Consider the following 55,199-nt stretch of genomic DNA (forward strand, 5'->3'; position numbering starts at 1 on the left):
ATTTTTTTTCTTACCCCCCCCCCCCCCCCCCCCCCCCGCGGCGGGCGGGGGGGGGCGTGTTTTTTTTAAAAAATCACCACCCCCAAACCCCGCGGGCCGCCCGCGGGCCCCGCCCCCCCCCGAGCCGGAAGTTGAGATCGTGGACCTGGATAGCCGTCAGCTCACGCCGGCAAAAGTGCCTCGCATGAGCAGATCCGGCAGATAGCTTGCCGGCTTACCGCCAACCGCCTGCCCACCGGTCAGGCCGCCTTGTATTTCAGGGCCGAAGAACGAATACGGAAAGGGCGTGACCGGCCGGCTCACCGCATCGAGCCGTGCCCGAAGATCTTCGGGAATGTCGAAATCAAGCGCGCCGAGATTGTCCTTGAGCTGGTCAAGCCTGGTGGCGCCGACGATGACGGACGCAATGCCTGGCCTGTTTGCCGTCCAGTTCAGGGCGACCTGGGCCATGCTGCGGCCGAGCTGGCCGGCAACCCTCTCCAGTTCGGCGACGATTTGCCAGTTGCGATCGGTGAATTTCTGGAAACCGGGATTGGTCGAACCACGCATTGTCTCCAGCCGGCCACCATCCTCGACGATTGTTTCGAAACGGTATTTTCCGCTGAGCAGGCCGCTGGCCAATGGACTCCAGACCATGATTCCGGCGCCATAGCGCGTGCCGAACGGCACGAACTCGTGCTCGATGTTGCGCTCGGCCAGCGAATATTCGAGCTGAAGCGCCGAAACCGGTTCATAGCCGCGATGCTCGGCGACGGCCTGCGCCCGGCTTGCGTACCAGGCCGGCACGTCGGACAGGCCGACATGCCGGATCTTTCCGGCGCGCACCAGATCGTCCAGCGTCCGCATCACCTCCTCCGGCGGCGTCAGCCTGTCCCAGGTATGGAGGATGTAGAGGTCGATGTAGTCGGTGCCGAGCCGCTTCAGCGAACCGTCTATCGCCCGCAGGATGTTCTTGCGGCCGTTGCCCCCGGCGTTCGGGTTGCCCGGTTCGGCGTTGTAGGTGAATTTGGTACTGATCACCGCCTTGTCGCGCAGCCCGCGCTCGGCGATGAATTCGCCGAGCCAGGTTTCGGCCGTGCCACCGGTATAGAGATCGGCGGTATCGAAGAAATTGCCACCGGCTTCGATATAGGCATCAACCAAGGCGCGCGCGGTTTCCTTCTCCGCGCCCCAGCCCCATTCCGTGCCGAACGTCATGGTGCCGAGCGCCAGGCGGGTGACACGCAGCCCGCTGTTGCCGAGCGTGTAGTAGGACATGGTCATGGATTTCTCCTGCAGTTTGAAAAGCGGGATTGAGGTCTTGCCTGGGATACGCAGTCAGGCCTTGGCCAGAGCATCGACCACCACCTGGAAGCGGCGCGGATCGAAATAGTCGTGGTAGGCGCTGATCAGACCGCTCTTGAAGTGGAAAATCGCGATATTGCTGTTGGTGTATTCAGTGCCGCCGATCAGCACCGCGCGGTTCTTGTACTCAACGACGATCGCGTCCGAATCCGCTGCCGGATAGATGGCTGTCAGCTGCGAATCGAAGGATTCGAAATTACCGAAGAGGCCTCGGAAGGCCGCCAGGATCGCGGCCTTACCATCGATGCTGTTTCCAAATCCTGCCGGTGGGTAGAAGACAAGTATACGGCCATCTTCAGCCCAAAGGTCGCCCCATGCCTCAATGTCGTTGCGGTGCATCAGATCAAAGAATTTACGCACGGTCTCGAGATTACGGGTTCGTTCGGAATCGAGGTCGGTCATTAGACGTCTCCTTGGCTGCTCGGCGATTGCCGTGTGATGTAGCCAAAGATGCGCCCTCCTTTCCCCACCGATAAGATTGCATTATCCGAATGGACTATGCGATATCATGCATGAATGGACCGCGATCTGCTTAGCCACCTACCTATAATCGTTGCCGTCGCGCGGCGTGGCGGCTTCGCGCCGGCAGCCGCCGAGCTCGGCATGAGCCCGTCAGCGGTCAGCCATGCGGTTCGGCTGGTAGAGGAGCGAATCGGCCAGCCGTTGTTTGCCCGCACCACGCGCAGCGTCTCGCTGACCGAGGCTGGCACCGCGCTTGTCGCTGCGGCGGAGCCGGCGCTGGAAGACATTGCCGACCGGATCGAACGTATCCGCTCTGTCAAAGGCCGGGCAAGCGGACTGCTCAGGATCGACGCGCCGCGTTTGGCGCTGCCTCTGGCGCTGATGCCCATCCTGACGGCGATGGCGGAACGTTACCCCTGACGTGACGGTGGAGATCGTCACCGACGAACGTCTGAGCGATATCGTCGGCGAGGGTTTTGACGCCGGCATCCGGCTGGGCGAGATGATCGCCGAGGATATGGTGACGGTGCGACTGACAGGGCCTTTCCGCAGCATCATCGTTGCCTCGCCGGCCTATGTCGCCCGGCGCGGGCGGCCATGGGCGTTGGCCGATCTCGCCGTGCACAACTGCATCGGCTATCGGCTGTTGCGATCACGTGCGCTCTATCACTGGGATCTATCCGATCAGGGCAAGGATATCAGCGTCGAGACACGCGGCAGCGTGGTCGTCAGCGATCCGCTGTCGGCAAGGGAAATGGCGCTTGCCGGCATCGGCCTCGCCTATCTGTTCGAGCCGCTTGTCAAGCCTGACATCGAGGCAGGCCGGCTGGTCGAAGTCCTTGGCGAGGCATCGATCGAGGAACCGGGACTGTTCCTCTATTTCCCGCGCCGCGCCGCGATGGCCCCGAAGCTCCGCGCCTTCATCGACACCGCGCAAGAAATCGGCCGGGCATCCTCGCGGATACCCGGCCGAAAAAAGCCTCTCAAACGAATAGTTACTTCTTGACCGCTGCCGCGACTTCCGCCGCGAAATCGGTCTCTTCCTTCTCGATACCCTCACCGAGCGCGAAGCGCAGATAGGCAGCGATTTTGGCTGGCGCGCCTATTTCGCTCTCGGCATCCTTCAGCGCCTTCTCGACGGTAATGTCGGGATTGAGCACGAAAGCCTGCTTGAGCAGCACGACCTCTTCATAGAACTTGCGCAAACGGCCTTCGACCATCTTCTCGATGATCGCTTCCGGCTTGCCGGACTGGCGCGCCTGGTCGGCGAAGATCGCCTTCTCGCGTTCCACTGCGGCCGGATCGAGCTCTTCGGTGGTCAGGGCCATCGGATTGGTGGCAGCGACATGCATGGCAACCTGACGGGCGAAGGCGTTGGCGGCATGCGCGTTGCCCGTCGTCTCGATGGCCACCAGCACGCCGAGCTTGCCAAGGCCGTCGGCGACCGCATTGTGAACGTAGGTTGCGACAGCGCCGTGCTCGACCGTGAGCTTGGCCGAGCGGCGGAAGCCCAGATTCTCACCGATGGTGCCGACAGCGTCCTTGATGGTCTCGGCGACCGATTTGCCCGATCCCGGATAGGGAGCGGCGGCAACGGCCTCGGTCTTGCCGCCATAGGCAAGCGCGACCTTCGCGACATTGGCGACGATCTCCTGGAACGCAGCATTGCGGGCAACGAAGTCCGTCTCGGAATTGACCTCGACGATCGCTGCCTCGCGGACGCCGGAATCTACGCCGATCAGGCCTTCGGCAGCGGTACGGCCAGCCTTCTTGTCGGCCTTTGAAATGCCCTTCTTGCGCAGCCAGTCGATGGCTTCTTCCATATTGCCGTTGGTCTCGTTCAACGCCGCCTTGCAGTCCATCATGCCCGCGCCGGTCAAGTCGCGGAGTTCTTTGACCTGTGCAGCCGAAATGCTCATTGTCGCCTCTTTGTCTAAATGCACTGACGCACCATCGATTTTCGATGATGCGCCTGGTGCTGGTAGCGCTTACCGCGCCAACATATTGGAAAGATGAAGGCCGCAGCCGGCCTTCGCTACTATGCTTCCGGGGTCTGGGCTGCCGGGCTCTCGGCGGCCGGGGTCTGATCGAGCGCCGGCTCGACCGGAGCCTCGACCGATGCGCCGATATCGACACCGAGCGCGCCCTGCTGACGGGCGATGCCGTCGATAGCTGCCTTCGCGATCAGATCGCAATACAGCTGGATGGCGCGGGCCGCGTCGTCATTGCCGGGGATCGGGAAGTCGATCTTGTCCGGGTCGCAGTTGGAATCGATGATGGCAACGACCGGGATGCCGAGACGCTTGGCCTCGAGAATGGCGATCGCTTCCTTGTTAGTGTCGATCACGAACATCAAATCGGGCGTCGAACCCATATCCTTGATGCCGCCCAGCGCCTTGTCGAGCTTCTCACGCTCGCGGTCGAGGTTGAGGCGCTCTTTCTTGGTCAGGCCCTGAGCCTCGCCGGCCAGCATTTCGTCGAGCTTGCGCAGGCGCTGGATGGAATTCGAGATCGTCTTCCAGTTGGTCAGCATGCCGCCGAGCCAACGCGAGTTGACATAGTACTGGGCCGAGCGCTGCGCGGCATCGGCGACGATGTCGGAGGCCTGGCGCTTGGTGCCGACGAACAGCACCCGGCCGCCCTTGGCAACAGTGTCGGAAACCTGCTTCAACGCCTGGTGCAGCAAAGGCACTGTCTGCGAGAGGTCGATGATGTGGATGTTGTTGCGGGCGCCGTAGATATAGGGCGCCATTTTCGGGTTCCAGCGGTGGGTCTGGTGGCCGAAGTGAATGCCAGCTTCCAATAGCTGGCGCATGCTGAAATCAGGCAGAGCCATTCTTATTTCCTTTCCGGTTAGCCTCCACGGACACAGGCATTTTTGGACTTTGTCCTCGAACGCCACCGGAGGTTTCAGCCGGATTTCTCCCGGGCAGACACCAAAGTCCGTGTGTGGAATGAGCGCGCATATAGAGGGGAAGCGCGACAAACGCAAGCGCTGTGGCGTCTTGCGGCTCAGCGTGCGGCGATCAGCGCACCGGTGTCATTGCCGCATCTTCCCCTTCGGCACCCGCACACGCCGGAAAACGGCGACGATCTCCTCGCGGCTGCACTCGATGGCGCCTAACCGCACTGCGCGGTCGCGCTCGAACCCGGTTATGTCATAGTGCGGCGCGGATGTCTTTGGCGGTCCTTGGTAGGACGCGCGCTTGATGCCGAGCTGCCCGGCAAAGCGATGCAGCTCGTCGGTGTCGTCTGCCAGCAGATGACACCAGCGGTGGCCGACCCATTTCCAGATCGCCGCATCGACATAGACCGCCACAGGCTTGCCGCACTCCTTCATCTTGCGCCGACCAACACACCGCTAACGATGATAGAAGGGATTGGCATAGAAAATGAAGCCGCCGCCAGCCTCGAGTTGCGTCATCGTCCTGGTGACGGTCTCCTGCATCCGGTCGTGCAGTTCGGCGAGTGCCTCCTCGACGGAGCCTTGATAGGCGTGCAAGCCTAGCGGCTCCGGTACCCGGACATAGGCGCGACGTGGGCCTGCCGGCTGCGGCACGAAACGGTTGATCGCATCGCGCAGCGTACCCTTGCAATAATCGTTGCGGATCCGCTTCAAATGTTCGGCGATCTCCTCCTGCGTGATGCGCGGGTTGGCTGAGGCCCACGGCCCGACACGCTGCAGGCGCTGGATCGCATCTGCCAGCGTTCGGACCTGCTTCTGGCTTCCGCTGCCATCCGTGCTTTCCCGCAGCCAGCGCCGCGAACGGCGCAAAAGGTCGGCATTGTCGAGCGTGCCGGCGTCGACCGAGACAAGTTCGGCAAGGCGACGGCCGAGTTCGGTCAGCAGGTCCTTTTGACGTGCGTCATACGAAGCCCGCTCATCGGACCGCAGGCCATATGCAGCCTCATCGCGAGACAGCAACGTCGCATAGATATGATGGATGCGCTCCGGCAGCGAATCGGCGGCACGGCGTTCGATTTTCAGGCTGTGCTCGACATAGGCGCATTCCTTTGCCAGCGCTGCCTCGACATTCCCCGTGAAAGCAAGCTTCCAGATCACGGGCGCGATCCAAACCTTGAAATCCGGATCCGTCAGGCGGCCGCGCTTCAACGCCTCGAACCCCATTTCGACCGCGCCCGGCAGCAGCGGGGCAATGATGTTGGCATGCCAGCCGACACCGCCTTCGGGATGCAGGAGCACGCCGTGCCCCTTCAGCGCCCAGGCCACCGAATGTTCCTTGGCGGCCGCGCTGTTGCCCGGGATTTGCGCGATCAGATTGTTGGCCAACCAGAATTTCTGCATCAGCCGGCCAAGCCCGTTGACGACGCCGTGCGTGGCCCAGGATGCCGCCAGCGGGCTCACCCGCGAGACGACCTCCTTGTCGATCATCCAGTCGGTAAAGAATTCGGGATGGTTGGGCGTGATGAACGTCGCCTTGCCCGCGCCGCAACAAGCCTTCAGCCTTTGCCGGTCATCCTCTGGAAAATCGATGTGGCGGACATTGGCGACGCCGCGCAAACCGGCCAGACGGTTGAATGGCAACAGGTCGCGAAAGCCTGGAATGCCGTGCAGCATGACAATCCGGTTGACCAATGTCATAGCGTTGATCAGCGTCGCATTGGGCCGCGGCGCCACAAAAACGTCGATCCTGCTCAACCTGCTCCCCCGCGGCGCATACCGTCATAAGACGTTGATAGGCAATTGCGGCATGCTCAAGTCGATGCGACTTGCCCCGCAAGATTAAGCGCTACTATCCCGGATAGCGGCCGGCGGCTTGCCGTTCACTCGAGCTTATTTAGACGGGCAGGTCTTAGGCTGATCGAACAGTGACAGATTGACCAATTTGCCGGTCATCGAGAACTCGCCATAGTCCATGACGAGATCGCGCGTGATGCCGTTCTTGTGCAGCTTGAAGCTGATCCGGTATTCCGGCACCTCCTCGCCGCCTTTGTCGGCATCATCGAAATAGGCGATGTCGACCGGCCAGTATTTGTCGGTGGCGAGCTTGGCCAGCGCCGGCGCTTCCGGATCGGCATTGTCGGCATCGGCTTGCTTGCCGACGACGACGGTGGTGGTCACCACCTTGTTGGCGTCCTCAGAGCCGTCGAACAGGTTGGTTTCGTAGAAACGCTCGCCCTTTTCCGCCTTGCCGATCATTTCGACCATTTGCTGGGTCGGGAACTGGGTCGGCGCGAGTTCCAGGCTGTTCTTCTCGGGCTTGTCGATATCGACCTTGAGACCGTTGGCTTCCTTCGTTGCGGTACCCTTGACCTCCTTGTCGAGGTTCTGGTCGACAAAGGATTTGTTCACGAAGGAGAAGGTCTTGCCCTCGCCATCCTCGAAGGTGGTCATCTGCTGGTCGGTCAGCCTTGTGTTGTCGCTGGTTACGATCTGGGTCACCAAACGGAACTTTACCGTATAGCCCTCGCAAGGCGAGCCGTTGAACTCGTAGACCATGCGGCCGGTGATGCCGGTAATGCCGGAACGGTCTGAAGCCTTGTCGAGTGAAATGTCGTAAACAGCACGATGCGCCTGCAGCGCAGGCACCGCAAAAGCGGGAGCCGCCCAGGAAGCCGCTGTCAAGAGAACGGCGTTGAATGCGAGGCGCGTTGCGCGCATGGGGTGCTCCGATCATCGCGGCTAGTGGCAAGCCGCATGGAAAGATGGTCCAGCTTAAAAAAAGTCGTGGCGGAAGCGAGGCAAAAATAGCAATTTCGGCCCGGCCTGCGCGGCACCTTCAAGCAATAGGGAAATAGCATGAGCGAAACAATCGAAAAGCGGCTAAGCGATCTCGGCGTGACGCTGCCGGCCGCCGCCGCGCCCGCCGCCAATTACGTGCCCTATTGCCGGACCGGCAATCTGCTGTTCACCGCCGGGCAGTTGCCGCTCAAGGAGGGCAAGCTCCAGGCGAGCGGACTGCTTGGCCGCGATGTCGACACCGCGACCGGCAAGGAAGCCGCAAAATACTGTGCGATCAACATATTGGCCCAGGCTCAGGCGGCACTTGGCGATCTCGAGAAAATCCGTCGCTTGGTGAAGATCACCGTCTTCGTCGCCTCGGCACCGGATTTTGTCGAACAGCATCTGGTTGCCAACGGCGCCTCGGATTTTCTCGCCGCCGTGCTCGGCGATCGTGGCAAGCACGCTCGCTCCGCCGTCGGCACCGCCTCCCTGCCGCTTAATGCCGCAGTGGAAATCGAAGCGATCTTCGAAGTCGAATGACCGGGACTGCAACCATGACCGATCTTTCCTGGCTGACCGCCCGGCCCGTCGCCCATCGCGGCCTCCACGACATGAACAAGACGCGCTGGGAGAACACCCTTTCCGCCTTCGCTGCGGCGGCCGAGCGCGGCTACGCGATCGAATGCGATGTGCACCTGTCGTCCGACGGCGTCCCCGTCATCATCCACGATGGCGATCTGCGGCGGCTGACCGGCGAGGACGGCTTCGTCTGGCAGCGTACGGCTGCAGAGATCACGGCGCTGAAGGTCGGCGGCACCGCCGACCATTTGCCGACGCTGCAGCAGGCGCTTGATCTGGTCGACGGCCGTGTGCCGATGGTTGTCGAGCTGAAAGGTGCTGCCGGGCATGACGAAGGCCTGGTCGAAAGCGTCGGCAAGATGCTCAAGCATTACAAGAGCAAGACCGCGATCATGTCGTTCGACCATTGGCTGATCCGCGAGTTCCCGAAATATGCACCCGGCATACCCGGCGGGTTGACCGCCTACGGCAACGACAACCACCTGATCGAGGCGCATTTCGCCATGCTGGCGCATGACATCGCCTTCACCTCCTACGCTGCCGGCGACCTGCCGAACCGGTTCGTCTCCTTCGTGCGAGAGAGACTCGGTATGCCGGTGATCACCTGGACCGTGCACGACCAGCCTGCCGTCGACCTGACCTTCAAATATGCCGACCAGATGACGTTCGAAGGATTCGAGCCCGATCTGGTACGGCTTGCCTGAGCGGGCTTGTATGGGTCCGCAGCGAGCTTAAGTAAGCCTCATGGATCAAGGGGACGACTGTGAAAGACAAACGGCGAATGCGGAGCTGTCGATCCGCATCGCCGCGGGCATCGGCGCCTTTACCAGCGCTGAATGGGACAGCCTCGGCGGCACTACACGCGGCGATGCAGAATACGGCTACAACCCGCTTGTCTCATTCGCTTTTTTGAGCGCGCTGGAAGATTCCGGCTGCGCTGTTCGGCGCACAGGCTGGCAAGGCCATCACCTCAGGCTGGAAACCGCGCGAGGCATGTTGCTCGGAGCGGTCCCCTGCTATCTGAAGTCGCACAGCCAGGGCGAATATGTCTTCGACCATGGCTGGTCGGACGCGTTCGAACGCGCCGGCGGGCGCTACTATCCGAAGCTGCAATGCGCGGTGCCGTTCACACCCGTCACCGGCCCTCGCCTGCTGGTCGGCAGGGGCGAGGACATCCCCACCGTCAAGGCCGGTCTTGCGACCGGCCTGAAGGCGGTGACGGATAAGCTCGGCGTGTCTTCCGCGCATGTTACTTTCGCGCCGGAGGACGACGTCCAGGTATTGGCGGCGGCCGGCTTCCTGCATCGCACCGACCAGCAGTTTCACTTCTTCAACGAAGGCTTTTCGAGCTACGACGATTTTCTCACAACGTTAGCCTCGCGCAAGCGCAAGGCAATGAAGAAAGAGCGGCGCGAGGCCCTCGCCGACGGCATCTCGATCGACTGGCTGACCGGCAAGGATCTGACCGAAAAGGCCTGGGACGACTTTTTCGCGTTCTACATGGATACCGGCAGCAGGAAATGGGGCCGGCCCTACCTCAACCGCGATTTCTTCTCACTTATCGGCGAACGCATGGCCGACGACATCCTGCTGGTCATGGCCAAACGCAGCGGGCGCTACATTGCAGGTGCCATCAACTTCATCGGTTCAGACGCGCTCTACGGCCGCAATTGGGGCTGCATCGAGGACCACCCGTTCCTGCATTTCGAGGTCTGCTACCATCAGGCGATCGATTTCGCCATCTCGCGCAAGCTGAAGGTGGTTGAAGCCGGTGCGCAGGGCGAGCACAAGCTGGCGCGCGGCTACCGGCCCGTGACGATGCATTCGGCGCACTACATCGCCCATCCAGGTCTGCGCAATGCAGTGGCCGACTATCTCCAGCGCGAGCGGCGCGAAGTCGAGCGGATGAGCGAATATCTGGAAGAGCACACCCCGTTCCGCAAGGACATGGCGCAGTAGAGTAGCGAGCCCCAATCGCTCAGCCGAGCGGGCCGGCACGGCCGATGTCGACCGATCGTCTTGCCCGCCCGGAACAGCTTCGCTACACCAGACAGCGAGCCAAGAACCGGAGCGCGCGCCATGGCCGAAGCAACCTATGACAGCAGCAACATCTTCGCCAAAATCCTGCGCGGAGAAATCCCTTCGCACCGCGTCTACGAGGATGACGCGGTCATTGTCTTCATGGATGTGATGCCGCAAGGACAGGGTCACACGCTGGTGGTGCCGAAAGCGCCGTCGCGCAACTTGCTTGACGCGGATCCGGCGGTGCTTGGCCCGCTCTTCGCTCACGTCCAGAAAGTTGCGCGGGCCGTAAAGAAGGCCTTCGATGCCGATGGCGTCACGGTTATGCAGTTCAACGAACCAGCTTCGGGGCAGACTATCTTTCACCTTCACGTCCATGTCATTCCGCGCTTCGAGGGCATTCCCCTGAAACCGCACAGCGGACAGATGGAAAAGCCTGAAGTCCTGGCCGAAAACGCCGGCAAGATACGGATGGCGCTGGCAAGCTGAACCGGTGCAACCGCTCTGGCGGGCGCCGGGCGGTTAACCGGAAGGTGTCACAAAAAAAGCCCCGTTTCCGGGGCTTTTTTACTGGCTGGTTCGTCAGTTCTTACGCGGCAGTTGCGGCACAAGGCTGCGCTTGCCGCCGTCCTTACCTTTGGGCTCCGGCTTCTGCGCCACCGCCTTTTTCGCGGCGGGCTTTTTCGCCACCGCCTTCTTGGCCTTCGGCGCGTCGTCCGGCTCTTCCTTCTTCGGCTTCACCGGCGCCTCGTCGGCGAGCGATTCGAGCTTCAGGCCGGTCTCGCCGGTTTCCTTCTTCTCGACGGTGACACGCACCGTGCCGCCCTTCTTGAGCTTGCCGAACAGCACCTCGTCGGCCAGCGGCTTCTTGATGTGCTCCTGGATGACACGGCCAAGCGGCCGGGCGCCCATGCGCTCGTCATAGCCCTTGTCGGCCAGCCATGCGATTGCATCCTGCGACAGGTCGAATGTCACGCCGCGCTCGGAAAGCTGCGCTTCCAGCTGCATGACGAACTTCTGCACCACCTGATGGATGACCGGCACCGGCAGCGAGCCGAACGGAATGATCGCATCGAGACGGTTGCGGAACTCCGGCGTGAACAGCCGGTTGATCGCTTCGACATCGTCGCCTTCGCGCTTGGTCGAACCGAAACCGATGGCCGCGCGCTGCGCATCGGACGCGCCCGCATTGGTGGTCATGATCAGGATGACATTGCGGAAGTCGATCTGCTTGCCGTTATGGTCGGTCAGCTTGCCGTGGTCCATGACCTGCAACAGGATGTTGAACAGGTCCGGATGCGCCTTCTCGACTTCGTCCAGCAACAGCACGCAATGCGGATGCTGGTCGACGCCGTCGGTCAGAAGGCCGCCCTGGTCGAACCCGACATAGCCGGGAGGGGCACCGATCAGCCGCGAAACGGTGTGGCGTTCCATATACTCCGACATGTCGAAGCGGATCAGCTCCACGCCGAGCGACGCGGCGAGTTGCTTGGCCACTTCCGTCTTGCCGACACCGGTCGGACCCGAGAACAGGTACGAGCCGATCGGCTTTTCCGGTTCCCGCAGGCCGGCCCGCGCCAGCTTGATGGCCGAAGTCAGCGCGGTGATCGCGGTGTCCTGGCCGTAGACGACGCGCTTCAACTCGATGTCGAGGCCTTGCAGCACCTTCTCGTCGTCGGCGGAAACCGTCTTCGGCGGGATACGCGCCATCGTGGCGATCGTCGCTTCGATCTCCTTGATACCGATGGTCTTCTTGCGCTTGGCTTCCGGCACGAGCATCTGCGAGGCGCCGGTCTCGTCGATCACGTCGATCGCCTTGTCCGGCAGCTTGCGGTCGTTGATGTAACGCGCCGAGAGCTCGACCGAAGCCTTGATCGCCTCGCTCGTGTAGCGGACCTTGTGGAACTCCTCGAAATAGGGCTTGAGGCCCTTCATGATCTCGATGGCGTCCTCGACAGTCGGCTCGTTGACGTCGATCTTCTGGAAGCGCCGCACCAGCGCGCGGTCCTTCTCGAAGAACTGGCGGAACTCCTTGTAGGTGGTCGAGCCGATGCAGCGGATCGCGCCCGAAGACAGCGCCGGCTTCAACAGGTTCGACGCATCCATGGCCCCGCCGGAGGTGGCCCCCGCCCCGATCACCGTGTGGATTTCGTCGATGAACAGCACGGCGCCGGGATAATCCTCGAGCTCCTTGACGACCTGCTTCAGCCGCTCCTCGAAATCGCCGCGATAGCGGGTGCCGGCCAGCAACGTGCCCATGTCGAGCGCGAAGATGGTGGCATTGTGCAGCACTTCGGGAACGTCGCCCTCGACGATGCGCTTGGCGAGGCCTTCGGCGATTGCCGTCTTGCCGACGCCAGGATCACCGACATAGAGCGGGTTGTTCTTGGAGCGGCGGCACAGCACCTGGATGGTCCGGTTGATCTCGCTCTCGCGACCGATCAATGGATCGATCTTGCCGGCCTTGGCCTTGTTGTTCAGGTTGACGCAATAGGCAGTCAGCGCGTCCTGCTGCTGCTTCTTCTTGCCGCCTTCCTCTTGCGGCTCGGCTCCGCTCTGGCTGCCTTGCTCGTCGTCGGCGCCGCGCGGCGTCCGCGTCTCGGAAGCGCCGGGGCGCTTGGCGATGCCATGCGAGATGTAGTTGACCGCGTCGTAGCGGGTCATCTGCTGTTCCTGCAGGAAGTAAGCGGCGTGGCTCTCGCGCTCGGCGAAGATGGCGACGAGCACGTTGGCGCCGGACACTTCCTCGCGGCCTGACGACTGCACATGGATCACCGCGCGCTGGATGACGCGCTGGAAACCGGCAGTCGGCTTGGAATCTTCATCGTAGCCGGTGACGAGGTTGTCGAGCTCGGTGTCGATATAGGTGAGGACCGTATGCTTCAACTCGTCGAGATCGACGTTGCAGGCACGCATGACAGCGGCCGCCTCGGTGTCGTCGATCAGGGCGAGCAGCAAATGTTCAAGGGTTGCATATTCATGGTGCCGCTCATTGGCGAGCGTCAGCGCTTGGTGAAGCGCCTTTTCCAGGCCTTGGGAGAAAGCCGGCATGTTACCTCACTTCTTCTCCATCACGCATTGCAGCGGATGCTGATTCTGTCGGGCGAAATCCATGACCTGAGACACTTTGGTCTCGGCCACTTCGAATGTATAGACCCCGCACTCGCCCACCCCATGATTGTGAACATGAAGCATTATGCGTGTGGCGGCTTCGCGGTCCTTCTGGAAAAAGCGCTCCAGCACGTGGACCACGAATTCCATGGGTGTGTAGTCGTCGTTAAGAATGAGGACCCGATACAGACTGGGCTTCTTGGTCTTGGTTTTTGTGCGCGTGATGACGGCCGTGCCGCGACCGGCCTCATTGCCGTTGCTGCCGTTCTGCATTCGCACCACGTAGCTCGTGGCAGTCAAACCTATAGTCACGTAGTCCTGCCTCTTTCGAATCCTCATGCATGCTCGACATGTAGGTGTTCGATGGACGATTTTAAGCCCTTCTGTTTAGCTGACAATATGGCTAGGTGGCCAAACTTGACCGATTTTTCAAATCGTGAAGACCGCAGGCCCCCGATTTCGGGCCGGCATGAAAAAACCCGGCCGCGCGTTCGCGACCGGGTCTGTCTTTGCAAGCCCAAGGGCCGGCTCGGAATGTTCGTCGAATTTACTTCGCCTTGGCGACGATCGATTCGAACGGCTTGTAAGCTTCCTTGGCGAGTTCGGCATAGAGATCGCCAAGCTTGGTGGCCTCGGTGACGAAGCTCTCATAGGACTGCTTGGCATAGTCGGACTGGATATCGATCGCCTTGTCCAGCGACTTGGCGGAAAAGAGCTTCTCGACAGCGGCGCTACCGGCTTCGAAGCTTTTCTTGGTGTACTCACCCGCCTCGGCGGCGATAGCCTGCGCCCCCTTGGACAGCGAGGCGAAGCTCTTCAATCCGGTGTCCGCAAATTCCTTGCCGTATTTGCTGAAATCTTCATAGGTCTGGGTCATTTCACGCATTCCCTTGAACGGTTGCCTTGGATGATAGACGCGGCTTGTCCGGGCCGCGTTGTGCAATGCGTGTAAATATATTGTGCAGTGCACAAAAGTCAAGATTCCCGCGGCAATGCGGATCGTGAGCTGCCGGCATTCGCTAAGATTCGAATAAAGAGAAGCTCAATCCCACAGAAAATGGTGAACGCGGCGGTTACCATAAACGGATTGGTAACGCTGCCTGCGTTAGCGTGGCCGGAGGTGAGGCAGGACCCTTTGCCGCCTCCAAGGCAACGGAAATTCAAAGGAACTATCAGTGCGTAAGGCGTTGTCGGGCTTCGTTTCCAAATCCGTGTCCCCCTTCAAAACGATCATGATCCTCGCCATGGCGATGAGCTTCGTCGTCGCGGACGCGGCTTCATCCATGGCGGCCAAGTCGGCGGCCATCGTCATCGATGCCAAGACCGGCAAGGTGCTTTATTCGTCGGATGCCGATGGCCGGCGCTATCCGGCTTCGCTTACCAAGATGATGACGCTCTATCTGACGTTCGAGGCGTTGGCGAAGGGCAGGATCAGCAAGAATTCCCCGGTCGTGTTCTCGGCCAATGCCGCTGCCGAACCGCCGACGAAGCTCGGCGTCAAGCGGGGCGGCTCGGTCACGGTCGAGACCGCGATCCTGTCGATGGTGACCAAATCGGCAAACGATTCCGCAACGGCGCTTGGCGAGACGCTCGGCGGCAACGAAGCCAATTTCGCCCGCATGATGACCGCCAAGGCGCGGGCGCTGGGCATGAGGGGAACCGTTTTCCGCAACGCCAACGGCTTGCCTGATCCCGGCCAGTTCACGACCGCGCGCGACATGGCGATGCTCGGCATCGCCCTGAGAGAGCATTTCCCGCAATATTACGGCTATTTCTCGCAGCGCTCCTTTCTTTACGGGCGGCAGCGCATCAACGGCCACAATCGTCTGCTCGGACGCATCAAGGGCGTCGACGGCATCAAGACCGGTTACACCCGCGCCTCCGGTTACAATCTGGTCTCCTCGGTCTCGGATGGCGATCGGCGCATCGTAGCGGTGGTCATGGGCGGCAGGTCCGGCGGCAGCCGCGACAGCCAGATGGCCGGGTTGATCAATGCCTACATGCCGCAGGCGTCGTCGCGCGGCGGCGGCGTGCTGATTGCCAAGGCCGGCGGCGGCAATCCGATTTCAGCCTTGGCCATGGTGCTTCTACCGAAGCATGACGCGCCGACACCGGACAGTAAGCCGGACGACGATGCCGTTGCCTCTCTTGTCGAGGAAAATGCGCCCGTCGTTGAAGAGACCGCTCCGGTCGTTCAGGCCAAGAGGGTCAAGACGACGGCTGTGTCGACGGTGGACGACGTGGCGACAGCCCGGGTCGCCGCAGCCTATGCCGAACCGGCGGCAGAGGTCGATCCGGTCAGCACGGCGTCGGTGCCATCCGGCTGGGCAATACAGGTCGCCTCTTCGCCAAAACAGGCCGAAGCGAAGGCTTTCCTCGACAAAGCGACGAAGCAGGCGCCCTCCGTTCTGACCGATGCCTCCGGTTTCACCGTCGCCTTCGACAAGGACGGTGTCACCTACTACCGCGCCCGGTTCGGTGGTTTCGGTTCGAAGACGGCTGCCTGGAAAGCCTGCAACGCTTTGAAAAAGAAGAAGATCGAGTGCTACGCCGTCCAGCAGTAAGCGGCGCGCGAAACGATATCTGTCCCGAAGTTTTTGCGTCGAAGGAGACTAGTTGTGATTGGAGAGCAAGACGTCCTTGGCTTCATTGATCCGCGCCGCCAGGAAGGACGTGCCACCGATATCGGGGTGCAGGCGCTGCATCAGGCGGCGGTGCGCCTTGCGGACATCCGCCGCGGCAGCCCCCGCTTCAAGACCAAGGATCTTGTAGGCCTCCTCCTTAGTCATGGCGCCAGAACTTGGCGCAACACCCAGCCCTTCGCCACCATTCGCATCAGCGTCTTTGCGCCAGATGGGAAATCGGCCGTCAAGATACGTCTCTAGCAATTGGCGGCTCTCCGGATCGCCGGAGAGTTCGCGATAGAGTTGCTGCAATTCGGCAAGCCCCATCGAGCCAAGCATCTTGCCTTCATGGCGCCCGGCCAGCACAAGGCCTTCGAGGCCGCCGGTATCGTGATCGAGTTCCATCTCAAGCGCCGCCGTACGAACTGTCGAACGCTTGCCCGCCGCCAGTTTGGCTGCCGGCCGATTCATGCGCATGGAGCCGTACCAGGCGAGCGCAGCCGACAGGATCAAGCCCCCGATGCCCTCGCGCCCGACCAGCAGCACGGCGACGCCGACCAGCCCGAGCAGCACAGGTCCAAGCGTCCTCATGCCGCCTGCAAGCTTCGCCGGATCGGCGCGCAGGAAGATGGTGAGCATGCCGAGAAACACCAGAAGCAATGCTACGAAAGCGATAATCGCGCCCATCAGTTTCCGCCGCCCCGCATATGCTCGATCATCAGTCGGTCTTCCGGCCTGCCCCGGGCCTCCAGTGCCTTCAGCCCGCCGGTGGCAAACACGGCGACGGACGAAAGCAGGCCGGCCAACGTCGCGGCAGCCCGCCGATCGAACCTGAACCAGGCCCCTTTCGACAGCCGCGCAATTTCCTTGAACGCCTTTTCCGCAGCGGCATCATGGCCCTCCTGAAAGACGAAGACAGGAACGCCGTGCAGACCGAGGCTGCCGGCCTTTTCGGCCAGATCATCTATGTTTTCTTCCATCGCGTCGCCGATATAGACCAGCGCGTTGACCTTGGCCGCCGCCGTCTGTTTCAGCGCGTGGGCGAGCACCTTGCCGATCTGGGTACGGCCGCTGCGGCAGTTGATGCGCGTCATCAGCTGTTTCAGAGCTGCGGTATCGGTGACGAATGCGGATGAGCGGCACTCGCCAAGGCCGCGAAAATAGACAAGTTGAACCTTGAGCGCCCCGGCCTTGCCGACGGCGTCGAACATCTCGGCCTGCAGCGCACAGGCGAGATCCCAGGTCGGCTGGCGGCTCATTGTCGCGTCGAGGGACAGGATCAGCCTGCCTGAACAGGTGGCGGATGCAGCGAGCGTCCTTGCCTGACGGAGAAACGCGTCGATCTCGCCGGTGCTCGATTGAGACTCGACCGGCGCAGGATTGGCCCTTGCAGGCACGGGCTGCTTCTTGTCGCTCATGACATTCAAGATGTGGCGTTGTCCCCCGGCTTGCAAGCCCAGATGAGGCGACCTGGAGGACCTGTGATGATGGCACCTGCGGACAGCGCTTCGGCTGGTGGTCTTGGCGTTGCGCTTCTCGGCGTCAGAGCAGGCCGAGATCGGCAAGCTCACGCCTGAGCTTCGGCGGCATCTCGATCAGCCCGGCTTTGCCCTTGCCGAGATCGGCCGGCGCGTCCGCCGGCTTCAGGTAGCGCCACCCCTGGAATGCACGGCGCGGTTGCCAGTCAGTGCGCACGACCTCGGGATCGAGGATCAGATGGCAACGGCCGATGCCCTCGTCATCGGTGAAGGGCCGGATTTCGGTGATCAGCTGGCGGCATTGGACATTGCCCTTGATCACCCAGTAGAGCGAGCCGCCGTCGGTAATCTCGGCGCCACGCGTCGGCACCATGCGGGTGGTGTGGTAGTGCTCGGCCGGTTCGCCGGCGCGGCGCCGCTCGTCGAGACGGAAGGCAATCCACTCTTCCAGATCCTCGACGCTGTCACAGCCGACGCAAAGCTTTATGAGATTGAGAGACATCGTTTAAGGTTTAGTCCAGCACGCGAACGCGTCAACGGTCTGATCGACTTCTCCACAGTGGTGGTCCATGCCGCCAGATTGGCGCTCAGCACTCCACGACATTGACGGCCAATCCGCCAAGGCTGGTTTCTTTGTACTTTTCGTTCATGTCGAGGCCGGTCTGGCGCATCGTCTCGATCGCGGCATCGAGCGGCACGAAATGAACGCCGTCGCCCTTGATGGCCAGCGAAGCGGCGGTCACCGCCTTGACGGCACCAAGCGCGTTGCGCTCGATACACGGCACCTGCACCAGGCCGCCGACCGGATCGCAGGTCATGCCGAGATGATGTTCCAGCGCGATCTCGGCAGCATTCTCGACCTGCTCGGGCGTGCCGCCCATGATGGCGCACAATCCCGCCGCAGCCATTGCCGAAGCCGAACCGACCTCGCCCTGGCAGCCGACTTCCGCCCCCGAGATCGAAGCATTGGTTTTGATGATGCCGCCGACGGCCGCCGCCGTCAGCAGGAAATCGCGGATGCTGGGCTGGTCGGCTTCGGGATGGAAATGCAACCAGTAGCGCAGCACTGCGGGCAGAGTGCCGGCCGCCCCATTGGTTGGCGCGGTGACGACACGGCCGCCGGCAGCGTTCTCCTCATTGACCGCCATCGCATAGATCGACAGCCAGTCGTTGGCGAGCAGCGGGTTAGGCCGGTTCTGCTGCCATTGCTCCTGCAGCTTGTCGTGCAGCATCCGGGCACGGCGGCGCACCTTGAGTCCGCCCGGCATGATGCCGTCTTGCGACAGGCCGCGCTCGATGCAGCCCTTCATGGCGCTCCAGATGCCGTCGAGGCCGGCGTCGAGCTCCCCGCGCGACATCTGTGTCTCCTCGTTGACGCGCTTCATCTCGGCAATGGAAAGCCCGCTTTTCGCTGCCATGGACAGCATTTCGACGGCGTTCCTGAACGGATACGGAACCTTCTTGCCTTCGGTTGTCGCCGAGCCCCTCGCTTTCATCCGCTGCAGTTCTTCCTCGGACACTACGAAGCCGCCGCCAATCGAATAGTAGACGCGCCTCAGCAGCAACCGGTCGCCGGCATCATGGGCAGAGAACGCCATGCCGTTGGCGTGACCCGGCAGCGGCGTCTTGCGATCCAGCACCAGATCCGTTGCCGGGTCGAAACGGTAGGACGGATGGCCGGGCGGCGAAATCCGTTTCTCGGCGGCGATGCCAGCGACGATGCCGTCTGCTAGGTCGGGATCCACCGTCTGCGGCGTCTGGCCCGCGAGGCCGAGCACCACGGCTCGGTCGGAGCCATGGCCGATGCCGGTGTAGGCGAGCGAGCCATGCAGGCTGGCAGCGATCCGGTCGATCTTGGCGCCGGCCGGGCGCGGCCAGTCGTCTCCCGCAATCTCGTCGAGAAACCGCCGCGCGGCCGTCATCGGCCCCATCGTGTGCGAACTCGATGGGCCGATGCCGATCTTGAACAAGTCGAAAACCGAAAGGAACACGTGGGTGTTTTCTCCTGGGACCCTGTTGAGGTCTACATATAGGAATTCCCATGATGTTTTCCGCTGTTTTGAAGATTGCGGCGCTGCGCCTGCCGACCTTGTTTGCTCCGGCAGCGACATTCCAACTTCGGCCATCGAAGCATTACTGCCGCCTGTGGTAAAAGCAACGCATGAGCGATTCCTTTCACCTATCGACGGCCGACCTTGCGGCGCTGGGGTTCTTCCTTACCGCGTGGGTGCTGCATACGCTCGCCGCCGATGGAATGCTGGTCAGCCGCATGTCGCTGACGAGGGCTATGAACACGCAGCGCGAGGCCTGGATGCAGACCATGGCCGAACGCGAGATCCGCATCGTCGACACCGCTATCATGAGCGGGCTGCAACAGGGGACCGCCTTCTTTGCCTCCAGTTCGCTGATTGCGATCGGCGGCTGTTTTGCCCTGCTCGGCGCCTCCGATCAGGTTCTGACCGTGCTGAGCGACCTGCCGTTTGGCGCCACGTCCTCACGCGCAGCCTTCCAGACGAAGGTGCTCGGGCTGGTGCTGATCCTGGCCTTTTCCTTCTTCAAATTCGGCTGGGCTTACCGGCTGTTCAACTATTGCTCGATCCTGATCGGCGCCGTGCCGATTCCGCATGGCGAGGCGTCGCGCAATCCGGTCACCGAAACGGCGGTGTGGCGTGCCGCGCGCATGAACATGTTGGCCGGAAAGCATTTCAATTCGGGCCTGCGCGGCGTGTTCTTCTCGATTGGCTATCTTGGCTGGTTCGTCGATCCCGCGGTGTTCGTCCTGTCGACGCTGCTGCTCCTGGCGGTGCTGGTGCGCCGCCAGTTTTTCTCGGCGGCGCGGCAGGCGGTGCTCGGTCAGCCGCCCGGCCCAACATCCGGCGCCGGAAAAGGCCGGTCTATCCGGCCCGACAGCCAGTAGGCAATCAGCCCGATCCATTCACGGGTCGCGATGGTTGTGGTCTGCAGTGCTTCGTTGGCATCCGTGCGGAACAGGCCGATGCCTTCCCTGCCGGAGGTGCGGTAGTCGACCGGCCACGGAACCGTCGCAAAACCGGCTTTGTCGAACAGCGCCTTGGCGCGTGGCATGTGGAAGGCCGAGGTCACCAGCAGCCAGGTCTCGCCCGGCTTTGGCGTGATCAGTTGTTTGGTGAAGACCGCATTCTCGTAGGTGTTGCGTGATTTGCCCTCAAGGATCAGCCGATCGGCCGTCACGCCGAGCGCAGTGAACAGGCGTGGAGCTGTCGCCGCATCGCCCTCGTCTTCGCGGACCATTGCAATGGGGCCACCTGAAATGACGACCTTAGCTGTCGGAAAACGCAGTGCCAGCACCGCTGCCTCGACCATTCGATCGCCACTGGCGTTGAGTTCATAGCCGCTGCGGACGAAGTTGATGGCGCTCTCCATACCGCCGCCGAGCACAATGATTCCGTCAACTCGTTCCGGCAGGGCTGGCCTAGGGAAACGCTCCTCGAGCGGATTAAGCATCACTGCGCCGAGCGAGGTCCACGCCGAGAGTCCAAGGACAAGGAATGCCAGCACGCTGCCGGTGGCAAACAGCCTCTTGCGCCCGACCAATGCCGCAAGCAATCCAGCCAGCAGCAGGATGATCGCGAGATTAAGCGGCTGGACGAAGAGCCACAGAACCTTGGAGACATAGAAGAACATCCCTCACCCCTCAGATGAGAAACGATCCTACCACCATTTTTCCGGCTGAAATGTGCCGGCCGCCTGTTCGATGACGTGGGCGGTCTGGAACAGCGTCTCCTCGTCGAAAGGCCGGCCGATCAGCTGCAGGCCGAGCGGCAGCCCCTTGGCGTCGAGCCCGGCTGGAACCGCTATGCCGGGCAAGCCGGCCATGTTCACCGTCACCGTAAAAATGTCATTGAGATACATCTTGACCGGGTCGGCGGCCATGTCCTCGTCGGCGATGCCGAAGGCAGCGGAAGGCGTTGCCGGCGTCAGGATGACGTCGACGCCTGCTGCAAACACATTTTCGAAGTCACGCTTGATCAGGGTTCGAACCTTCTGCGCCTGCAGATAGTAGGCATCGTAGTAGCCGGCGGAAAGCACATAGGTGCCGATCATGATGCGGCGCTTGACCTCCCGCCCGAAGCCGGCGGCGCGGGTCTTTTCATACATGTCGACAATGTCCTTGCCGGGCACGCGCAAGCCATAGCGGACGCCATCGTAACGGGCGAGGTTGGACGAGGCTTCGGCCGGCGCCACGATGTAATAGGCCGGCAGCGCATATTTTGTGTGCGGCAGCGAGATATCGACGATCTCGGCGCCGGCATCCCGCAGCCAGGCAATGCCTTTCTGCCACAGCGCCTCGATCTCCGCGGGCATGTCGTCGACACGATATTCCTTTGGGATGCCGACCTTCATGCCTTTGATCGGGCGGCCGATCGCCGCCTCGTAGTCCGGCACCGGCAGGTCGACGGACGTCGTGTCCTTCGGGTCGACCGAAGCCATCGACTTCAACAGGATCGCGGCATCGCGGACGTCGCGCGCGATCGGCCCGGCCTGGTCGAGCGAAGAGGCGAAAGCTACGATCCCCCAGCGCGAGCAGCGGCCATAGGTCGGCTTGATGCCGACCGTGCCGGTGAAGGCGGCGGGCTGGCGGATCGAGCCGCCGGTGTCGGTCGCGGTAGCGCCGGCGCACAGGAAGGCCGAGACGGCTGACGCCGAGCCTCCGGACGAACCGCCCGGCACCAGTTGGGCATTGTCCAACGTGCGCGCGGTCCTGGTGCCGCCCGCCGAAACGAAGCCGCCCTCGCCCTGATGTGTCGTCGGCATCACCACCGTGTCGAGGCGCGAACGCCGCCACGGGTTGATGACCGGCCCGTAATGCGAGGTCTCGTTGGACGAGCCCATGGCGAACTCGTCCATGTTGAGCTTGCCGAGCATGACGGCACCATCCGCCCACAGATTGGCGGTGACCGTCGATTCGTAGCACGGCTTGAAGCCGTCCAGCACATGGCTGCAGGCCTGGGTGTGGACGCCTTCGGTGCCGAACAGATCCTTGATGCCGAGCGGGATACCCTCAAGCGACCCGCCCTCGCCCTTGGCCAGTTTCGCGTCGGAGGTCTTGGCCATGTCGCGCGCCTTGTCGTCGGTGACCACGACGTAGGCATTGAGCGCCGGATTGGCTCGCTCGACCGCCGATAGATAAGCCTCGGTGATTTCGGTGGCGGTGATCTCCCTGGAGCGCAATTTGGCGCGGGCCTGCGAAATCGTCAGCTGGGTAAGGTCGCTCATCAGGCAAGGCTCTTTTCGTAAAACACCGACCACTCGGAATCGGGATAATCCAGTACCGGGCCGCAGCGCGAAAAACCGGCGCGTTCGTAGACGGTCCAGGCGGCGGGATGACGGTCGCCCGTCTCCAGCACCAGACGCTTAAGCCCTTCTTGGCGCGCCAGCGCCTCGATACGCTCGACAATCTTCGCGCCGATCTTGTGGCCGCGATGCGACGGTCGCGTATACATGCGCTTGACCTCGCCTACGACAGCATCGTGGCGCTTCAGTGCGCCGCACCCGATGGCAAGGCCGTTGTCGCGGGCGATGAAGACGGTCGTGTTGCGGTCCGCCATCTGCTCGACCGTCAAGTGGTAGCAATGCTCTGGCGGCGTCAGCTCCAGCAATGTGGCGTTGAGCTCCTCGATCAGCCCACGCACATCGTCCTGCAGCGGCGTCTCAGCCGCGATGTCGATTGCCATCGGCCTGCTACTCCACGACCTTCGGCACAAGGAAGAAATTTTCTTCGGTCGCCGGTGCATTGGCGACGATGTCGGCTGCCTTGCCGCCGTCGGTGACGACGTCCTGGCGCTTTTTCATTGCCATCGGCGTGACCGAGGTCATCGGCTCGACGCCGGAAACATCGACCTCGTTCAACTGCTCGACAAAGCCCAAAATGGCGTTCAATTCGCCGGTCATGCGCTCTGCATCCTCCTCGCTCACCGCAATACGGGCAAGATGCGCGACGCGCTTCACAGTTTTTATATCAACGGACATGTTTGTGCCTCGGGGAAAACCAGCGCTATAGCGGCGCGGCGCGTGCCACGCAACATGCATCGTGCCTTCAACTGCCCTATGGCATCGCCACGCCGTCGCAGAGGAAATAACTGCCGCCGTTGCCGCTCTGCTCGCCTTCGTCGGCGGCAGGCCGAACCGATACCAGGTCGATCTGCTTCGGGCTCATCTGTGTCAGTGAGAGAACATCGGGAAAGACGTAGCCCGGCTCCTGGCATATAGCGGTCACCGCCCAGCTCGGTGAGCGTGTCGCTTTGGTGATCTGCAGGAATTCACAATTATATTCGATGCTTTCCAGGCCATTTGCCGACAGCACGATATTGCCGCCCTCGATCACCGTCTGCAGCGTATCCTTTTTGGCCTGCGCGCAGAGGTCCTCCGATTGCAGATAGACGCCCTCGATGAAATTTTCCGCGGCCAGCGTCGGCGACGCGGCAACCAGCATTGAAATGCAAAGAGAATTTCTCAAGCGCATCGTATCGTTCCGGACCGGCTTTCTTTACAGCGTAATCGTCTCGCCGATCTTCGGCAACGCAACTTTCACACCCGATCCATCCAGCCCGGCCACGAATTTGTCGGCGGTCTGATCGATCATCGGAAATGTGCCGAAGTGAGCGGGAACGACCGTCTCGAACTTGAAGAAACGCTGGCAGGCAAGGGCTGCTACCGCGCCACCCATGGTGAAGCGGTCGCCGATCGGCACGATGCCGATCTTCGGTTCGTGCAACTCGTTGATCAGCGCCATGTCGGAAAAAATGTCGGTGTCGCCCATATGATAAAGCGTCTTGTCCTCGGGAAAGTGCAGGACGAGCCCGCCCGGATTGCCGAGATAGGTATTCTGGCCACCCTCGCCCGGAAAGGACGATGAATGCAGAGCCTGAACGAAGGTGGTGGTGAAGCCGCCGCAATCGACGGTGCCGCCGATATTGCCGGGATTGATCTGCTTGTCACCGACACCCTTGCCGACCAGGTACATGCAAATCTCGAAATTGGCGACCAGCATCGCGCCGCTCTTCTTGAGCACTTCGACGGCGCCGCTGATGTGGTCACTGTGGCCATGGGTGAGCAACACGTGCGTGATCCCTTCGGCCGGCCCTTCCCAGCCGCCCGCCCATGACGGATTGCCGACCAGATAGGGGTCGATGAGGATTTTCGCGCCTTCGATTTCGATTCTGAATGCCGAATGTCCGTACCAGGTCAGTTTCATCAATGCTTTCCTCGATTTTTGCTTCGGTAGAGGATAGAACGCCGACGGCGAAATTAAAGTGCCGCGCACGCTTTGCGCGTATAGGACGTGCGGCGTCGCGGTCAAAGGAAAAGCCGTTGGGCATCATCACCATCGAGGAGTTGCCGGCCCGGCTGGGCGGCGGCAAGACCCTGGCCGGTCTCGACCTTGGCGACAAAACGATCGGCGTGGCGGTTTCGGACCGCGGCTTGTCGTTCGCGCACCCGCGCCCCGTCATCATGCGCAAGAAATTCTCGCTCGATGCCGCAGTGCTGCTCGCCCTGTTGCAGAAGGAGAATGCCGGCGCCGTGGCAATCGGCCTCCCCATCAACATGGACGGCTCGGAAGGCCCGCGCGCCCAAAAATCCCGCGCTTTCGTCCGCAACATGGCTGGATTGACCGATCTGCCGTTCGTCTTTTGGGACGAAAGGCTGTCGACGGTGGCGGCCGAGCGAACACTGATCGAGATGGATTTTTCCCGCAAGAAACGCGCCGGCAAGATCGATTCAGCGGCGGCCGCTTTCATCCTCCAGGGCGTTCTCGACCGGCTTCAGGCGCTCGGCGTCGATGCCTGGTCGAAATAGCGGTTGCGCATCGCCGTGATCCAGCCACCAATCGTCTTGCGGCGGCGAAATGCCCAGAACGCCACCAGCAGCACGCCGTCGAATACGCAAGCTTTCGCCACCATGCCCGGAATGAGCGCCGGATCGACGCCGAGCATCTGTCCATAGAGCTGGAAGACGAGATCGTGTAATTGGCGGCTCAGCATGACATAGCCGAAATTGATGTCGTTGAGCGACAGAAAGAACCAGCCCCAAAACAAGAGGAGCGGAGCCGCCCACAGCGCGAACAAGGTGCGCATCAGCGGTCATCCCTCGAATCCAGCCGGCCGGAAATGCGGGCAAGCGAGGAATTATGCGCCGCTGCCTTGGCCATGACATGCGCGGCCGCTCGGATTTCGCCGGTCCCTGGAGCTGCCGCGGCAACGGTCGACCGCCGCTCCGCGAGCACCGCGACATAGGACGCCAGAAGTGCCGCCAATTGCACCGCGACAATCATGAACAGCCCATTGATACCTTGCGCGGCGCCGCCGATGACGATCAGCGACAGCACGCCTAAGGCGGAAATGAAGGCGATTCGCATGACGCTGTCGGCGGGATCCGGGTTGGTCGTGTCGCTGGTCAGTGCTTCAACAAAGGCCCAGCAGAACAGCACCGCGACGACAAGCAGTGCCACGGCGAGCGGCGCCACGACGACGGCGTTTTCGAGATCGGCAAATCGAGTGTTCTGGACGGGAACGCCCAGTACGCCAAGGGCCGTCGCCACGCCTCGATTCCCGTCGATGCAAATGAACGCCAGCAGGGCGAAAACGGCCGCCCAATGCAATGCCAGAAAAGAGCTCAGAATATGCCGCATGACGCTCCTGCTTCGCAGGGCAAAGCCGCTCAAGCTGAACAATCCTTGCCTTAACCATAACACTGGGCTTTGCCACCGGCCGCCGCAATGGAAACCATTCGTTAAGGTTAACGGCCATCCACAGGCTCGCGAGAGCGGCAGCGAATTGGGCGACGGCCCTTAGTTGATCGGCGGGTAGAGCGTATCGATGATCATGCGCGCATCATGGCGGGAATCGATCATGCCATAGGTATTGCGCCACTGGCCGGCGAGGCGCGTTTCGACGAAGGCGTCGGCGATCCGCCCTGCCCCCAACCTGCGAAGCTCTGCCGCCGCCGCCGACAATGCCAATTGCTCGGTCAAGAGCCGCGCCGAGCCCTCGTCGGTTGCAGCGACCTGCATTGCCGCTTTGAGCACGCCGACGGTGCCGCGTCCGCCGGCGCCGAGATCGCGGTCGATGCCGGCCAGCACGTCATCGAACAGGCCGGGTGCACGCCCCAGCACACGTAGCACGTCGAGCGCCATGACGTTGCCGGATCCCTCCCATATCGCGTTGACCGGAGCTTCGCGATAGTAGCGGGCGAGCGGCCCCTCCTCGACATAGCCATTGCCGCCGAGGCACTCCATCGCTTCATAGAGCAGCGGCGGCGCAATCTTGCAGACCCAGTATTTGACGACCGGCGTCATGGCGCGCGCGAAGGCCGCCTCGCCGCGGTCGCCGGCCGCCTCGTCGAAGGAGCGCGCCAGCCGGAACGACAGCGCAGTAGCGGCGGCAACGTCGAGCGCCATATCGGCCAGCACCCGCTGCATCAGCGGCTGCTCGACCAGATTGGTTCCGAACACCTTGCGGTGGCGCGTGTGGTGGACGGCCTCGGCCAGTCCGGCCCGCATGATCGCCGATGAGGCGACGGCACAGTCGAGCCGCGTCAGGGTCACCATGTCCATGATCGTCTTCACGCCCGCGCCGGGCTCGCCGACCATCTCGCCGATGGCATTGACGAATTCCACCTCCGACGAGGCATTGGATCGGTTGCCGAGTTTGTCCTTCAGCCGTTGAAAACGGAAGCCGTTGCCGGATCCGTCGCCGAGCAGGCGGGGAACGAGAAAGCACGACAGTCCCTCCGGCACCTGTCCGAGCACCAGGAAGGCATCCGACATCGGCGCCGACATGAACCATTTGTGGCCGGTCAGGCGATAAAACCCGCTGCCGGCGCGCTCGGCCCTGGTGACGTTGGCACGGACATCGGTGCCGCCTTGCTTCTCGGTCATGCCCATGCCGAGCGTCAGCCCGGCTTTTTCGACCGGAGGCTTCTGGCTTTGATCGTATTTGCGCGTCGTCACCCGAGGCGCCCATTCGCGAAACAGCTTCGGGCTGGCCATCAGCGCTGCCAGCGAAGCGCTGGTCATGGTGATCGGGCAGAGATGTCCGGTCTCGAGCTCAGCCGTGAGGTAAAAGCGTGCAGCGCGCACCTGGTGGCGCCGGCCGATCTCGGCGTCGCCATTCTCCCAGACCGACGAATGCAGCCCGTTGGCAACAGAGCGGCGCATGAGCGCGTGATAGGCGGGATGGAACTCGACCTGGTCGATGCGCCGGCCCTGGCGGTCATGGGTCCTGAGCTTCGGCATCTCGACATTGGCAAGACGGGCCAGTTCCTGCGCCTCATGGGTCAGAACGAACCGGCCAAGCCCGTCGAGGTCCTTGCGCACCGGATCGGAAAAGCGCTCGGCAAGCTGGATCAGCAACGGATCGCCCCGCCAGGCGTTGCCGCCGGCCAGCGGCGGCGGCTGGTTGGTCACGTCGTCAGTCACGCTTCGTCCTTATCACCTGAAGGCTGCGAATCCAAAGCCAAGGCGGTTTATAGCCTATGGCCAGCGGCGCGCGACGAAAATACCGGGGAGAACCAATCCAATCCCAAGCCGGTGCTTGCAGCCGCGGAGCCTCCCCCCTATAGCAGCGACTTGAGATGACCGACGCATCGTCCCTGCCGCTTTATCCCCACCGCCATCTTCTGGGCATCCGCGATCTTTCCCCTGCCGACATCGAGCTTCTGCTCGACCGGGCGGACAGGGCCGTTGCCATCTCGCGGCAGTCGGACAAGAAGACATCGACGCTGCGCGGCCGCACCCAGATCAATCTCTTCTACGAAGCCTCGACCCGTACGCAATCGTCATTCGAGCTGGCCGGCAAACGGCTCGGCGCCGACGTCATGAACATGTCCGTAGCGAGTTCGTCGGTGAAAAAGGGCGAGACGCTGATCGATACGGCGATGACGCTGAATGCCATGCGTCCCGACATATTGATCATCCGCCATCAATCGGCCGGCGCGGCAGCACTTCTTGCCCAAAAAGTCGGCTGTTCGGTGGTCAATGCCGGCGACGGCGCCCATGAGCACCCTACCCAGGCGCTGCTCGACGCACTGACCATCCGCCGCGTCAAGGGTCCGTTGTCGAAGCTGATCGTGGCGATCTGCGGCGACATCCTGCATTCGCGCGTGGCCCGCTCCAACATCATCCTGCTCAACGCGCTTGGTGCCCAGGTCAGGGTCGTCGCCCCTTCGACGCTTTTGCCCGCCGGCATCGAGAAGATGGGCGTCATCGTCACACGTTCCATGGCCGAGGGTCTGAAGGACGCCGACGTGGTAATGATGCTGCGCCTGCAGCGCGAACGCATGGAAGGCGCTTTCGTACCGTCGGTGCGCGAATATTTCCGCTATTTCGGCCTCGACGCGGAGAAGCTGAAGGCGGCCAAGGACGGTGCGCTGGTCATGCATCCCGGCCCGATGAACCGCGGCGTCGAGATCGCCTCCGAGATCGCCGACGGCCCGCAAAGCGTTATCCAGGAACAGGTTGAGATGGGCGTCGCCGTGCGCATGGCGGTTATGGAAGCGCTGCTCGACCCCCGTCGAAATCACGAGGGCCGCGCCTGATGAGCATTACGGTCTTCCGCCGGGCCCACATCGTCGACCCGTCGCGCGGCATCGATGAGGTCGGCACCGTCATCGTTGAAGGCCGCAAAATCGTTGCCGCCGGCAAGGCGGCCTTGAACCAGGGCGCGCCCGACGGCGCCACCATCATCGACTGCGCCGGCAAGACTATCATCCCCGGATTGATCGACGCGCGCGTCTTCATCGGCGAACCCGGCGGCGAACACCGGGAGACCATTGCTTCGGCGAGCATCGCTGCGGCGGCCGGCGGCGTCACCTCAATCGTCATGATGCCCGATACCGACCCGGTGATCGACAATGTCGCACTGGTCGAGTTCGTGCTGCGCACCGCCAAGGACACCGCAATCGTCAACATCTTGCCGGCAGCAGCGATCACCAAGGGGCTGGAAGGCCGCGAGATGACCGAATTCGGCCTGCTGCGCGAGGCCGGCGCGGTCGCCTTCACCGATGGCCGGCATTCTATTGCCAGCGCGCTGGTGATGCGCCGCGCGCTGACCTATGCGCGCGATTTCGGTGGCGTCATCGCGCATGAAACCCAAGACGCCGACCTCGCTTCGGCCGGCGTGATGAACGAAGGCCTTTACGCAAGCTGGCTTGGCCTTGCCGGCATTCCGCGCGAAGCCGAATCGATCCCCTTGGAGCGCGATCTCGCGTTGGCTCGCCTGACCGGCGGCGCCTATCACGCTGCCAAGATTTCGACGGCTATGGCGGCAAGCGCGGTAGCACGCGCGAAAGCCGATGGCGCCAATGTCACATCAGGCGTGTCGATCCACAATCTGTCGCTCAACGAGAATGATGTCGGCGAGTACCGCACCTTCTTCCGGCTGACGCCGCCGCTGCGCGCCGAGGAAGACCGGCTGGCGATGATCGAAGCGATCAAGGACGGCACCATCGATCTCATCGTCTCCTCGCACGACCCGCAGGACGTCGACACCAAGCGCCTTCCCTTTGCCGATGCCGCGGCCGGCGCCATCGGCCTGGAAACGCTGCTAGGCGCAGCGCTGCGGCTCTATCACAATGGCGACGTGACGCTGCTCCGGCTGGTCGAGACACTCTCGACCGCGCCGGCAAGATTGTTCGGCCTGCCCGGCGGCACGCTGAAACCGGGGGCATTGGCCGACCTTTCGCTCGTCGATCTGGACGAGCCATGGGTCGTCAGCGAGAGCGGCATCCGCTCACGCTCGAAAAACACCTGTTTCGAAGGCGCACGACTGCAAGGCAAGGTCTTGCAAACGATGGTGGCGGGCCGCACAGTGTTTTCGGCCTAGGACGAAAACAGGTGTCACGGCTTAAAATCCGCTCAGCCAAGGAAAGTTCGGGGGAACAATGGCTTACAGTCCCGTCTTGGCATTGGTGTTCGGCTATCTTCTCGGCTCGATCCCGTTTGGCCTGCTGATCACCCGTGCCGCCGGCCTCGGCGACGTGCGCAACATCGGCTCCGGCAACATCGGCGCCACCAATGTGCTGCGCACCGGCAACAAGAGCTTGGCCGCGGCCACGCTTCTGCTCGACGCCCTTAAAGGCACCGCGGCGGTGCTGATCGCAGGCCGCTTTGCGCCCGAGTTCGGACTTTGGGCCGGCTTCGGCGCGTTTTTAGGTCATCTCTTTCCGGTCTGGCTCGGCTTCAAGGGGGGCAAGGGTGTCGCCACTTACCTTGGCGTGCTGATCGGCCTTGCCTGGCAGGCGGCGCTGATCTTCGCCGTCGTCTGGCTGGCGGTGGCCTTCCTGTTCCGCTTCTCCTCGCTTGCGGCACTGACGGCAGCAGTCGTGGTGCCCATGGCGCTGTATTTCCTGAGCACGCCGCAGATTGCCGGGCTTTTCGCGGCGATGAGCCTAATCGTCATCGTAAAGCACCGCGCCAACATTGCGCGGCTGCTTGCCGGCACCGAGGGTAAGATCGGGGCCAAGGAGTGAGCGAGCCCGACGCCGGGCCGCGCCTCAGCGACCGGCAGCGGCTGAGCTGGCTTCGTCTGATCCGCACGCCGAATGTCGGCCCGGCTTCCTTTCGCGACCTGATCAACCGGTTCGGTTCGGCCGAAGCAGCGCTATCGATGCTGCCCGAGCTGATGATTTCGGGTGGCGCCAAAAAAATCGTCCGCATCCCGTCCATTGCCGAGACCGAGGCGGAGCTGGAGACCGCCCGGCGGGCTGGCGCCCGCTTCGTCGGCATCGGCGAAGCGGATTATCCGCCGCTGATGAAAAGCATGGATCATCCGCCGCCGCTGCTCGCGGTCAGGGGCAATAGCGCGGTGTTCCGCTTGCCAGCGGTCGCCATCGTCGGCGCTCGCAACGCATCGCTGGCCGGCATCAAGATGGCGCGGATGCTGGCGGCGGATCTCGGCCGCGACGGCTATGGCATCGTCTCCGGCCTGGCGCGCGGCATCGATACGGCCGCGCACCATGGCAGCCTTGCGACTGGCACAATCGGCGTGCTCGCCGGCGGCCTCGATTTGCCCTACCCGCCCGAAAATGCCGGCCTGTGCGACGAGATCGCCGAGCGCGGCGGCGCCATCATTTCCGAAATGCCGTTTGGCTGGCAGCCACGCGCACAGGATTTTCCGCGCCGCAACCGGCTCGTCGCCGGTGCTGCATTGGGATTGGTGGTGGTCGAGGCCGCACAGCGCTCCGGCTCACTGATCAGCGCCCGGCTTGCCGGCGAGATGGGCCGGCTGGTTTTCGCCGTTCCCGGTTCGCCGCTCGATCCGCGCGCCGCCGGCACCAATGGCCTGCTCAAGGACGGCGCCATCCTTGTCACCGAGGCCGCCGATATCACCAGTGCGATAGCGCCGCTGGTCGGCGGCTGGTCGCCAAGGACATCGCCGCTTGAAGAGCCGCCCGACTTTTCAGCAACACCGCCGCCGCGCGAGGACGACCGCGACCGCGTTGTCGAGGCGCTCGGCCCGACGCCGGTAGCAGTCGACGAGATCATCCGTCACACCGGCCTGCATCCCGCTCAAGTGTTCATGGTGCTGCTGGAGCTCGACCTCGCCGGACGGCTCGAACGCCATCCCGGCGGCAACGTCTCGCTGATCTGACCGAGAGCTTGCGCATGTCACCGCAAGCAATCCCGACGTGATTCCGATGGCCGATCCGAGCAACAAACCAAAGCAGATGCTGTTCACTCATATGACGGCCCTCGTCTGGTCAGCGCTGAGTGTCATGCTGGCGCTGCAATGGTCGACGGATCTCGGCATGTCGGGTTTTCCCGACGGCTACATAACGCCCTTCGCAAGAGCGACCAGCACGCTTCTGGGCATTCTGACGGCAGCCTGCATGGCCCAGGGTCTCTACTTTTTCCTGGCCGGTGTGTTCGGCAGGAAGGTAAGCGCCGTCGGTCTTTGCCTGCAAATCCTTGCCGCAGCGGTTCTCACCGTGGTGCCAGTGCTTATCTTGAAGGATTGTCCGCATTCACAGCTGTGCAGCAGAGCGTATGAGGCGCTCACCGGCACGATGATGGACGATGGGGCGGGCGGCTAAGGCCACTGCATGCGTTCGGCACGAGGTTGTCACCCATGTCTTAGGTACAATCTGTTACCTATGTCTCCGGGTTGGACAATCTTGATTTTGGTGAGCGCGATGGGATTCGAACCCATGACCTACTGATTAAAAGTCAGTTGCTCTACCGGCTGAGCTACGCGCTCCCGCGGGCTCAGAAAGGCCGCCCTCGAAATTGCGCGGAACATAGGGAGAGTGCCTCTGCCGGTCAACCGGAAAAAGACGGCTCGCAAACCGGACTGTCCTGCAGTGTCATCATGCCTTGCGGAGCGCTTCGGCGTCGACGGAACGGCCTCGTTCTCGCGCAAGACCGAAGCTCGCCCTATGCCGACAAAGGCAAGCAGCAAATCGGAAGAACCTTTGCGGATCAGCAACTTGGGATTTTTGGCGGAACAATTTGCGCAGCCTGTCCGTTTTCCGCGATAAGGGACTAGCGTTTCAAGGAGAAGACCATGAATAGGATCATGTCGGGCCTGCTGGCGACCACTCTTTCGATCTCATTCGCTGCCGCGGAGATCGTGCCAGTCAACGCTCAGCCCAGCTATGCGCCCCCGGCCCAGGGGCTCACCTCGAATGTCCAGACCGTCCAGTACGAGCCGTGGCGGAGGCACCGGAATTTCAATCGCGATTTCTCGCGTCGCGATTTCCGTCGCAATTTTTCGCGTGACGAAGGCATGTACTGGCGTGGCCATCGCGGCTATCGCGAATATCGTCGCGGCTATCGCCGTCACGGCGATTTCTGGTTCCCGCTGGCTGCGTTTGCTACTGGAGCGCTGATTACCGGCGCGATCGTCAACCAGAATCGTGTCTATCGTGGCGATGCCCACGTGCAGTGGTGCTATGACCGTTATCGGAGCTATCGCGCTTCTGACAACACTTACCAGCCCAACTACGGTCCGCGCCGGCAGTGCCGGTCGCCTTACTGAGTCCCAGATTAGAGGCTGCAAGCCCGCGCCCGCAACGGCGCGGGTTTTTCATTAGTGCGAATCCGGTGGCATCCCTGCCTATTGCGCACTTAGCGTCCTGCGCACAGCGTGGCGCCAACCTGCCAGCTTGGCGGCACGTGTCGAAGCATCCATGTCCGGCTTGAACCGGCGCTCGAGCGCCCAGCTCCTGGCGAATTCCGCGGCCTTCGGCCAGACACCCGCCTTCGAGCCGGCCAGCCAAGCCGCACCGAGTGCTGTCGTCTCGAGAATTGTCGGCCGGTCGACCGGCGCATCGAGAATGTCGGCCAGCCGCTGCATCGTCCAGTCCGACGCCACCATGCCGCCATCGACCCTGAGCACGGTCTTGACCGAGGCGCCTTTCCAGTCCCGGCGCATGGCGTCAAGCAGATCGCGCGTTTGGAACGCAACGGATTCCAGTGCCGCGCGGGCAAATTCCGCCGGCCCCGAATTGCGGGTCAGCCCGAAGATGGCGCCGCGCGCCTCGGCATCCCAGTGCGGTGCGCCGAGCCCGACGAAAGCCGGCACCAGATAGACGTTCTGCGTTGGATCGGCTTCCGCAGCCAATTTGCCGCTCTGCTCGGCCTTGCCGATCACTTTGATGCCGTCCCGCAGCCATTGCACGGCGGCGCCGGCGATAAAGATCGAGCCCTCCAGCGCATAGGTGGTCTTGCCGTTCAGCCTGTAGGCGATGGTGGTCAAAAGCCGGTTCTTAGAACGCACCAGATCGCTTCCGGTGTTGAGCAGCGCAAAGCAGCCGGTGCCGTAGGTCGACTTCATCATGCCTGGCTCGAAACAGGCCTGGCCGATTGCCGCCGCATGCTGGTCGCCGGCCACACCGAGGATTCTGAGCTCCGCACCAAACAGGCTCTTGTCCGTGATTCCAAAATCGTCGGCACAATCTTTCACCTGTGGCAGCATTCTTGCAGGTATGCCAAGAATGGCCAGCAGCTCGTCGTCCCAGGCGTTTTGTTCGATGTTGTAGACCAGCGTGCGCGAGGCGTTGGTGGCGTCAGTGGCGTGGATCTTGCCGCCGGTCAGCCGCCAGATCAAAAAACTGTCGATGGTGCCGGCCAGCAGTTCGCCCTTCTCGGCGCATTTTCTGGCGCCCTTCACCTTGTCCAGCATCCAGGCGATCTTGGTGCCGGAGAAATAGGGATCGAGCAGCAGGCCGGTCTTTTTCGTGAATTTCTTCTCCAGCCCCAGCTTCTTCAGTTTCTGGCATAGCGGCGCGGTGCGACGATCTTGCCAGACAATCGCGTTGTGGATCGGCTTGCCGGTCTGTTTGTCCCAGATGACGACCGTTTCGCGCTGGTTGGTGATGCCGATCGCGGCGACTTCCGCTGCGTTGCGGCCGGCTGTCTTCAGCGCGGCCTTCACCGTTTCCACGACGCTTGCCCATATCTCCTCGGGATCGTGCTCGACCCAGCCGGAGGCCGGATAATATTGGGTGAATTCCTTTTGCCCGCTGCCGACGACCATCATCTTGTCGTCGAACAGGATCGCCCGGCTCGATGTCGTCCCCTGGTCGATTGCAAGGATATATCCGGTCATTCTCTCTCCCGTCGAAGCGAATTCAAGGTGCTGCGATGTCTCGACGCCAGATGGCGCGGAGCCGTTCACGCAAACAGGGGAGACGGCAACATGCCGCCTCCCCTGAGCATGGCGATGCGGGCGCGGACGCCCGCATCAAACGGTCCTATTGCTGCCAGCTCTTCACCAGCTCGTCGTAGTTGATGGTGACCGGCTTTTCCTTCTCGTTCTCGATCTTGAGCTGAGGAGCGAGATTGCCCTTCTTGACCGCGTCCGCATTCCAGTAGGCGAGGTCATGCTCTTCGGCCATCTTCGGGCCAATATCGCCCTGAACGCCCGACTTCTCGATGCGGCTCATCACCTTTTCCTGCTCGGCGCAGAGCGAGTCCATCGCTTCCTGCGCGCTCTTGGCACCCGACGAAGCATCGCCGATCGCCTGCCACCAGAGCTGTGCCAGCTTCGGATAGTCCGGCACGTTGGTGCCGGTCGGCGACCACTGGACGCGCGCTGGCGAGCGGTAGAACTCGATCAGGCCGCCGAGCTTTGGCGCACGTTCGGTGAAGCTCTTGTCGTGGATCGTGCTCTCGCGGATGAAGGTCAGGCCGACATGGCTCTTCTTCACGTCGACCGTCTTCGAGGTGACGAACTGCGCGTAGAGCCAGGCGGCCTTGGCGCGGTCGGTCGGCGTCGACTTCATCAGCGTCCAGGAACCGACGTCCTGATAGCCGAGCTTCATGCCGTCCTTCCAGTAGACGCCATGCGGCGACGGCGCCATGCGCCACTTCGGCGTGCCGTCGTCGTTCAGCACCGCCTTGGCGCTGGCGTCGACCATGCTGGCGGTGAAGGCGGTGTACCAGAAGATCTGCTGGGCAACCGCGCCCTGCGCCGGAACTGGCCCCGATTCGGAGAAGGTCATGCCTTGGGCTTCCGCCGGTGCATAGGCCTTCAGCCAATCGAGGTACTTCTGGATGGCATAGACGGAAGCCGGACCATTGGTGTCGCCGCCGCGCGCCGTGCAGGAACCGACCGGACGCGAATTCTCGTCGACCTTGATGCCCCATTCGTCGACGGGCAGACCGTTCGGAATGCCCTTGTCGCCATTGCCGGCCATCGACAGCCAGGCGTCGGTGAACCGCCAGCCGAGCGACGGGTCCTTCTTGCCATAGTCCATATGGCCGTAGACCTTCTTGCCGTCGATCTCACGCCCGGTGAAGAACTCGGCGATGTCCTCATAGGCCGACCAATTGACCGGCACGCCGAGGTCGTAGCCGTATTTGGCCTTGAAGTCCGCCTTGTTCTTCTCGTCGTTGAACCAGTCGTAACGGAACCAGTAGAGGTTCGCGAACTGCTGGTCGGGAAGCTGGTAGAGCTTCTTGTCGGGCGCGGTGGTGAACGAGGTGCCAATGAAATCCTTCAGGTCGAGATTCGGATTGGTGACATCCTTGCCGTCGCCTGCCATCCAGTCGGTCAGGTTGCGCACCTGCTGGTAGCGCCAGTGCGTGCCGATCAGATCGGAATCGTTGACCCAGCCGTCATAGAGGTTCTGGCCGGTCTGCATCTGGGTCTGGATCTTCTCGACGACGTCGCCTTCCTGGATGACGTCATGCGTAACCTTGATGCCGGTGATGGCCGTAAAGGCCGGCGCCAGCACCTGCGATTCATACTGATGCGTGGCGATGGTTTCGGAAACCACCTTGATATCCATGCCGGCGAAAGGTTTCGCGGCATCGATGAACCATTGCATCTCGGCTTCCTGGTCCGCGCGCGAAAGCGTCGAAAGGGGCCCGATTTCCTTATCGAGGAAGGCCTTGGCCTCGTCCATTCCGGCATAGGCATTGCTTGCCCCGAGCAACAGGACAAGCGCAGTTGTTGATGTCAAGAATTGCCGTCGCATGTATTTCCTCCACTGTTAAAGTTCAAAGTGCGATCTGGATCGGCGGCCGGCACGCCGCCGTTCCAACAGTTTCCCCCTCTATACGTAGCGGAACACGCCGACGGCGTAGACCACGGAGAGAGCGAGAGCCCACCACAGATTGGGTCCGACTAGACCCAGCCAAGCGAGATGGATAAAGGCGCTGCCAAGCAGCGACAGGAACAGGCGGTCGCCGCGCGTCGTTTCGAACCGCAGCACGCCGACGCGCGGATTGCCGCCCGGCGAGACGTATTCCCACAAGGCCATGCCGCAAAGCAGCAGAAAGATGGTTCCAAAGAAGGCCGCGGTCGGCCACGTCCAGGCCATCCACGAAAAATCGAGGTTGGACGAGAGGTTAAAGCCCCACAGGCGGATATTAGCCGGATCGCTGAAGCCTACCGTTATTGCCACGAAATCGATTTGAAGTGCCACCCAGGCCACGACGACCAGGGCGAGAAGCAGCACGGCCCACCACCATGGGCTTCTGTCGACCTGCTCCATCATACCCTCCCCAGGGCAAAGCCCTTGGCGATGTAGTTGCGCACAAACCAGATGACGAGCGCGCCGGGAATCAGCGTCAGCACGCCGGCTGCGGCGAGCAGCCCCCAATCCATGCCGGCGGCCGAAACGGTGCGGGTCATGGTCGCGGCGATCGGCTTGGCATCGGTTGTCGTCAGCGTACGGGCGATCAGCAGCTCGACCCACGAGAACATGAAGCAGAAGAAGCACGCCACGCCGATGCCGCTCGCAATCAGCGGCATGAAGATCTTGATGAAGAAGCGCGGGAACGAATAGCCGTCGATATAGGCGGTCTCGTCGATCTCCTTGGGTACGCCCGACATGAAGCCTTCGAGGATCCACACCGCCAGCGGCACGTTGAACAGGCAATGCGCCAGAGCCACGGCGATGTGGGTGTCGATAAGGCCGAAGGCCGAATAAAGCTGGAAGAATGGCAGCGCGAACACCGCCGGCGGCGCCATGCGGTTGGTCAGCAGCCAGAAGAACAGATGCTTGTCGCCGAGGAAGCGATAGCGCGAAAAGGCATAGGCAGCAGGCAGTGCCGCAGCCACCGAAATCACCATGTTCATAACCACATAGGTGATCGAGTTGATGTAGCCCGAATACCAGGACGCGTCGGTGAAGATGGTGCGGTAATTCGCCAATGTCGGTGCGTGCGGGTAGAGCGTCAGCGACGAGACGATCTCGCCATTGGTCTTGAAGCTCATATTGATGAGCCAGTAGATCGGCAAAAGCAGAACGATGATGTAGAGCGTCGGCACGATCCACCACCAACGCGACTCCTCGCCGCGACGGCGCATCAGCCGTGCGATCTCGTCCTGCCGTAGCGTGCTGGCGAGCCCTTCCGAAGCTGTCGTCTCGCTCACCCTATCGGCTCTCTCTTCGGTGCGGCTCATCTCAACGCTCCGCGTCGTAATTGGTCATCACGGTGTAGAACACCCATGACAACAACAGGACGATAAGGAAGTAGACCAGCGACATCGCCGCCGCCGGGCCGAGGTCGAACTGGCCGAGCGCGGTCTTGACGAGATCGATCGAAAGAAAGGTCGTCGAGTTGCCGGGTCCGCCGCCGGTCACCACGAACGGTTCGGTGTAGATCATGAAGCTATCCATGAAGCGCAGCAGCACGGCGATCAGCAGCACGCGGTTCATCTTCGGCAGCTGGATGTAGCGGAACACCGCCCAGCGCGAGGCACCGTCGATCTTGGCCGCCTGATAAAAGGCATCCGGGATCGAGACCAGGCCGGCGTAGCAGAGCAGAACGACGAGGCTGGTCCAATGCCAGACGTCCATGATGATGACCGTGACCCAGGCGTCGTATGGGTCTTGCACATAATTATAGTCGATGCCGAGCGCGTTGACGTAATAACCGAGCAGGCCAATGTCGTTGCGCCCGAACACCTGCCAGATGGTGCCGACGACGTTCCACGGGATCAGCAGCGGCAACGCCATCAAAACAAGGCAAACAGGCACGCCCCAACCCTTCTTCGGCATATTGAGCGCAATGAAGATGCCGAGCGGCACTTCGATCGCCAGGATGATGAAGGAGAAGACAAGGTTGCGGATCATCGCCTGCCAAAAGCGGCTGGAGGAAAGCAGTTCCTCGAACCATTCCGTGCCGGCCCAGAAGAAGACGTTATTGCCGAAAGTGTCCTGCACCGAATAATTGACGACCGTCATCAGCGGTATGACCGCCGAGAACGCCACCAGCAGCAGCACCGGCAGCACCAGGAACCAGGCTCTGTTGTTCCAGGTCTTTTCCACTTCAGGCTCCCATCTCGACGCGCCAGGAATTGGCATAGATGTTGATGCCGGCCGGGTCGAACCGCACCTTCGGATCAGCCGGAACTGTCTCGTCCTCGCCGATGACGGCGGCGATCTCGCGCCCTTCAAGATTGGCACGGACCACCTTGTGGCGGCCGACGTCCTCGACCTTGCTGATCCGGACGGCCATGCCCTTACTGCCCAGGCGCACATATTCGGGACGGATGCCGAGTTCGATGGCGCCGCCGCCCGCCTTGGGCACGCCCGGCAGTTCGATCTGCTGCGAGCCCAGCTTCGCTGTCTTGCCGTCGATCGCCACCGGCATGACATTCATGCCGGGCGAGCCGATGAAATAGCCGACAAAGGTGTGGCGCGGGCGCTCGAACAGCTCCGCCGGTGTGCCGATCTGCACGATTTCGCCGTCATACATGACGACCACCCTGTCGGCGAAGGTCAACGCCTCGGTCTGGTCATGCGTGACATAGACCATGGTATAACCGAAGCGGCGGTGAAGCTGCTTCAACTGCGAGCGCAGCACCCATTTCATATGCGGGTCGATGACTGTCAAAGGCTCGTCGAACAGGATGGCGTTGACGTCGGAGCGCACCAGCCCGCGCCCGAGCGAGATCTTCTGCTTCTGGTCGGCGGTCAGTCCGCGCGCCTTTCGTTTGGCCATATCGGCCAGCCCGGTCATCTCCAGCGTCTCGCGCACCTTGCGGTCGACGTCGGGCTCCGGCACGCCGCGATTGCGCAGCGGGAACGCCAGATTGTCGTAGACGGTCATCGTGTCGTAGATCACCGGGAACTGGAAGACCTGGGCGATGTTGCGCTCTTGGGTCGACAGATTGGTCACGTCCCTGCCGTTGAACAGCAGCTGGCCATGCGAGGGATGCAGCAATCCCGAAATGATGTTGAGCAGCGTGGTCTTGCCGCAGCCGGATGGGCCGAGCAGCGCATAAGCGCCGCCATCCTCGAAGGTGTGGTGCACTTCCTTCAGCGCGAAATCGGCATCCGTGCGCGGGTTCTGCAGATAGGAGTGGCGGATATGATTGACATCGATGCGCGCCATCGCTTCCTCCTAGGCCGCCAGCTTCGGCGCGGCCACGGCACGGCCGTGCTCGTCGAAGACCATGATGTGGCGCGGGTCGATGAACACCTCGACCTCCTCGTCCGGCTCGAAGTCGCGAATGCCATGGGTCAGCATGACCCAGCGCGCATCGGCAAAATCGAGATGGACGAAGCTTTCCGATCCGGTGATCTCGGTGATCGTCACCTTTGCGCGCACCGGCACTGCGGCGGCGTTGGGCCGATCGAGGGACAAATGATGCGGCTGGAAGCCGATCGTATAGATCGCATCAGCAATGCCGAAGAGTTCCGCCGGCACCGGCAATTTCACGCCGCCCTCGAGCAGGAAATCCAGACCCTTCTTGGCAAGCACGATGGTGTTGAGCGGCGGATCGGCGAAGGTTCTCGCCGTCACCAGATCAACCGGTTTGCGGAACACTTCGATGGTCGGCCCGAACTGGGTGATGCTGCCTTCGGAAAGCGTCGCCGTGTTGCCGCCGAGCAGCAAGGCTTCGTGCGGCTCGGTCGTGGCATAAACAAAGATTGTACCGGCGGCCGCGAAGACTTTCGGCAGTTCCGCGCGTAATTCTTCGCGCAGCTTGTAGTCGAGATTGGCGAGCGGCTCGTCGAGCAGCACGAGGCTGGCATTCTTGACGATCGCGCGGGCCAGCGCGGTGCGCTGCTGCTGGCCGCCCGACAGACTGAGAGGCGTCCGGTCGAGATAGGGCGTTAGTTTGAGAAGGGCGGCGGCATTGCGCACCTCCCTGTCGATCGTTGCCTGATCCGTGCCGGCCACCCGCAGCGGTGAGGCGATGTTTTCGTAGACCGTCATCGCCGGATAATTGATGAATTGCTGGTAGACCATGGCGACGTTGCGCTTTTGCACCGGCATGCCGGTGACATCCTTGCCATCAAACCAGACCGAGCCCGAGGTCGGCACGTCGAGGCCCGCCATCAGCCGCATCAGGCTGGTCTTGCCGGAGAGCGTCGGCCCGAGCAGGACGTTGAGCGAGCCGTGCTGAAGCGTCAGCGAGACGTCGCGGATATGTTCCGCCGCACCCACCGTCTTCGTCACGTTTCTCAGTTCAAGCATGATGCCTCCTCCCAGGCTTTCTGCATCAGTCGGCCGTTCCTATTCGGCAGCCGCTACGTGCTGCCGGCTTATTCCGCGCATGAACTCGTCGAGCACTGCCGCCTGCTCACGGCTGAGACGCAGGCCGCGCTTGGTCCGGCGCCACAATACATCCTCGGCAGTCATCGCCCATTCGTTTTCGACGAGGTAGCGCACCTCGGCTTCGTAGAGATCGGCGCCGAAGTTGCGGCCAAGATCGACGTTCGACTTGGCGAGGCCCAGCAGCTTCCTTGCGCGGGTGCCGTAGAGCCGGGTCAACCGGCGGGCCAGCCGGGCGTCGAGGAACGGGTACGCCGTTTTCAATTTCGCCACCTCGGCATCGAAGCCGGTGACGGGAAAGTCACCGCCGGGCAGCGGCGCGTTTGCCGTCCATGGTTTGCCGCGCTTGCCGAGAAAACCCTCGATCTTCTCGAGCATCGATTCCGACAATCGGCGGTAGGTCGTGATCTTGCCGCCAAAGGCGTTGACGATCGGGGCGGCACCCTCGCCTCCATCGGCCTTCAGCACATAGTCTCGGGTGGCTTCCTGCGCCTTTGAGGCGCCATCGTCGTAGAGCGGTCGCACCGCGGAATAGGTCCAGACGATATCCGACGGCTTGACCGGCTGCGCGAAATATTCGCTTGCCGCAGCGCAGAGATAGCCGATCTCGGCGTCACTGATCCTGACGTCGTGCGGATCGCCGGGATAGTCACGGTCGGTGGTGCCGATGAGCGTGAATTCGTCCTCGTAAGGGATGGCGAAAATGATGCGCCCGTCCTTGTTCTGAAAGAAATAGGCGCGTGGGTCGTCGAATTTCTTGCCCACGACGATATGGCTGCCTTGTACGAGGCGGACATTGTGCACGTCGTTCAGGCCGACGGTGGCCGACAGCACCTGATCGACCCACGGGCCGGCGGCATTGACCAGCAGCCGCGCCTTGACCTCCTCGGTATCGCCGGTCCGCACATTTTCAAGCCTGACCGTCCAGAGATTGCCTTCGCGGCGTGCGCTGACGACCTTTGTTCGGGTTCGAATGGTTGCACCGCGTTCGGCAGCGTCGCGGGCGTTCAACACAACCAGCCGGGCATCGTTGACCCAACCGTCCGAATATTCGAACGCCTTTCGAAACAGCGGCTTCAGCGGCTTGCCGGCCGGATCCTTAGCCATGTCCAGCGTTTTCGTCGGCGGCAGCAATTTGCGCCCGCCAATATGGTCGTAGAGGAAAAGCCCGAGCCGGATCAGCCAGGCCGGACGCAGCCCCTTGGCGTATGGCAGCACGAAGCGCATCGGCCAGATGATGTGCGGCGCGTTCCTCCACAGGACCTCGCGTTCCATCAGCGCTTCGCGTACCAGGCGGAATTCGTAGAATTCGAGATAGCGCAAGCCGCCATGGATCAGTTTGGTCGAGCCGGAAGAGGTCCCGCTGGCCAGATCGTTCATCTCGGCAAGAAAGACCGAAAAGCCACGTCCAACGGCATCGCGGGCGATGCCGCAGCCATTGATGCCGCCACCGATGACGAAAATGTCATGAATCGGTGATGCGCTCAAAGAATCCTCCCTCGACTTCGCATTGCAGCATTTTTGGGTTCTTGCGAAACCGTAGCGGAATTATTTCGAAATGATAACGAATGTCAAACGAAATATGATGGGCGGAAGATGCCGCTACGGCATCTCTAGGAGAGCGACGTTTCGATCAGCTGAACTTCTGCCTCCTGGCAGATCTTACGCACCGACGGGATGTCGCAACGATCGGTGATAAAGGTGTTGACCTGCGACAGATGGCCGATGCGGACGGGCGCGGTGCGCTCGAATTTGGTCTGGTCCGACACCAGGATCACATGTCGGGCGTTGGCGATGATCGCCTGAGCCACCTTCACCTCGCGAAAATCGAAGTCGAGCAGTGCGCCGTCATGGTCGATGGCCGAGGCGCCGATCACCGCAAAATCGACCTTGAACTGCCTGATGAAATCGACCGCGGCCTCGCCGACCACACCGCCGTCGGAACCGCGGACGACACCGCCGGCGATCACCACCTCGATCGAAGGATATATGCGCATCCTGTTGGCAACATTGATGTTATTGGTGATGACCATCAGGCCGCTGTGATCGAGAAGCGACTTGCTGACAGCTTCCGTCGTTGTCCCGATATTGATGAACAGAGACGCGTTGTCGGGGATCAGCCGGGCTGCTGCGCGGCCGATCGCCTCCTTCTCCTCGGCGGCGATCTTGCGCCGAGCCTCATATTCCATGTTCTCGATGCCGGAGGGGAACAATGCCCCGCCATGGATGCGGGACAAAAGCCGCTGGTCGCAGAGATCGTTGAGATCCTTGCGGATCGTCTGCGGCGTCACGTTGAAATGCGTCGCCAGCTCCTCGACCAGTACGCGGCCATGGTCCTTGGCCATCTGGATGATTTCGGAATGACGCGGCGACAGATACATCTAGCAACCCTCTCATTTTCGTTTTTCTCGTCTATAGCTGAAAACGAAAGCCATGAACAGGTATGGGCCGGCTAATGAAAATCGGACGACTGCAGCGAGAAAAGCTCCGGCGCGATCTCGACGAGGCTATCAACTCAGCCCACGCGCGATCTCAGTGATGACCTCGAACGCAGTATCGACGTCCGCCGCAGTCGTTTCGAACTGCCCGACCTGAAAGCGGATCGCCACCTGCCCGTCCACCCGGGTCTGCGTCAGGTAAATGCGGCCGTCATCGTTGATCGCGCTGACCAACCGCAAATTGTGCTCGTCAGAGTCGATGGCCGCAGCCGCGAGATGGCGGAATGAGAATAGCGACAGCATCGGTTCCGTGACGATCTCGAAATCCGGTTCCCGAGCCAGCCGCGCGGCGAGGCTCTCGCTCCAGGCAACATGGTTGCGGATCATGTTCCGCAGATTTTCCAAGCCATGCGCACGCAGCAGGAACCAAAGTTTCAGAGCGCGGAACCTCCGTCCGAGCGGCACCGACCATTCGGAGTAGTTGATGACCCCGTCGCGGCCATGCGTTTTCAGGAATTCGGGCTTGATCGCCAGCGTGCGGACCAGGTCTTCCGGCTGGCGGATGAACTGCATCGAGCAATCGAACTGTGCCCCCAACCATTTATGCGGGTTGAAGACGATGGAATCGGCATTTTCGGCGCCGGTCCAGAAATGCCGGAACTCGTGGCAGATCATGGCGGAGCCGGCCCATGCGGCATCGACATGCAGGTAGAGCCCGTGCCGCTTCGCCACCTCGGCAACAGCCGCCACATTGTCGGTGCCGCCGGTACTTGTGCCGCCGACGCTGGCGATGATGCCCGCCGGCAGCATGCCGTTTTCGCGGTCGGTAACGATCGCGGCTTCCAGAGCCGCCGTCTGCATGGCGCGGAAGCGTCCGGCGACCGGAATGCGCACGAGGTTCGCCTCGCCGATGCCCGACACCCAGATCGCCCGGTCGATAGAAGTATGGACCTGGTCGGAAGAGTAGATCCGCACGACCGGCTGCCCTTGCAAGCCGTTCTTGTTGCCTTGCCAGTCGAGCGCGCGCTCGCGCATTGTCAGCACGGCGGCAAGCGTCGCCGATGAAGCCGAATCCTGCATGACGCCGGAAAATCCCTCCGGCAAACCAAGCGCCTGCCGCATCCAGTCGACGACACGCGTCTCGAGCTCGGTTGCCGCCGGCGAGGTCTGCCAGAGCATGCATTGCGCGGCCATCGCGGAAACCAGATACTCGGCCACCACGGAGACCGGTGCCGCGTTAGCCGGGAAATAGGCGAAGAAACGCGGATGCTGCCAGTGCGTCATGCCCGGCAAGATCTTTTGTTCGAAATCGGCGAAGATTGCCTGCATCGTTTCGCTGTCTTCCGGCGGCGCGGCATCGATGCTTTTGAAGATTTCGCCCGGCTCGACAAGCGGCCGCACCGGTGTTTCGCGAAGGCCGTTTCTGTAGTCGACGCCCCATTCAGCCGCTCGCAGCGACCATTCGCGGAATTCGTTGCTATTCATCTTCGCCTCCCTAGCGCCTCATCGAGCCGCGATCAAAGAGCACGAAAAACGAAGGTTTTCATTCGGGAAAATCAGGCAGACTGGCAAAGGCGGTCTTCAGCGCGTTCGACCAGCTATCCGAGATCGTACGATAATATTGATCGTCCTGGGTTATTCGCTTTTTGAGGCCGACCTTGAAAGTGTCCTTTTCATAGAACAGCAGGTCGAGCGGCAGGCCGACCGACAGGTTCGACTTCAGCGTCGAGTCGAACGACACCAGCAGCAACTTCACCGTCTCGGCGAAACTCATGGTCCTTTCATACGCACGGATAATGATCGGCTTGCCGTATTTGGTCTCACCGATCTGGAAGAACGGCGTGTCGTCGGTGGATTCGATGAAATTGCCTTCCGGATAGATCATGAACAGGCGCGGCGCGCTGCCCTTGATCTGACCGCCGAGGATGAAGGAGGCGTTGAAGTAGGAATCCGCCTTTTCGCCCGCCGGCGACGAACTGGCGATGACCTCCTTGACGGTGTCTCCGACCAACCGGACTGTCTGGTACATGGAGGGCGTTTCGAGCAGTGTGGCACGGCGCTCCGCCACTGCCTTGGTGCGTTCGTCGAGCAGGCTGACCACGGCCTGCGTCGTCGCCAGATTGCCGGCCGACATCAAAACGATGACGCGCTCGCCCGGCTCTTCCCAGACATGCATCTTCCTGAAGGTCGAGATCGAATCCATGCCGGCGTTGGTGCGCGTGTCCGACATGAACACGAGCCCGCGATCGATCTTCAGGCCGACGCAATAGGTCATCGAATCTCTTTGGCAACAATCTTGCCGGGGATTACTGCTCCACGGTGACGGTGACCGCAAGCTGTTCTTCCGCCTGTCCCAGCCGAATTCCAGATACCGGCGTGGCGTCGCGATAATCGCGGCCGGTCGCCACCTTCACATAACGCTCGTCCGGAGAAATGCCGTTGGCGACATCGAAGGCGACCCAGCCGAGGCCCGAGATATGCGCCTCGGCCCAGGCGTGGCTTGCCGCCTGCTCGATGGCCGCATCCATCATCAGGTAGCCGCTGATATAGCGGGCCGGAAAATCCATGGCACGCGCCGCGGCAACGAAGATGTGGCTGTGGTCCTGGCAAACGCCGGTCTTGAGCGCCAAGGCCTCTTCGGCCGGCGTCGTCACGTTGGTGGTGTCCGGCGTATAAGCGACGCGCTCGCCGATCACCGCCATCAACCGGTGCAGCCTTTCGATGTCGGTACCCTTGCCGACCGAGGCAGCAAGCTCGCGAATGCCGCTTCCGATCGTCGTCAGCGGCGTTTCCTGGCCGAACAGCCAGAGCGGCGCGAAACCCTGGTGCGGTCCGCAGACGCCAGCGGTGTCGCGCGTCACCACTTCGCCGGCTGCTTCGACGGTGATGAAGTCGCGCTCGCCCTCGACGCTCAACAGCCGGGTATCATTGCCGAAATGGTCGGTGAAGCGCACTTCCTCGCGTGCGCCTTCGATCCTCAGCGCCCAGGACAGCACCGTCTGGGTGCGCCCGTTCACCGGGAGCAGCCGCAAACGCTGCAACAGATAATGCACCGGCGCATCGTAGCGGTATTCGGTCCGGTGGGTGATCTTCAGCCGCATCGCACTCGTCCCTGGAGCATGAGCTTTTCCGAAAACCGGTCTCCGCTTTTTGGGATCATGCTCAATAGAACCTGTAATCCTGCGCGATCTCGTCGCCGAGCCTGGTGTTGTCGCGGATGAAATTGGCCAGGAATTCGTGCAGGCCGGCGTCGAAAATATCCTTGATCGACCCGGCCGTCAGCATGGCCTGGGTCTTGGCAGCCGTCGCATGACAGGCGTGGCGCTCCCCATAGTCGTCACCCAGGAATTTGAGATGCTCCGTCAGGAAGCGGTAGCAAAAGGTCAGCGAGCGCGGCATGCGGACGTTGAGGATCAGATAATCGGCGATGTTGCTCGGCTTGTAGTCGGCATCATAGACCCAGCGATAGGAACGGTGCGCCGACACCGAGCGCAGGATCGATTCCCACTGGTAGTTGTCGAGCGTCGAGCCGACCCAGGAGATCGACGGCAACAGCACGTAGTATTTCACATCCAGGATGCGCGCGGTGTTGTCGGCGCGTTCGACATACGTGCCGAGCTGCGAAAAATCGAAAATCTCGTTGCGCAGCATCGTGCCGTAGAACGAGCCGCGGATCAGCGCCGTCTCGCGCTTGATTGCGTCGAGCGCGTTGGGCAGGTCGCGCTCGTCGATCGGCTTGGCCAGCATCCGCTTCAGCGACATCCAGGCTTCGTTGATGCTTTCCCAGGTTTCACGCGTCAGTGCGGTACGCACCATGCGGGCATTGTTACGGGCCGTTTCGATAGACGACATCGTGCTCGACGGGTTCGATGTGTCGCGCAGCAGATAGTCGGCGACATTGGCGGCGGTGTAGTCGGAATATTTCTGCGTGAAGCTGGCGTCCGAACCGGCGCTGAGCAGCACCGAATTCCACTCCTCCGAAGCGTTCTGAGTACGAGTCAGCGCCATGCGCAAGCCGGCATCCACCAGCCGCGCCATGTTTTCCGCCCGCTCGATGTAGCGGTTCATCCAGTAGAGCCCGTTGGCGGTGCGGCCGAGAAGCATGTCAGGCGGTCCTGTGGTGAATAGTGAAAGGTGAATGGTGAATGGTGACTATCCGGATTCCAGGGCACGGTTCCGCGCGCTTCACTTCAGGGCATTTCACCAACATCAACGACCCACATCCTTACCTATTCACTATTCACTATTCACTATTCACTATTCACTATTCACTATTCACTACTTTCACTCTAATCATCCAACACCCACGTATCCTTCGTGCCCCCGCCTTGCGAGGAATTGACGACCAGCGAGCCTTCCTTGAGCGCTACTCGGGTCAGCCCGCCGGGCACGATCTGGATACGGTCGGAAACCAGCACATAGGGGCGCAGATCGACATGGCGCGGCGCCAGCCCCTTGTCCGTCAGGATCGGACAGGTCGACAGCGCCAGCGTCGGCTGGGCGATGTAGTTCGACGGTTTTGCCGCGAGCTTTTTGGAAAACTCCTCGCATTCCTTCTTGGTCGCCGCCGGACCGACCAGCATGCCGTAACCGCCGGAACCGTGGACCTCCTTGATAACCAATTCATCGATGTGCTCGAGCACGTATTTCAGGCTGTCCGGCTCCGAGCAGCGCCAGGTCGGGATGTTGCCGAGGATCGCCTTGCGGCCGGTATAGAATTCGACGATCTCGGGCATGTAGGAATAAATCGCCTTGTCGTCGGCGATGCCGGTTCCCGGCGCATTGGCGATCGTGATGTTGCCGGCGCGGTAGACGTCCATAATGCCCGGCACGCCAAGTGCCGAGTCGGGGCGGAAGGTCAGCGGATCGAGGAACGAGTCGTCGACACGACGGTAAAGCACGTCGATCTGCTTGTAGCCCTCGGTGGTGCGCATCGCGACATGGCCATCGACGACGCGCAGATCCTGCCCCTCGACAAGCTGCACGCCCATCTGGTCGGCAAGGAAAGCATGTTCGAAATAGGCCGAGTTGAAGCTGCCCGGCGTCAGCACGGCAATGGTCGGCGCGCCCTTGGTGCTTTGCGGCCGCACTGCCGCCAGCGACTGGCGCAAGAGCTGCGGGTAATTCTCAACTGGCCGCACCTTGATCTGCTGGAACAGCTCGGGAAAGAGCTGCATCATCGTCTCGCGGTTCTCCAGCATGTAGGAGACGCCGGACGGCGTGCGCGCATTGTCCTCCAGCACGTAGAACTCGTTCTCGCTGATGCGTACGATGTCGACGCCGATGATGTGGGTATAGACGCCGGCCGGCGGCCGCACCCCGATCATCTCGGGCAGGAACGCCTCGTTCTTGGCGATCAACTCCTTCGGCACCCGGCCGGCGCGTAAGATCTCCTGGCGATGGTAGATGTCGTCGAGAAAGGCGTTCAGCGCCTGGACGCGCTGCTCGATGCCTTGCGTCAGCCGTCGCCATTCATTGCCCGAAATGATGCGCGGAACGATATCGAAGGGTATCAGCCGCTCCGATGCTTCCTGCTCGCCGTAGACGGCGAAAGTGATGCCTGTCTTGCGAAAGACGCGTTCGGCGTCCTGCATCTTCTCGGTAAGTCTGGCCGGGTCCTGTTCCTTCAGCCAGCGATCGTAAGCCGAATACGGTTTTCTCAGCCCGGAAACTTCCGGAAGCATTTCATCGAACGCTGCCAATCGCATACTCCCCTGTGGCGCCATTTCACTGGCCTGGCTGGAGAAAATCAAGCGCAATCGGTGATTTGTTGGGCGCCGGCGATCAGTATATCGCACTTGCCTAAAATTAAGGCAGCACCAATAGGGCCTTGATCAGGCTTTGCCTGGTGTCCGGGCAGATGCCGGATGCGGATCAAAACGCGCGAAAGGTGACGACCGTGAACGTGTCCTTGATGCCGGGAAGAATCTGCACTTTCTCGTTGACAAAGTGGCCGATGTCTTCCTCGTCGTCGACATAGAATTTGGCGAGCAGGTCGTAGTTTCCGGCTGTCGAGTAGATTTCCGAAGCAATCTCGGCATCGGCCAGGGCGCTGGCAACGTCGTAGGCCTTGCCCAGATCGCACTTTATCTGCACGAAAAATGCCTTCATTGCCTGGTCCTGCTCACATCGCACGCTCTAATCGAGCGGCCCTTGTGGCAGACTGCCGCCCGGCTTTCAAGCATCGGCAATCGCTCAGGCTGTTCTCGCCTCGACAATGCTTTCTCGGCTCGGACACGGACTGCCACGCCGAATGTTTGCGCTCGGCTGAAACCCTGAAGCACTGCAAAGCGTATGGTATCATGTACCTTCAGGCAGCGATTTCTCAGGGACAACGGAGACAGGCCATGCGCCGCGCGTTTTTCGCATTCGCAGTCGTTCCATTCATTTTCGCATCCCAGGCCTTTGCTGGCGACGCCGAAGTCAAAGCGGCGCAGACAGTCATCGATGGGCAGTTGAGGGCCTTCATCGCCAATGACGGAATGACGGCCTACAGCTTTGCCGCACCGAATGTGAAACGCATCTTTCCGACTGTCGATACCTTCATGAACATGGTGACAAAAGGCTATCCGCCGGTGCGCCAACCGCAGACCTACTCCTTCGGCAAGGTTCGCGAGACGAGCCCGACCTCGATCATCCAGCAAGTGCTCATCGTCGGCCCGGATGGCAAGGACTACGAGGCGGTCTACACGCTCGAACTACAGCCTGACGGCAGCTTTCGGATCACCGGCTGCAGCCTGCGTGCGTCCACGTCGCTCAGCACCTAAAGGGGTGTTTCAATCCTGTCGCCGGTAGAGCGTCCAGCTCAGGCCTGAAAACCCCCAATGCCTCGACGCATCGGCCCGTTCATAGGCCAGAGCGCATGCGGCCGTCCGTTCGATATGTTCGGCTTGTTTGTCCACGTCCCCCTCGAGGACTAGCCAGGCGGGCCGTTCGGTGCACATCCCGTCGTCTGGAACCAGCAATGCCCGACGATCCATTCGCGCCGCAAAATAGTTGACGACAATGGGGGTGCGGAAATTACCGTCGCTGGCATAGGTGGTTGCGCCGTTCCTGGTCATTTCATCAACGATAGCGGCGTAGGAGCCGCGTCCATATTGATAGAACTGAAGCAGCGACGAAATGCTTCCACTCACCACGATCGCCAGCGCTCCCATCGCAAGCAGCCTGGCAGTCCCGCGAGCATCCAAGCCGCGGCCAATCATCTCGCCGGCCCAGAGCAGCAGCAATGTTCCGCTGATGATGAAATAGCGCGGGAACTCAAGGTTGGGCAGATGCGCCGCCGCCATGAGCAAAGGCAGTCCGATAATCCCGATGGCATAAAGGCTGGCTCGACGACCGCGCCAGACACCGGCGGAGAGGCCGACAAGACCGCAGGCGGCAACGATATAAGGCCCGTCGCCAAACCAGGGTGGCAGGCCGAACAGAGAGCGGATCATCCCGCCATAGCCCTGCGCGAAGGCGGCAATCGAGAATGGCGAAACACCACCGACACTGAAGCCGAACAGCCTGCAGCCGACAAACACGCCGACAGCCAGCGGCAGCACGGCAAGCAAGCCCGGCAGGAAGATCGACGCCAGGTCCGCAACGACGCGGCCGACCTTCGCCGTACGCTGCCAGGCGAGCCAGGCGGTCCAGATTGCGAGGACCGCCACCATTCCGATCATGGTGAGATGGCACAGGAAGCCGAAAAGGATCGCCGCTGCCAAGGCCGCGCCAGACCACCGTCTATTGTCGAGCCGGCGCTCCAGAAAAACCACCGAAAGCAGCGTGAACAGCACAAGGCCGGCATAGCCGCGCGCCTCCGAGCCGTAATGGACCATTGGGTAGCTCACGGCAAACAACACGCTTGTGGTAATCATCGCCTGTCGTCCGCGCGATGCGGCGCTCGCTGCCGCCGCAGCGATCGTGGCAACGCCTAATGCTATCGACAGACCTCGCTGGATCAGCGGCGAAGCATCGGGGCCAATGAGATAGAGATAGACCGAGTTGAGGAAATGATTGTTGTCGTGATTGACGTGCCAGAATATCTGGTCGATCGACGTCAGCGGCTCGATCAGCGCAAAGCTCCAGATCTCGTCCAGCCAAAGGTCGCCGCGCGCGCCAAGCAAGCGCAAGACCAGACCGGTCACGGCGATTATCAGAGCGGCAAGCAACGACCCAGCCGTCCATCGCTGGACAGCCACGGAGGGCGAAGGCGAAGCGATGCCGTTCGTCCGCACCGTCGTGCCAGGAACTGAAACGTGCCGCGAAACGAACAGGTTCTTGATCCTCGCCCGATGTCGTCCGGCAATGCTTATTGGGCAGTCGTTTCAAAACAGTTCATGGCAGGGACAACTCCTCCCTGGAGCCGGATTCCTGGCGAGCATGCCTACCGGACGGCGAGGTCACCGTTTGCCCATTGCTGCGTGATGATCTCGGCTTCTTCGGCGAACCTGCCAGCCTCGATCGCTTCACGAATGTCGCGCATCAGCTGCTGGTAATAGGACAGATTGTTCCAGGTCAGGAGCATCGCCCCAAGCGCCTCTTGCGAGCGCACCAGATGATGCAAATAGGCCCGCGAATAGTCGCGTGCGGCCGGGCAGTCGCTTGCCTCATCGAGCGGACGCGGATCGTCGGCATGGCGGGCGTTGCGCAGATTGACCTTGCCGCGCCGTGTGTAGGCTAGGCCGTGGCGCCCTGCCCGCGTCGGCATCACGCAGTCGAACATGTCGATGCCGCGCGCCACCGACTTCAAAATGTCGTCCGGGGTGCCGACGCCCATCAGGTAGCGCGGCCGGTCAGCCGGCAGCTCCGGGCAAGTGATGTCGAGCATCTCCAGCATCACCGCTTGCGGCTCGCCGACAGCCAGCCCGCCGATCGCGTAGCCCTTCAGCTCCATTGCCTTCAGCGCCTGCGCCGAGCGCAGCCGCAGATCCGGCACGTCGCCGCCTTGCACAATGCCGAACATCGCCTTGCCGGGCTGCTCGCCGAATGCCGTCTTGCAACGCTCGGCCCAGCGCAACGACAACTCCATGGCACGCTCGATCTCGTTCTGCTTGGCCGGCAGAGCCGTGCATTCGTCGAGCTGCATCTGGATGTCGGAATCGAGCAGCCCCTGGATCTCTATCGAACGCTCCGGCGACATCTCGTAGGCGCCGCCGTCGATATGCGAACGGAAGGTAACGCCGTTCTCGGTCAGTTTCCGCAGCTTCGACAGCGACATCACCTGGAAGCCGCCGCTGTCGGTCAGGATTGGATGCGGCCAGCGGGCGAATTCATGCAGGCCGCCGAGCCGCGCCACGCGCTCGGCGCCGGGTCTTAGCATCAGGTGGTAGGTGTTGCCGAGGATAATGTCCGAGCCGACGCCGCGCACCTGATCCATATACATGGCCTTCACCGTGCCGCCGGTACCGACCGGCATGAAGGCAGGCGTGCGGATTTCCCCGCGCGGCATGGTGATTGCACCACGCCGCGCCCTGCCGTCGGTCGCCAGCACCTTGAAGGTGAATGCGTCAGTCATTGAATTCCCTAGCCATCGAACTCCTTGTCGAATACCGGCGCGTCCGGGGCCTGCTTGTCGAGTGATTGCCGGTAGCGGATGCAGCCGCGCATGAATTTCGGCCACGGCGGCACGGCAATCGCCGGGTCGGTCTTTTCGGGCAAAAGTGACCAGAGGTCGGGATGGTGCCAGCACAGATCATGGCCGGTGGCGTCGCGGTGTTGGCGGATGCCGGCGCGCAGTTTCCTGACCTCGGCGATCAAGGCTTCCCGGTCGAAGGTTTCCAGGTCATCGTCCATCGGTATCCTCCCTGAACAGAAGACTTGCGTCTCCATAGGAATAAAACCTGTAGCGATTCTCGATGGCATGCGCATAGGCCGCCCGCATCGTCTGCAAACCGCAGAAGGCCGAAACCAGCATGAACAGCGTCGAACGCGGCAGATGGAAATTGGTCATCAGCAAGTCTGCGGTCTTGAAACGATAGCCGGGCGTGATGAAGATGTCTGTCGGGCCTGACCATGCGGCCAGCCTGCCGTCCTCGCCAGCCGCGCTCTCCAATAAGCGCAGCGATGTCGTGCCGACGGCGATAATGCGCCCTCCTTTTGCTTTCGCCGCATTCAGCGCCTCGGCGGTTTCCGGGCTGACCGAACCGGTTTCGGCGTGCATCTTGTGGTCGGCGGTGTCGTCCGCCTTCACCGGCAGGAACGTGCCGGCGCCGACATGCAGCGTGACGAAACGGCGCTCTATGCCCTTGGCGTCGAGCGTCGCAAACAGCTCCGGCGTGAAATGCAGCCCTGCCGTCGGCGCGGCGACCGCGCCCTCCTCCCTCGCATAAATGGTCTGATAGTCGCTGCGGTCGCGTTCGTCGTCGTCACGCTTGGAGGCGATGTAGGGCGGCAGCGGGATGTGGCCGACTGCATGCAGCGCCTCGTCGAGGAACGGACCTGACAGGTCGAAGCCGAGCAGCACCTCGCCGCCTTCTCCCTTCTCGATCACGTTCGCGTCGAGCTGGCCGAGAAGGCAGGAATTGGCGTCATGACCGAAATGGATACGATCGCCGGCGGCGATGCGCTTGCCCGGACGCATGAAGGCGAGCCAGCGGTCGGGCGCCATCCGCATATGCAGCGTGGCTTCGACCTGCGCCGCCGCCTCGCCGCGCCGCCTGATGCCTTTCAGCTGTGCCGGAATGACCTTGGTGTCGTTGAAGACCAGCACATCACCGGCCTTGAGCAGGGCCGGCAGGTCGCGCACCGTCCGGTCTTCGAGCCCCTCACCCGGCCTGACCACCAGCATCCTGGCACTGTCGCGCGGCTCGGCTGGGCGAAGCGCGATGCGCTCCTCCGGCAGATCGAAGTCGAAAAGGTCGACGCGCAAGAGATCCCCGCCTCAAGGTTCCGGGCAGGTCACCGCCCAGGCGCCGACACCGTCTATGCTCAATGTGCCGCCCATCGCGAAGCTGGACTGCTCGCTGGCCTTGACCAGCCGCAATTTGGCGACGATCGAGCTGATGCCTTCGTCGGTGAGGTCGATCAGCATGCGCTCGTCGTCTTCGAATGCCTGTCCAACGATGACTTTCGTTGAGCCTGGCTGTCCATCCGTGGTCCATGTCTTGCCGCCGGCATCCAGCCACACACGCGCGACCGCAATGACGGCCGTGTGTCCCATCAAAACGTCGATCGATGCCGCGCCGCCGTCGGCGCTGCAGACGATCGATTCCGTTGCCAGCGCCGGAGTGGCCGCCGCGACGAGCACAAATGCGATTGCCGCGACAGCCCGGCCGGTCATTTCACGTCGGCCGCGACCTTGAGCGACACGATCTTGTCAGGATCCTGCACCGGTTCGCCGCGCTTGATCTTGTCGACGTTGTCCATGCCTTCGATGACCTGGCCCCATACCGTGTACTGGCGGTTGAGGAAGGCGGCATCGTCGAAGCAGATGAAGAACTGCGAATTGGCCGAGTTCGGGTTCTGCGAGCGCGC

At 61.9% G+C, this 55,199-nt stretch carries 58 protein-coding genes, 1 tRNA gene and 1 pseudogene (1 of these 60 running past the window's edge); 15 read left to right on the plus strand and 45 right to left on the minus strand.

Going from position 1 to position 55,199, the window contains the following annotated elements; translation table 11 throughout:
- Positions 1 to 156: 156 nt before the first annotated feature.
- Complete coding sequence (locus NKI72_RS12570; RefSeq protein ID WP_352850200.1) at positions 157 to 1,263, minus strand: aldo/keto reductase; 1,107 nt, start codon at positions 1,261 to 1,263, stop codon at positions 157 to 159.
- 54 nt (positions 1,264 to 1,317) lie between these two features.
- Positions 1,318 to 1,746 (minus strand): nuclear transport factor 2 family protein, encoded by a 429-nt coding sequence (locus NKI72_RS12575; RefSeq protein WP_352833051.1) that lies wholly within the window; start codon positions 1,744 to 1,746, stop codon positions 1,318 to 1,320.
- Positions 1,747 to 1,860: 114 nt separating this feature from the next.
- On the opposite strand from NKI72_RS12575, the pseudogene NKI72_RS12580 reads away from it, so the two are divergent.
- Positions 1,861 to 2,812 (plus strand): annotated as a pseudogene (locus NKI72_RS12580) (LysR family transcriptional regulator).
- On the opposite strand, the gene tsf reads toward NKI72_RS12580, so the two are convergent.
- The 5 genes from tsf to NKI72_RS12605 form a co-directional block, all read right to left on the minus strand.
- Positions 2,802 to 3,725: a translation elongation factor Ts gene (gene tsf, locus NKI72_RS12585; protein ID WP_352471655.1), complete on the minus strand. Its 924-nt coding sequence runs from the start codon at positions 3,723 to 3,725 to the stop codon at positions 2,802 to 2,804. The pseudogene NKI72_RS12580 and the gene tsf overlap by 11 nt on opposite strands.
- Before the next feature lie 119 nt (positions 3,726 to 3,844).
- Positions 3,845 to 4,642 carry a 30S ribosomal protein S2 gene (rpsB, locus tag NKI72_RS12590; protein ID WP_031211288.1) on the minus strand — a complete coding sequence of 266 codons (798 nt, stop codon included), beginning with the start codon at positions 4,640 to 4,642 and terminating at the stop codon, positions 3,845 to 3,847.
- 204 nt (positions 4,643 to 4,846) lie between these two features.
- A complete protein-coding gene (locus NKI72_RS12595) occupies positions 4,847 to 5,125 on the minus strand; it encodes a DUF4031 domain-containing protein (protein ID WP_352540673.1) in 279 nt (92 codons plus the stop codon).
- Between the two features lie 42 nt (positions 5,126 to 5,167).
- On the minus strand, positions 5,168 to 6,466 hold the full coding sequence (locus NKI72_RS12600) for a lysophospholipid acyltransferase family protein (RefSeq protein ID WP_352833053.1): 1,299 nt from the start codon (positions 6,464 to 6,466) through the stop codon (positions 5,168 to 5,170).
- Positions 6,467 to 6,601: 135 nt separating this feature from the next.
- Positions 6,602 to 7,429, minus strand: a complete 828-nt coding sequence (locus NKI72_RS12605) for a cell envelope integrity EipB family protein (protein WP_352833054.1) — start codon at positions 7,427 to 7,429, stop codon at positions 6,602 to 6,604.
- A 138-nt stretch (positions 7,430 to 7,567) separates the two neighbouring features.
- Here NKI72_RS12605 and NKI72_RS12610 point away from each other — a divergent pair, with 138 nt between their 5' ends.
- The 4 genes from NKI72_RS12610 to NKI72_RS12625 all read left to right on the plus strand — a co-directional run bounded on the left by NKI72_RS12610 (position 7,568) and on the right by NKI72_RS12625 (position 10,582).
- Entirely contained in the window at positions 7,568 to 8,032 is a 465-nt protein-coding gene (locus tag NKI72_RS12610; protein ID WP_352448812.1) for a RidA family protein, read from the plus strand.
- A gap of 14 nt (positions 8,033 to 8,046) precedes the next feature.
- Positions 8,047 to 8,775, plus strand: coding sequence for a glycerophosphodiester phosphodiesterase (locus tag NKI72_RS12615; RefSeq protein WP_352833057.1), 729 nt, complete (start codon positions 8,047 to 8,049; stop codon positions 8,773 to 8,775).
- 40 nt (positions 8,776 to 8,815) lie between these two features.
- Positions 8,816 to 10,030 carry a GNAT family N-acetyltransferase gene (locus NKI72_RS12620; protein WP_352833059.1) on the plus strand — a complete coding sequence of 405 codons (1,215 nt, stop codon included), beginning with the start codon at positions 8,816 to 8,818 and terminating at the stop codon, positions 10,028 to 10,030.
- Between the two features lie 120 nt (positions 10,031 to 10,150).
- Entirely contained in the window at positions 10,151 to 10,582 is a 432-nt protein-coding gene (locus tag NKI72_RS12625) for an HIT family protein (RefSeq protein ID WP_352502384.1), read from the plus strand.
- 93 nt (positions 10,583 to 10,675) lie between these two features.
- Here NKI72_RS12625 and clpA read toward each other — a convergent pair whose 3' ends face one another.
- The 3 genes from clpA to NKI72_RS12640 form a co-directional block, all read right to left on the minus strand.
- Positions 10,676 to 13,144: an ATP-dependent Clp protease ATP-binding subunit ClpA gene (gene clpA / locus NKI72_RS12630; protein ID WP_352448808.1), complete on the minus strand. Its 2,469-nt coding sequence runs from the start codon at positions 13,142 to 13,144 to the stop codon at positions 10,676 to 10,678.
- A 6-nt stretch (positions 13,145 to 13,150) separates the two neighbouring features.
- The gene (clpS, locus tag NKI72_RS12635; RefSeq protein WP_023717744.1) at positions 13,151 to 13,477 is read right to left on the minus strand and encodes an ATP-dependent Clp protease adapter ClpS; all 327 of its coding nucleotides are present in this window, start codon (positions 13,475 to 13,477) and stop codon (positions 13,151 to 13,153) included.
- A gap of 274 nt (positions 13,478 to 13,751) precedes the next feature.
- On the minus strand, positions 13,752 to 14,081 hold the full coding sequence (locus tag NKI72_RS12640) for a phasin family protein (RefSeq protein WP_352471661.1): 330 nt from the start codon (positions 14,079 to 14,081) through the stop codon (positions 13,752 to 13,754).
- 298 nt (positions 14,082 to 14,379) lie between these two features.
- On the opposite strand from NKI72_RS12640, the gene NKI72_RS12645 reads away from it, so the two are divergent.
- Complete coding sequence (locus tag NKI72_RS12645) at positions 14,380 to 15,768, plus strand: SPOR domain-containing protein (RefSeq protein ID WP_352850202.1); 1,389 nt, start codon at positions 14,380 to 14,382, stop codon at positions 15,766 to 15,768.
- A gap of 48 nt (positions 15,769 to 15,816) precedes the next feature.
- On the opposite strand, the gene NKI72_RS12650 is transcribed toward NKI72_RS12645, so the two are convergent.
- The 4 genes from NKI72_RS12650 to NKI72_RS12665 form a co-directional block, all read right to left on the minus strand.
- A complete protein-coding gene (locus NKI72_RS12650) occupies positions 15,817 to 16,515 on the minus strand; it encodes a DnaJ domain-containing protein (RefSeq protein ID WP_352833061.1) in 699 nt (232 codons plus the stop codon).
- Complete coding sequence (locus NKI72_RS12655) at positions 16,515 to 17,246, minus strand: vWA domain-containing protein (RefSeq protein WP_352833064.1); 732 nt, start codon at positions 17,244 to 17,246, stop codon at positions 16,515 to 16,517. Before NKI72_RS12655 ends, NKI72_RS12650 begins: the two co-directional genes overlap by 1 nt.
- Before the next feature lie 124 nt (positions 17,247 to 17,370).
- A complete protein-coding gene (locus tag NKI72_RS12660) occupies positions 17,371 to 17,808 on the minus strand; it encodes a DUF1489 family protein (protein ID WP_352466463.1) in 438 nt (145 codons plus the stop codon).
- Between the two features lie 85 nt (positions 17,809 to 17,893).
- Positions 17,894 to 19,297 carry an L-serine ammonia-lyase gene (locus NKI72_RS12665; protein WP_352850204.1) on the minus strand — a complete coding sequence of 468 codons (1,404 nt, stop codon included), beginning with the start codon at positions 19,295 to 19,297 and terminating at the stop codon, positions 17,894 to 17,896.
- A gap of 170 nt (positions 19,298 to 19,467) precedes the next feature.
- On the opposite strand from NKI72_RS12665, the gene NKI72_RS12670 reads away from it, so the two are divergent.
- The gene (locus tag NKI72_RS12670) at positions 19,468 to 20,223 is read left to right on the plus strand and encodes a DUF599 domain-containing protein (RefSeq protein WP_352682826.1); all 756 of its coding nucleotides are present in this window, start codon (positions 19,468 to 19,470) and stop codon (positions 20,221 to 20,223) included.
- Here NKI72_RS12670 and NKI72_RS12675 read toward each other — a convergent pair.
- The 6 genes from NKI72_RS12675 to NKI72_RS12700 all read right to left on the minus strand — a co-directional run bounded on the left by NKI72_RS12675 (position 20,160) and on the right by NKI72_RS12700 (position 24,540).
- On the minus strand, positions 20,160 to 20,969 hold the full coding sequence (locus NKI72_RS12675; RefSeq protein WP_352682828.1) for a YdcF family protein: 810 nt from the start codon (positions 20,967 to 20,969) through the stop codon (positions 20,160 to 20,162). The genes NKI72_RS12670 and NKI72_RS12675 overlap by 64 nt on opposite strands.
- 27 nt (positions 20,970 to 20,996) lie before the next feature.
- Positions 20,997 to 22,562 (minus strand): amidase, encoded by a 1,566-nt coding sequence (locus tag NKI72_RS12680; protein ID WP_352682830.1) that lies wholly within the window; start codon positions 22,560 to 22,562, stop codon positions 20,997 to 20,999.
- Complete coding sequence (locus tag NKI72_RS12685; protein ID WP_352502374.1) at positions 22,562 to 23,020, minus strand: GNAT family N-acetyltransferase; 459 nt, start codon at positions 23,018 to 23,020, stop codon at positions 22,562 to 22,564. The genes NKI72_RS12680 and NKI72_RS12685 overlap by 1 nt, the downstream gene beginning before the upstream one ends.
- A gap of 7 nt (positions 23,021 to 23,027) precedes the next feature.
- Positions 23,028 to 23,315 carry an Asp-tRNA(Asn)/Glu-tRNA(Gln) amidotransferase subunit GatC gene (gatC, locus tag NKI72_RS12690; RefSeq protein ID WP_023674910.1) on the minus strand — a complete coding sequence of 96 codons (288 nt, stop codon included), beginning with the start codon at positions 23,313 to 23,315 and terminating at the stop codon, positions 23,028 to 23,030.
- Positions 23,316 to 23,391: 76 nt separating this feature from the next.
- Positions 23,392 to 23,808 (minus strand): hypothetical protein, encoded by a 417-nt coding sequence (locus tag NKI72_RS12695; RefSeq protein ID WP_352471669.1) that lies wholly within the window; start codon positions 23,806 to 23,808, stop codon positions 23,392 to 23,394.
- A gap of 24 nt (positions 23,809 to 23,832) precedes the next feature.
- The gene (locus tag NKI72_RS12700; protein WP_352471670.1) at positions 23,833 to 24,540 is read right to left on the minus strand and encodes a metal-dependent hydrolase; all 708 of its coding nucleotides are present in this window, start codon (positions 24,538 to 24,540) and stop codon (positions 23,833 to 23,835) included.
- Positions 24,541 to 24,656: 116 nt separating this feature from the next.
- On the opposite strand from NKI72_RS12700, the gene ruvX reads away from it, so the two are divergent.
- The gene (gene ruvX, locus NKI72_RS12705) at positions 24,657 to 25,142 is read left to right on the plus strand and encodes a Holliday junction resolvase RuvX (protein ID WP_352833069.1); all 486 of its coding nucleotides are present in this window, start codon (positions 24,657 to 24,659) and stop codon (positions 25,140 to 25,142) included.
- Here ruvX and NKI72_RS12710 read toward each other — a convergent pair.
- From NKI72_RS12710 to NKI72_RS12720, 3 genes are all read right to left on the minus strand, one after another.
- Positions 25,109 to 25,420: a DUF6105 family protein gene (locus tag NKI72_RS12710; RefSeq protein ID WP_352471672.1), complete on the minus strand. Its 312-nt coding sequence runs from the start codon at positions 25,418 to 25,420 to the stop codon at positions 25,109 to 25,111. The two genes, ruvX and NKI72_RS12710, sit on opposite strands and share 34 nt — an antisense overlap.
- Entirely contained in the window at positions 25,420 to 25,974 is a 555-nt protein-coding gene (locus NKI72_RS12715) for a hypothetical protein (RefSeq protein WP_352471674.1), read from the minus strand. Before NKI72_RS12715 ends, NKI72_RS12710 begins: the two co-directional genes overlap by 1 nt.
- Before the next feature lie 159 nt (positions 25,975 to 26,133).
- Positions 26,134 to 27,762, minus strand: a complete 1,629-nt coding sequence (locus NKI72_RS12720) for a DNA alkylation response protein (RefSeq protein WP_352471675.1) — start codon at positions 27,760 to 27,762, stop codon at positions 26,134 to 26,136.
- A 155-nt stretch (positions 27,763 to 27,917) separates the two neighbouring features.
- On the opposite strand from NKI72_RS12720, the gene NKI72_RS12725 reads away from it, so the two are divergent.
- The 5 genes from NKI72_RS12725 to NKI72_RS12745 are packed head-to-tail and all read left to right on the plus strand — an operon-like array spanning position 27,918 to position 32,375.
- Positions 27,918 to 28,880 (plus strand): aspartate carbamoyltransferase catalytic subunit, encoded by a 963-nt coding sequence (locus NKI72_RS12725; RefSeq protein WP_352448791.1) that lies wholly within the window; start codon positions 27,918 to 27,920, stop codon positions 28,878 to 28,880.
- Complete coding sequence (locus tag NKI72_RS12730; protein WP_352540579.1) at positions 28,880 to 30,166, plus strand: dihydroorotase; 1,287 nt, start codon at positions 28,880 to 28,882, stop codon at positions 30,164 to 30,166. Before NKI72_RS12725 ends, NKI72_RS12730 begins: the two co-directional genes overlap by 1 nt.
- A gap of 58 nt (positions 30,167 to 30,224) precedes the next feature.
- On the plus strand, positions 30,225 to 30,812 hold the full coding sequence (gene plsY, locus NKI72_RS12735) for a glycerol-3-phosphate 1-O-acyltransferase PlsY (RefSeq protein WP_352682860.1): 588 nt from the start codon (positions 30,225 to 30,227) through the stop codon (positions 30,810 to 30,812).
- Entirely contained in the window at positions 30,809 to 31,933 is a 1,125-nt protein-coding gene (gene dprA / locus NKI72_RS12740) for a DNA-processing protein DprA (protein WP_352833075.1), read from the plus strand. Before plsY ends, dprA begins: the two co-directional genes overlap by 4 nt.
- A 46-nt stretch (positions 31,934 to 31,979) precedes the next feature.
- Positions 31,980 to 32,375: a hypothetical protein gene (locus NKI72_RS12745; protein WP_352850206.1), complete on the plus strand. Its 396-nt coding sequence runs from the start codon at positions 31,980 to 31,982 to the stop codon at positions 32,373 to 32,375.
- Between the two features lie 88 nt (positions 32,376 to 32,463).
- Here the strand turns inward: NKI72_RS12745 and NKI72_RS12750 are convergent.
- Positions 32,464 to 32,539 (minus strand) — tRNA-Lys (locus tag NKI72_RS12750).
- A gap of 306 nt (positions 32,540 to 32,845) precedes the next feature.
- Here NKI72_RS12750 and NKI72_RS12755 point away from each other — a divergent pair.
- Positions 32,846 to 33,319, plus strand: a complete 474-nt coding sequence (locus NKI72_RS12755; RefSeq protein ID WP_352833081.1) for a BA14K family protein — start codon at positions 32,846 to 32,848, stop codon at positions 33,317 to 33,319.
- A gap of 78 nt (positions 33,320 to 33,397) precedes the next feature.
- Here the strand turns inward: NKI72_RS12755 and glpK are convergent, their stop codons facing one another.
- From glpK to NKI72_RS12830, 15 genes are all read right to left on the minus strand, one after another.
- Positions 33,398 to 34,891, minus strand: a complete 1,494-nt coding sequence (glpK, locus tag NKI72_RS12760) for a glycerol kinase GlpK (protein ID WP_352471680.1) — start codon at positions 34,889 to 34,891, stop codon at positions 33,398 to 33,400.
- Between the two features lie 145 nt (positions 34,892 to 35,036).
- A complete protein-coding gene (locus tag NKI72_RS12765) occupies positions 35,037 to 36,764 on the minus strand; it encodes an ABC transporter substrate-binding protein (protein ID WP_352471681.1) in 1,728 nt (575 codons plus the stop codon).
- A gap of 78 nt (positions 36,765 to 36,842) precedes the next feature.
- Positions 36,843 to 37,109 (minus strand): DUF2160 domain-containing protein, encoded by a 267-nt coding sequence (locus NKI72_RS12770; protein WP_352471796.1) that lies wholly within the window; start codon positions 37,107 to 37,109, stop codon positions 36,843 to 36,845.
- Between the two features lie 173 nt (positions 37,110 to 37,282).
- Positions 37,283 to 38,197, minus strand: coding sequence for a carbohydrate ABC transporter permease (locus NKI72_RS12775; RefSeq protein WP_352448784.1), 915 nt, complete (start codon positions 38,195 to 38,197; stop codon positions 37,283 to 37,285).
- A gap of 1 nt (position 38,198) precedes the next feature.
- Positions 38,199 to 39,065, minus strand: a complete 867-nt coding sequence (locus tag NKI72_RS12780; RefSeq protein WP_023674893.1) for a carbohydrate ABC transporter permease — start codon at positions 39,063 to 39,065, stop codon at positions 38,199 to 38,201.
- A gap of 1 nt (position 39,066) precedes the next feature.
- A complete protein-coding gene (locus tag NKI72_RS12785) occupies positions 39,067 to 40,134 on the minus strand; it encodes an ABC transporter ATP-binding protein (RefSeq protein WP_352471682.1) in 1,068 nt (355 codons plus the stop codon).
- A 9-nt stretch (positions 40,135 to 40,143) separates the two neighbouring features.
- Positions 40,144 to 41,223 (minus strand): ABC transporter ATP-binding protein, encoded by a 1,080-nt coding sequence (locus NKI72_RS12790; RefSeq protein ID WP_352540586.1) that lies wholly within the window; start codon positions 41,221 to 41,223, stop codon positions 40,144 to 40,146.
- Between the two features lie 39 nt (positions 41,224 to 41,262).
- Positions 41,263 to 42,789, minus strand: coding sequence for a glycerol-3-phosphate dehydrogenase (gene glpD, locus NKI72_RS12795; protein ID WP_352833086.1), 1,527 nt, complete (start codon positions 42,787 to 42,789; stop codon positions 41,263 to 41,265).
- Positions 42,790 to 42,914: 125 nt separating this feature from the next.
- Complete coding sequence (locus NKI72_RS12800) at positions 42,915 to 43,682, minus strand: DeoR/GlpR family DNA-binding transcription regulator (RefSeq protein WP_023674889.1); 768 nt, start codon at positions 43,680 to 43,682, stop codon at positions 42,915 to 42,917.
- A gap of 129 nt (positions 43,683 to 43,811) precedes the next feature.
- A complete protein-coding gene (locus NKI72_RS12805) occupies positions 43,812 to 45,224 on the minus strand; it encodes a pyridoxal phosphate-dependent decarboxylase family protein (RefSeq protein WP_352502507.1) in 1,413 nt (470 codons plus the stop codon).
- A 58-nt stretch (positions 45,225 to 45,282) separates the two neighbouring features.
- Positions 45,283 to 46,014: a proteasome-type protease gene (locus tag NKI72_RS12810; protein ID WP_254817354.1), complete on the minus strand. Its 732-nt coding sequence runs from the start codon at positions 46,012 to 46,014 to the stop codon at positions 45,283 to 45,285.
- 31 nt (positions 46,015 to 46,045) lie between these two features.
- Entirely contained in the window at positions 46,046 to 46,840 is a 795-nt protein-coding gene (locus tag NKI72_RS12815) for a transglutaminase family protein (RefSeq protein WP_352682855.1), read from the minus strand.
- A 61-nt stretch (positions 46,841 to 46,901) separates the two neighbouring features.
- Positions 46,902 to 47,843, minus strand: coding sequence for an alpha-E domain-containing protein (locus NKI72_RS12820; protein ID WP_023674885.1), 942 nt, complete (start codon positions 47,841 to 47,843; stop codon positions 46,902 to 46,904).
- A 185-nt stretch (positions 47,844 to 48,028) separates the two neighbouring features.
- Entirely contained in the window at positions 48,029 to 49,441 is a 1,413-nt protein-coding gene (locus tag NKI72_RS12825; protein WP_352613762.1) for a circularly permuted type 2 ATP-grasp protein, read from the minus strand.
- Between the two features lie 172 nt (positions 49,442 to 49,613).
- Complete coding sequence (locus NKI72_RS12830) at positions 49,614 to 49,850, minus strand: Lrp/AsnC ligand binding domain-containing protein (protein ID WP_023674883.1); 237 nt, start codon at positions 49,848 to 49,850, stop codon at positions 49,614 to 49,616.
- A 236-nt stretch (positions 49,851 to 50,086) separates the two neighbouring features.
- On the opposite strand from NKI72_RS12830, the gene NKI72_RS12835 reads away from it, so the two are divergent.
- Positions 50,087 to 50,506: a DUF4864 domain-containing protein gene (locus tag NKI72_RS12835; RefSeq protein WP_352455762.1), complete on the plus strand. Its 420-nt coding sequence runs from the start codon at positions 50,087 to 50,089 to the stop codon at positions 50,504 to 50,506.
- Positions 50,507 to 50,515: 9 nt separating this feature from the next.
- Here NKI72_RS12835 and NKI72_RS12840 read toward each other — a convergent pair whose 3' ends face one another.
- The 6 genes from NKI72_RS12840 to NKI72_RS12865 all read right to left on the minus strand — a co-directional run.
- Positions 50,516 to 51,871, minus strand: coding sequence for a glycosyltransferase family protein (locus NKI72_RS12840; protein ID WP_352833089.1), 1,356 nt, complete (start codon positions 51,869 to 51,871; stop codon positions 50,516 to 50,518).
- Positions 51,872 to 52,110: 239 nt separating this feature from the next.
- Positions 52,111 to 53,241 (minus strand): tRNA guanosine(34) transglycosylase Tgt, encoded by a 1,131-nt coding sequence (gene tgt, locus NKI72_RS12845; RefSeq protein WP_352502505.1) that lies wholly within the window; start codon positions 53,239 to 53,241, stop codon positions 52,111 to 52,113.
- 8 nt (positions 53,242 to 53,249) lie between these two features.
- Positions 53,250 to 53,519 (minus strand): hypothetical protein, encoded by a 270-nt coding sequence (locus NKI72_RS12850; protein ID WP_352471691.1) that lies wholly within the window; start codon positions 53,517 to 53,519, stop codon positions 53,250 to 53,252.
- A complete protein-coding gene (queA, locus tag NKI72_RS12855) occupies positions 53,509 to 54,594 on the minus strand; it encodes a tRNA preQ1(34) S-adenosylmethionine ribosyltransferase-isomerase QueA (protein WP_352682861.1) in 1,086 nt (361 codons plus the stop codon). Before queA ends, NKI72_RS12850 begins: the two co-directional genes overlap by 11 nt.
- 12 nt (positions 54,595 to 54,606) lie before the next feature.
- Positions 54,607 to 55,005: a hypothetical protein gene (locus NKI72_RS12860; RefSeq protein WP_352682863.1), complete on the minus strand. Its 399-nt coding sequence runs from the start codon at positions 55,003 to 55,005 to the stop codon at positions 54,607 to 54,609.
- Positions 55,002 to 55,199 carry the 3' end of a peptidylprolyl isomerase gene (locus NKI72_RS12865; RefSeq protein WP_254817363.1) on the minus strand. The gene runs 315 nt beyond the window's last position, so only the last 198 of its 513 coding nucleotides appear in the window; the start codon falls outside the window, past its right edge — the gene reads right to left on this strand; the stop codon is at positions 55,002 to 55,004. The genes NKI72_RS12860 and NKI72_RS12865 overlap by 4 nt, the downstream gene beginning before the upstream one ends.

Origin of the sequence: Mesorhizobium sp. M0437 (assembly GCF_040321335.1) — a bacterium.
Classification (GTDB): Bacteria; Pseudomonadota; Alphaproteobacteria; order Rhizobiales; family Rhizobiaceae; genus Mesorhizobium.

What these genes read in the sequence shown, in the direction of transcription:
- NKI72_RS12570 (WP_352850200.1), bottom strand. Translation starts at nt 1,263, where the DNA reads ATGACCATGTCCTACTACACGCTCGGCAACAGCGGGCTGCGTGTCACC.
- NKI72_RS12575 (WP_352833051.1), bottom strand. Translation starts at nt 1,746, where the DNA reads ATGACCGACCTCGATTCCGAACGAACCCGTAATCTCGAGACCGTGCGT.
- tsf (WP_352471655.1), bottom strand. Translation starts at nt 3,725, where the DNA reads ATGAGCATTTCGGCTGCACAGGTCAAAGAACTCCGCGACTTGACCGGC.
- rpsB (WP_031211288.1), bottom strand. Translation starts at nt 4,642, where the DNA reads ATGGCTCTGCCTGATTTCAGCATGCGCCAGCTATTGGAAGCTGGCATT.
- NKI72_RS12605 (WP_352833054.1), bottom strand. Translation starts at nt 7,429, where the DNA reads ATGCGCGCAACGCGCCTCGCATTCAACGCCGTTCTCTTGACAGCGGCT.
- NKI72_RS12610 (WP_352448812.1), top strand. Translation starts at nt 7,568, where the DNA reads ATGAGCGAAACAATCGAAAAGCGGCTAAGCGATCTCGGCGTGACGCTG.
- NKI72_RS12615 (WP_352833057.1), top strand. Translation starts at nt 8,047, where the DNA reads ATGACCGATCTTTCCTGGCTGACCGCCCGGCCCGTCGCCCATCGCGGC.
- NKI72_RS12620 (WP_352833059.1), top strand. Translation starts at nt 8,816, where the DNA reads ATGGATCAAGGGGACGACTGTGAAAGACAAACGGCGAATGCGGAGCTG.
- NKI72_RS12625 (WP_352502384.1), top strand. Translation starts at nt 10,151, where the DNA reads ATGGCCGAAGCAACCTATGACAGCAGCAACATCTTCGCCAAAATCCTG.
- clpA (WP_352448808.1), bottom strand. Translation starts at nt 13,144, where the DNA reads ATGCCGGCTTTCTCCCAAGGCCTGGAAAAGGCGCTTCACCAAGCGCTG.
- clpS (WP_023717744.1), bottom strand. Translation starts at nt 13,477, where the DNA reads ATGCAGAACGGCAGCAACGGCAATGAGGCCGGTCGCGGCACGGCCGTC.
- NKI72_RS12640 (WP_352471661.1), bottom strand. Translation starts at nt 14,081, where the DNA reads ATGACCCAGACCTATGAAGATTTCAGCAAATACGGCAAGGAATTTGCG.
- NKI72_RS12650 (WP_352833061.1), bottom strand. Translation starts at nt 16,515, where the DNA reads ATGGGCGCGATTATCGCTTTCGTAGCATTGCTTCTGGTGTTTCTCGGC.
- NKI72_RS12655 (WP_352833064.1), bottom strand. Translation starts at nt 17,246, where the DNA reads ATGAGCGACAAGAAGCAGCCCGTGCCTGCAAGGGCCAATCCTGCGCCG.
- NKI72_RS12660 (WP_352466463.1), bottom strand. Translation starts at nt 17,808, where the DNA reads ATGTCTCTCAATCTCATAAAGCTTTGCGTCGGCTGTGACAGCGTCGAG.
- NKI72_RS12670 (WP_352682826.1), top strand. Translation starts at nt 19,468, where the DNA reads ATGAGCGATTCCTTTCACCTATCGACGGCCGACCTTGCGGCGCTGGGG.
- NKI72_RS12675 (WP_352682828.1), bottom strand. Translation starts at nt 20,969, where the DNA reads ATGTTCTTCTATGTCTCCAAGGTTCTGTGGCTCTTCGTCCAGCCGCTT.
- NKI72_RS12680 (WP_352682830.1), bottom strand. Translation starts at nt 22,562, where the DNA reads ATGAGCGACCTTACCCAGCTGACGATTTCGCAGGCCCGCGCCAAATTG.
- NKI72_RS12685 (WP_352502374.1), bottom strand. Translation starts at nt 23,020, where the DNA reads ATGGCAATCGACATCGCGGCTGAGACGCCGCTGCAGGACGATGTGCGT.
- gatC (WP_023674910.1), bottom strand. Translation starts at nt 23,315, where the DNA reads ATGTCCGTTGATATAAAAACTGTGAAGCGCGTCGCGCATCTTGCCCGT.
- NKI72_RS12695 (WP_352471669.1), bottom strand. Translation starts at nt 23,808, where the DNA reads ATGCGCTTGAGAAATTCTCTTTGCATTTCAATGCTGGTTGCCGCGTCG.
- NKI72_RS12700 (WP_352471670.1), bottom strand. Translation starts at nt 24,540, where the DNA reads ATGAAACTGACCTGGTACGGACATTCGGCATTCAGAATCGAAATCGAA.
- NKI72_RS12710 (WP_352471672.1), bottom strand. Translation starts at nt 25,420, where the DNA reads ATGCGCACCTTGTTCGCGCTGTGGGCGGCTCCGCTCCTCTTGTTTTGG.
- NKI72_RS12715 (WP_352471674.1), bottom strand. Translation starts at nt 25,974, where the DNA reads ATGCGGCATATTCTGAGCTCTTTTCTGGCATTGCATTGGGCGGCCGTT.
- NKI72_RS12725 (WP_352448791.1), top strand. Translation starts at nt 27,918, where the DNA reads ATGACCGACGCATCGTCCCTGCCGCTTTATCCCCACCGCCATCTTCTG.
- NKI72_RS12730 (WP_352540579.1), top strand. Translation starts at nt 28,880, where the DNA reads ATGAGCATTACGGTCTTCCGCCGGGCCCACATCGTCGACCCGTCGCGC.
- plsY (WP_352682860.1), top strand. Translation starts at nt 30,225, where the DNA reads ATGGCTTACAGTCCCGTCTTGGCATTGGTGTTCGGCTATCTTCTCGGC.
- NKI72_RS12745 (WP_352850206.1), top strand. Translation starts at nt 31,980, where the DNA reads ATGGCCGATCCGAGCAACAAACCAAAGCAGATGCTGTTCACTCATATG.
- NKI72_RS12755 (WP_352833081.1), top strand. Translation starts at nt 32,846, where the DNA reads ATGAATAGGATCATGTCGGGCCTGCTGGCGACCACTCTTTCGATCTCA.
- glpK (WP_352471680.1), bottom strand. Translation starts at nt 34,891, where the DNA reads ATGACCGGATATATCCTTGCAATCGACCAGGGGACGACATCGAGCCGG.
- NKI72_RS12765 (WP_352471681.1), bottom strand. Translation starts at nt 36,764, where the DNA reads ATGCGACGGCAATTCTTGACATCAACAACTGCGCTTGTCCTGTTGCTC.
- NKI72_RS12770 (WP_352471796.1), bottom strand. Translation starts at nt 37,109, where the DNA reads ATGGCCTGGACGTGGCCGACCGCGGCCTTCTTTGGAACCATCTTTCTG.
- NKI72_RS12775 (WP_352448784.1), bottom strand. Translation starts at nt 38,197, where the DNA reads ATGAGCCGCACCGAAGAGAGAGCCGATAGGGTGAGCGAGACGACAGCT.
- NKI72_RS12785 (WP_352471682.1), bottom strand. Translation starts at nt 40,134, where the DNA reads ATGGCGCGCATCGATGTCAATCATATCCGCCACTCCTATCTGCAGAAC.
- NKI72_RS12790 (WP_352540586.1), bottom strand. Translation starts at nt 41,223, where the DNA reads ATGCTTGAACTGAGAAACGTGACGAAGACGGTGGGTGCGGCGGAACAT.
- NKI72_RS12800 (WP_023674889.1), bottom strand. Translation starts at nt 43,682, where the DNA reads ATGTATCTGTCGCCGCGTCATTCCGAAATCATCCAGATGGCCAAGGAC.
- NKI72_RS12805 (WP_352502507.1), bottom strand. Translation starts at nt 45,224, where the DNA reads ATGAATAGCAACGAATTCCGCGAATGGTCGCTGCGAGCGGCTGAATGG.
- NKI72_RS12810 (WP_254817354.1), bottom strand. Translation starts at nt 46,014, where the DNA reads ATGACCTATTGCGTCGGCCTGAAGATCGATCGCGGGCTCGTGTTCATG.
- NKI72_RS12815 (WP_352682855.1), bottom strand. Translation starts at nt 46,840, where the DNA reads ATGCGGCTGAAGATCACCCACCGGACCGAATACCGCTACGATGCGCCG.
- NKI72_RS12820 (WP_023674885.1), bottom strand. Translation starts at nt 47,843, where the DNA reads ATGCTTCTCGGCCGCACCGCCAACGGGCTCTACTGGATGAACCGCTAC.
- NKI72_RS12830 (WP_023674883.1), bottom strand. Translation starts at nt 49,850, where the DNA reads ATGAAGGCATTTTTCGTGCAGATAAAGTGCGATCTGGGCAAGGCCTAC.
- NKI72_RS12835 (WP_352455762.1), top strand. Translation starts at nt 50,087, where the DNA reads ATGCGCCGCGCGTTTTTCGCATTCGCAGTCGTTCCATTCATTTTCGCA.
- tgt (WP_352502505.1), bottom strand. Translation starts at nt 53,241, where the DNA reads ATGACTGACGCATTCACCTTCAAGGTGCTGGCGACCGACGGCAGGGCG.
- NKI72_RS12850 (WP_352471691.1), bottom strand. Translation starts at nt 53,519, where the DNA reads ATGGACGATGACCTGGAAACCTTCGACCGGGAAGCCTTGATCGCCGAG.
- NKI72_RS12860 (WP_352682863.1), bottom strand. Translation starts at nt 55,005, where the DNA reads ATGACCGGCCGGGCTGTCGCGGCAATCGCATTTGTGCTCGTCGCGGCG.